This window comes from Aquitalea sp. ASV11 (genome assembly GCF_016429185.1).
In the GTDB taxonomy this organism is placed as follows: Bacteria; Pseudomonadota; Gammaproteobacteria; order Burkholderiales; family Chromobacteriaceae; genus Aquitalea; species Aquitalea pelogenes.
Map to the genome: position 1 here is coordinate 56,891 of NZ_JAELUD010000005.1, position 50,154 is coordinate 107,044.

A 50,154-nucleotide genomic window follows, 5' to 3' on the forward strand; every position below is an offset into this window, starting at 1 on the left:
AGACTTTGTCAAACTGGACAAGCACTTTGTCCAGCAGCTGCATCTGGACCCGCTGAAAGAGCAATTTGTCCGCTCCATGGTGGACATCGCCCGCCAGTCCGGCGCCATGCTGGTGGCCGAAGGCATTGAAACCCAGGCCGAGCTGCGCACCTTGCAAAGGCTGGGCGTGCGCTATGGGCAGGGCTATCTGCTGGCGCGGCCCAGTGCGGTGCCGGCGCTGGACTTGCAGATTCACGTTAACGGCGTGGTGTGGGAGGGCGGTCGCAACCGCATGCCCTGGCAAATGCAGGCCACGGCGCGGGATTTGTTGCAGGAAGTGCCCTGCCTGACGCCGGATGTGCCCAATGAGGCGGCCTATCGCCTGTTTGACCGCGATCCGGCACGTTTTGCCATCCCGGTGGTAAAGGATGGCGTGCCGGTTGGCCTGCTGCGGCGTCATCACCTGCTGGAAAGCTTTGCCCGGCCATTCAACCGCGAACTTTACGGCAAGAAGCCCTGCACCACGATGATGGACAAGCAGCCCTTGATCGTGAATGCCGATTTGAACGTGCATGATTTGTCCACGCTGGTGGTAGCATCCGAGCAGCGTTATCTGGTGGATGGCTTCATCATTACCGAAAACGGGCAGTATCTGGGCATGGGAACCGGCTTTGCCCTGATGCGCAAAATGACCGAATTGCAGATTTCCGCTGCACGTTATGCCAACCCGCTTACCGGCTTGCCCGGTAATGTTCCCTTGTCCGAAGCGATAGACCGCTTGCTGGAAGCGCAGCTGCCTTTTGTGGTGGCCTATGCCGACCTGGACAATTTCAAACCCTTCAATGATTTGTACGGCTATGCGGCAGGAGACGAGATGATCTGCCTGCTGGCCCGGCTGCTGGTGGATTGCGTGGATGCCGACCGTGACTTTGTCGGTCATGTTGGTGGCGACGATTTTGCCTTGCTGCTGCAATCGCCAGACTGGCGGCCACGGCTGGAGCAGATGCTTCAGCAATTCGACGCGGCAGTGCGAGGCATGTTTGACCCCGTGCATCTGGCCAGTGGTGGTTTTGACATGCCGGGCCGTAATGGTGAACAGATGCATTTTCCGCTGACGTCCCTGTCGGTGGGAGTGGTCAGGGTGGCGCCGGGCCAGTTTCCCACGCATTACGAAGTCGGTGCTGCCACGGCGGAGGCCAAGAAGCAGGCCAAGAAGCAGCCGGGCAGCAGCCTGTTTGTCGAGCGACGCCTGGCGCATCCTGCCGGTGGACTTGTTCGATGAATTAAACATGCCGGCCCGGAAAGCCTGTTTTGTATCAAATGTGAAGTGCCTATTCTGGTTTTTTCCGCCAAATGCAGCACTGTGAGGCCTGAAAGCCACATTGCTCGCTCACTTTTGATCAAGTTTCGTCTTGAGGCTTGTCAAATTTATTAAACGTAAGCTAGGCTTCTCTCCAGCAAAAGAGCAGCGTATAGACTGCTTTGGGCAGTAATGCTGGCATGACATGACGGGATGTTTAAGCCCATTTGTGATCAATGCACAGTGCTGACCAGATCGTTCGGGAGAGTAGGGGAGGAGCCAGCATGAAATTTGTCGCAGCACGCATTGCCGTCGATGACGGCAACACAGGCTACGCCCGCTTCAGTAGGCCCCCCCATGAAGGTATCGTTTCCGGTTTGACCGTTTTTCCCGCTTTTTCTTTGCCAGACACTGCCCATTCACGGTGGGGACTGGTATTGTTTTGAAAGCGGATTTAGGTGCGAGTGAAAAGGTGGCAAACCTGCCTTTTCTGTAAGCTGACCGTTATTCAGGTCGCGGACACGCGAAATCAGCCGCCTGGGCTGGAATAGTAGGAGGGAGCAAAATCATGACGGATGCTGTAGCGGCCAACAAGCCGGTTCAATCAAATGCTGGTACACAGGCTGCCAAGCAGGTTCAGAAAGTGCAAGCCAATGACAAGCCTTATCTGAAAATCAGTGGGGTGGTCAAAAAATTCGGCGACCACGTTGCTGTCGACCATGTTGATCTGGAAATCAGACAACACGAAATTTTCGCGCTGCTGGGTAGTTCCGGCTGCGGCAAGTCCACCCTGCTGCGCATGCTGGCAGGTATGGACAACCCGACTTCGGGCAAGATCATCCTCGATGGCGAGGATGTGATCGGCCTGGCGCCGTACGAGCGCCCGGTCAACATGATGTTCCAGAGCTATGCCTTGTTCCCCCACATGACCGTGGCCGAAAACATTGCCTTTGGTCTGAAACAGGACAAGCTGCCCAAGGCGGAAATCAGCGCCCGTGTGGATGAAATGCTGGACCTGGTGCAGATGCGCAAGTATGCCAACCGCAAGCCGCATCAACTCTCCGGTGGTCAGCAGCAGCGTGTGGCACTGGCGCGTAGCCTGGCCAAGCGTCCGAAGCTGCTGCTGCTGGACGAACCGCTGGGCGCACTGGACAAGAAACTGCGTCAGCAAACCCAGCTTGAACTGGCCAGCACCATCGAAAAGGTGGGTGTAACCTGCATCATGGTGACGCACGACCAGGAAGAAGCCATGACCATGGCAGACCGCATCGGCATCATGTCCGAAGGCAAGCTGCTGCAAGTGGGCACCCCGACCGAAATCTACGACTACCCCAACTGTCGCTTCACCGCCGAATTCATTGGTGAAACCAATATGTTCGAAGGTGCGGTGACCGTGGATGAAGCGGACCGCGTGGAAATCACCTCGCAGGAACTGGGCGGTGTGGTACGTATCGACCACGGCATTACCGGTCCCAAGGGCATGCATGTGTGGGCCAGTGTCCGTCCGGAAGATGTACGCCTGGACCGCAAGACCGTGGCAGCCGGCCCGAACATGGCCTCCGGCGTGGTGGAAAACATTGCCTACATGGGCAGCTACTCCGTGTTCCACATCAAGCTGGCCAGTGGCAAGGTTGTCAAAACGGTGGTGCCGTCCTCGCGCTGGTACGATGCCGACGAAACCGCTCCCACCTGGGGCGACCCGGTATTTGTCAGCTGGCGTGCCGATGCTCCGGTCATCCTGACCATGTAAGGTCAATCCAGCAGGTAAAAGCGGATACATCATCAGTGTGTCCGCTTTTTTTACGCCTGTAGTCACGGCTTTTGTTTTACGCAATTCAATTTCCTGTCACCGAGGTTCTCATGCTCCGCTTCGCCCATCAGCCTGCCGTGCCGTCCTACTACCAGGCCAGTGCCAGCCACTGGGAGGCCTGCCCGCCACTGCAAGGCGCGGTCAGTGCCGATATCTGCGTGGTGGGCGGCGGGCTGGCCGGTTTGTCCGCCGCGCTCAACCTAGCCGAGCGCGGTTTTTCCGTCACCTTGCTGGAAGGCAGCGCCATCGGTTTTGGTGCTTCCGGACGTAATGGTGGACAGGTGATTGCCGGTTATGCCTGCGGCACCGACACCTTGCGTGCGCAACTGGGGACCGAGCTGGCGCGGGTGATGTGGGATATGTCGGTGGAGGCGGTGGACATCATCGATGAGCGGGTAAGAAAACACGGCATTGACTGCGACTGGACGCGTGGGTTTTGCAATGCCGGCATCAAGCCGCGCCACATGCAGGAGCTGGAAGCCTGGCAACACGAGGCTGAAACCGAATACGGCTATGGCGGCATGCAGCTGTGGGACAAGGCTACGCTGGCGCAGCAACTGGGCAGCGAGCGCTATCAGGGTGGTTTGTTTGATCCGCGTTCCGGCCACTTGCATCCGCTCAACTACACCCTGGGTCTGGCGCGTGCCGCCATTGCTGCCGGGGTGAAGATTTATGAACAGTCCCCGGTGCAGAAGCTGGAGCAGGGCGCGCAAGCAGTGGTGCATGCCGAACAGGGGCAAGTGCGTTGCCAGCATGTGGTGCTGGCCTGCAATGCCTATATTGGCCAGCTGCTGCCCCAGCTGGAGCGCAAGATCATGCCGGCCGGCACCTATGTGATTGCCACCGAGCCACTGGGACGTGAACGCGCCGCCAGCCTGATCGCCAATAATATGGCGGTGTGTGACACCAACTTCGTACTCGATTATTACCGCCTGTCGGCGGACAACCGTCTGCTGTTTGGTGGCAAGGTGAGTTACTCCGGACGCGAACCACATGATCTGGCAGGCGCCATGCGTCAGGACATGTTGCGCGTATTCCCGCAGCTGGCTGATGTCAGGGTGGACTATGCCTGGGGCGGCTTTTGCGACATTACCGTCAATCGTGCGCCGGACCTGGGCCGCCTTGATGGCAATATTTACTACATGCAGGGCTTTTCCGGTCACGGGGTCAATGTCACCGGGATTGCCGGCAAGGTGATTGCCGAAGCCATTGCCGGTACCGCAGGCCGGCTGGATGTGTTTGCCCGCGTGCAGCACCGCGACTTTCCCGGTGGCAAGCTGTTGCGCACGCCAGCACTGGTGCTGGGCATGGCCTATTATCGGATGAAGGACGCGCTGTAAAGCGCGTTGTTGGTCTGCTTTAGCATGCCAGTTGGATGATGATTATCGTGTAGCACCACAAAATGGAAGATATGCTGTCAAAAGACTGATCGGGCAGCATATTTGCCGTTTTTTTGCCGTCACGCCAGGCTGTGCCGGACACGGCTTTGCCCCAAAAAATGCCGCTGTGGTTCCGTCATCAAATTTTTACTTGTCAAGCTGCGTGATGTTGTTAAAATCCGCGCTCGTTTTGCAATGCAAAACACCGACAATCAATTGTTTCGCTCCGACATCCCAGGCCCACATAAAAGCTTTGTAGCCCGAAAGCCGCGCACTAAGGAGCGGGGTTATCCATCGAATCATTGAGGGAAAATCTCATGGCTTGGACTGTGGCTGATAGCCGGAGCCTGTACGGCATCCGGCATTGGGGGGCGGGCTATTTCGACGTGGGCGACAACGGATGCATCCAGGTGCAGCCGAATGTGCGTCATGCCACACGTATCGATCTGCACGAATTGAGCCGTCAACTGGGGGCAAAAGGGCTGGATCTGCCGCTATTGGTGCGTTTTCCGGACATCCTGCAAGACCGCGTTACCCGCCTGTGCGGCGCATTTGACAATGCCATTGCCACGCAAAACTACGGCAATCGCTATACCGCCATTTACCCCATCAAGGTGAACCAGCAAGAAGCGGTGGTGAAAAGCATCATCGCCACCCGCGACGTGTCCATCGGCCTGGAAGCCGGCTCCAAGCCGGAACTGATGGCTGTGCTGGCGTTGGCGCCCAAGGGCGGCACCATCATCTGCAATGGCTACAAGGACCGCGAGTTCGTGCGTCTGGCGCTGATCGGCCAGAAGCTGGGCCATCAGGTGTTCATCGTCATCGAAAAAGAATCCGAAGTTGACCTGGCCATCGAAGAAAGCCAGAAGCTGGGCGTGCGCCCGATGCTGGGCATGCGCGTGCGCCTGTCCTCGCTGGCTAGCAGCAAATGGGCGGATACCGGCGGTGACAAGGGCAAGTTCGGCCTATCCGCTGCGCAGCTGATTTCCGCTGCCGACAAGCTGGCTGCTGCCGGCATGTCCGACTGCGTGCGGCTGATGCACTTCCACATGGGTTCGCAGATTGCCAATATCGGCGACTACCGTGCCGGCTTCCGCGAAGCCGTGCGTTACTTTGCCGAACTGCGTGCACTGGGCCTGCCCATCGACCACGTCGATGTGGGCGGTGGTCTGGGCGTGGACTATGACGGCACCCACTCGCGCAATGCCAGCTCCATCAACTATGACATGGACGAATACGCCCAGGTCATCGTGTCGATGCTGGCCGAGTTCTGCGACGAAAACGGCATTCCGCACCCGCGCATCCTGTCCGAATCCGGCCGCGCCATGACCGCGCACCACGCGGTGCTGATCATGAACGTGACCGATGTGGAGCGCCTGCCGGAAAGCGTGCCGGAAGTGGACGACCTGTCGGTACTGGCCAAGCCGGTGCGCAAGCTGTTCGAGCTGATGGAGCTGACCGACGAAGAAATGGTGACGGAAATCTATTACCGTGCCAGCCATTACGCCTCCGACGTGTCCGACCTGTACTCCGCTGGCCGTATTTCGCTGAAAGAAAAGGCCATGGCCGAGGACGTGCACGCCACCCTGTGCCGTCGTCTGCATCGCCAGCTGCAAGCCAGCCAGCGTTCGCAGCGCCAGGTTTACGACGAACTGACCGACAAGCTGGCCGACAAGTATTTCTGCAATTTCTCGGTGTTCCAGAGCCTGCCGGATACCTGGGCCATTGACCAGATCCTGCCCATCATGCCGGTACACCGGCTGGACGAGCAGCCCACCCGCCGCGCCGTGCTGCAGGATTTGACCTGCGATTCGGACGGCAAGGTGAAGCAGTATGTCGACCAGCAAAGTATCGAATCCAGCATGTCGGTGCATGATGTTGAACCCGGCAAGGAATACCTGATCGCCGTGTTCATGGTGGGTGCCTACCAGGAAATCCTGGGTGACATGCACAATCTGTTTGGCGATACCGACTCTGTCAACGTTTATGTACGCGACAACGGCCAGCTGGAGTTTGCAGGCGTGGAAGAGCATGACACCATCGAAGACATGCTGCGTTATGTGCATCTGTCGCCGGAAGAAATCCTCAACCGCTACGAAGAGAAGGCCCGTGCGGCCGACCTGTCCAGCGATGAGCGCAATGTGTTCTTTGCCGAATTCTGCCGTGGTCTGAAGCAGTCGTCCTATCTGTCGGTGTAAGCCGCGCAGGTCTGATGCCAAAGAAAAAGCCCTGAGTGATCAGGGCTTTTTTACGTCTGGAAGGGCTGGAATCAGCCTTCGGCTTCAACAAAGTCCAGCTCCGGCGGCTCGCGGCGGAAGAAGCCGGTGAGCTTGGCCAGATAGGCAATGCCCAGCGCCAGCCAGATCAGGCCCAGCATGATGGCACGGCTATCCAGGCTGAGCAGCAGCCACAGGTCGGCCAGCATGCCAATCAGTGGAAACAGCAGGAACAGGAAAAAGTCACGCGGCGCGCGGCGACGCTGACGCACGTAGTAGTGCGCAATCACCGACAGATTGACGAAGCTGAACGCGAGGAAAGCACCGAAGTTGATGAAGGATGTGGAAGTGGTGACATCCAGCTTCAGTGCCAGCAAGGCCACCACGCCGCAGATCACCAGATTGTTCACCGGGGTGCGAAAGCGCGCATGCAACTTGCCGAAGATGGACTGCGGCAGCACCGCGTCGCGGCCCATGGCGTACAGCAGGCGCGAGGCGCTGGCCTGCGCCGACAGGCCGGAGGCAAACTGGCCGATGATCAGGCCGATCAGGAAGATGCTGGCAAACAGGTCGCCGCCGATATTCTTGGCAATCTCGAACGCAGCATCATCCACGCTCTTGAACTGGCTGGACGGATGGGCCAGCTGCACAAAGTAGGACGCCACCACGAAAATCAGCCCGCCGATGATGGTAATCCACATGATGGCGCGTGGAATGGTGTGGCGTGCATCGCGGGTTTCCTCGGTAAGTGTGCTGACCGCATCAAAACCCAGAAAGGAATAACAGGCCACGGCGGCACCAGCCATGATCATCGGCAGCTTCATGTCGCCACGGAAGAAGGGCGCCAGATTCCACAAGGGCTTGCTGGCATCGCCCGCCACATAGTGGATGCACAGCGCGACAAAGGCCAGCAGCACCAGAAATTGCAGCAGCATCATCAGGTAGTTGACGGTATTGGCCATCTTCAGCCCGACGATGTTGATCAGCGTGGTGAACACGATGAAGGCAATCACCCATACGGCCATCGGAATGCTGGGGAAGGCTGACGCCAGATAGGCCGCGCCGATCAGCCAGATGGCCATTGGCAGGAACAGATAATCCAGCAACACCGCCCAGCCCACCAGAAAGCCCAGCTTGGCGTGGATGGATTTGCGGGTGTAGGTGTAGGCCGAACCGGCCACCGGAAAGGCCGCTGCCATGCGGCCATAGCTGTAGGCGGTAAACAGCATGGCCACCAGCGCCACCAGATAGGAGGCGGGGACCATGCCATCGGTCATTTGCGCCAGGATGCCAAAGGTACCCAGCACGATGATGGGCGTCATGTAGGCAAGGCCAAACAGCACCACGGAGCCCAGCGTCAGCGAGCGCTCCAGTTGTTTCGTTTCCATTGTTTCTCCTTTGTTGCTCATGTTTGTGTTTGTTGTCATGAGCCTGTCTCTTTTGTTTTGACTGCCAGTGATTGCTACGGCATGGCTAGTGCCGGATACGGAAGCTGCGCTGGCCGTTTTCGCCGTTGATGACTTCACCTGCCAGGGCAATACGCCGGTCGTGCAGATAACGGTAGTCGCGGCGGCTGGCCTCCAGTTGCGTCAGGTCCAGCGCCACGCGCAGTTGTTGCGGGTCGCGGCCACAGCTGGCCACCACTTGGCCAAAGGGGTTGATCACCGCGCTTTCGCCGGCAAATTGCAGGCCATCACCGCTGCCGCAGCGGTTGGTCATTACTGCGAACAGCTGGTTTTCCATGGCACGGGCGGTAATCGCGGTTCGATGCACCGGGCCGTACGGGTCCATATTGCCGTTGGTGACAATCAGCAGGTCCACTTCCTGCTGCGCCAGGGCGCGGGCGGTTTCCGGAAACTCGATATCGAAACAGATGAGGATGCCGACGCGCAGGCCTTCCCACTCGCAGCTCACCAGTGCATCGCCGGGGGTGAAGATGCCGTGGTCGGATGCCCACAGATGGGCTTTGCGGTAAGCCAGTGCCACGCCTTGCGGGGTGAGCAGTGCCGTTGTGTTGTAAAAGCGGCCTTCATGTGCCTCGGCAAAGCCGATGGCGATGCTGATGTTTTTCTCGCGTGCGGCCTGCTGGATGGTGCGGATGGCCGGGCCGGCTATGGGCTGGGCCAGCGCGGCGATATTGTCGGCGGTGGGAAAGCCGCTGAGGTAGGTTTCCGGAAATACCAGCAGGCGGGTATCCGGCCCGCAACGGGCGATGGCGTCCAGGGCGCTGGCGGTGTTGGCCGGGATGTCGCCATCGACACCGGGCAGCTGGGCCAGTTCTACAATCATGCTGTCTCCTTGGTTGAATGTTGTCAGACTACATCGCTGGTGCTACCCCGTTGTCAGCAGGGAGGCTGTTGGAGAGTCTGGAAGCGTGCTAGCTTGAGAAGCTGTCAGCGCAGGGCTCAGTATCGACTGCTGTCAGGCGTATGAAAATTACATCAAGTGGGTAACCAGATTGGGGTAGTCGTGGCCTTGGAAATACAGGATATCGCCTGGCATCGGACGGTGGGGCGTTTGATTGATCAGCTGGACAAACCGGTGTTCTGGCCGTCCCTGCTGGGGGTGCTGGCCGATTATGTGGCCTTTGACAGCTGGGTGGTGCTGCTGTTTTACCCGGACCGCCCGCCCACGGTGCTGGCCGAGCAGGACATGGCCGATGGCGGGGTGGATACGCTGTTTCAGGATTATCTGCAGGGACTGTACCGGCTGGACCCGTTTTATGTCGCCAGCCTGGAGTACCGCCATGCCGGGCTGCTGCGGCTGGACGAGGTGGCACCGGACCGTTTCCCCTTTACTGACTACTACCAGCGCTATTTCCGCCTGAACATTGTGGAGGATGAGGTACAATTCAACCTGCCTGGCGAGGATGGCTGCACCTTGTGTCTGTCGCTGGGGGCCGGACAGCGCTTTAGTCCCGAACAAATGGCTATCCTAAGCCTGTTGCAGCCCTGGGTACTGGCCCTGATGCGCCAGCGCCTGCATTTCGAGCAATTGGCGGCCAGCAGGCCCGCTGTGGCCGCCCCGCAGGCAGCCCCGGTCGGGCTGGAGGGGCAGGGCCTCACCCTGCGCGAGAACGAGGTGGCGCAGCTGATGCTGGGTGGTCATTCCAGCAAGGCGATTGCCCAGCGCTTGCAGATATCGGTGGAAACCGTGCGCGTGCACAAGAAACACCTGTACAGCAAGCTGGGCATCAATTCGCAATCCGAGCTGTTTTCGGTATTCCTGCGCGCCAGCCGGGCGTGAAAAAGCCTGCGCGTGGCAGGCTTGGTGTGATGCCGGGCTTGCTTACTGGATGATGCCGCCGCCCAGACAGATATCACCGTCGTACAGCACGGCAGACTGGCCCGGCGTCACCGCCCACTGTTTTTCGCGGAAGGTGAGGGTGGCCTGGCCATCCACTACCGGCGACAGCGAACAGGCCGCATCAGCCATGCGATAGCGGTTCTTGGCCGCGTATTCACCAGCGGCTGGTGCGCCGTTCAGCGTCCAGGACAAATCGCTCATCGCCAGTGTGGGCTTGAGCAGCAGCGGGTGGTCATGCCCCTGTACCACAATCAGCTTGTTACCCGGAATATCCTTGCCGGCGACAAACCACGGCTCGCCACTGCCATCCTTGCTGCCGCCTATGGTCAGGCCCTTGCGCTGACCCAGCGTGTAGTACATCAGGCCCATGTGCTCGCCCACCACCTTGCCGTCCGGCAGTACCATCTGGCCCGGTTGGGTGGGCAGATAGCGTTGCAGGAACTCGCGGAACGGGCGTTCGCCGATAAAGCAGATGCCGGTGGAGTCCTTCTTGGCCGCTGTCGGCAGGCCTGCTTCCTCGGCCAGTTTGCGCACTTCGGTCTTGCGGATGTCGCCCAGCGGGAAGATGGCTTTTGCCAGCTGGTGTTGCTGCAGGCGGTACAGGAAGTAGCTTTGGTCCTTGGTATGGTCCACTGCCTTCATCAGGTAGTGCAGCCCGTCCTTTTCCATCTTGCGCGCGTAGTGGCCGGTGGCGATGCAGTCGGCACCCAGTTCCAGCGCGTAGTCCAGAAAGGCCTTGAACTTGATTTCGGCATTGCACAGCACGTCCGGATTGGGGGTGCGGCCAGCCGAGTATTCCTTGAGGAAGTACGAGAACACGCGGTCCTTGTATTCCTTGGCGAAATTGACGATTTCCATGTCGATGCCGACGATGTCGGCCACACTCATGGCATCCAGTGCATCCTGCTTGATGGAGCAGTATTCGTCGTCGTTGTCGTCTTCCCAGTTCTGCATGAATACGCCGATGACTTCATGGCCCTGTTGCTTGAGCAGCCAGGCGGTTACCGACGAATCCACACCGCCGGACATGCCGACGACAATACGTTTCTTACCCGTCACGGGGAAAATCCTTCTTTCCAGAGAGCCAGGGGCACCACTACGGGTGGTTCCCCGAATGAATTGAACCAGCTGTCCACCACCCATTCCTGGCCGGTGTCCTGCTCGGTGATATGACTGGCAAAGTGTTGGGTCACCAGCCAGCGGGTGCGTCGCACAATGGGGTCGACCCGGTGAAAATGCAGCCAGCCCTGGGTTGCCAGGAACTGCAGGAAGGCTGAGTCGTTATGGCTGTGATCGATGCAGTCCATGCGGCCGTCGGCATCGTTGTCGAAGCGGTCGCCACCCTTGTCGTGCCACAGCGGGCTGTTTTGTGCCGACAGCCAGTACAGGGCCTGGACGGCACGCTGGATCTGGCTGCGTTCGGTACTGGCATCCTGCGGATGCTCGAACAGCCGGGCCAGCCAGTCGCGGGCTTCTTCGGAAATTTCCACTTCCAGCTGTTTGGCGCAGCCGTAATCATAACAGAGCTGCAAGGGGTCCGCATGCAGCGTCCCGGCGGCAAGCAGCATGCCAAGCCACAGGCAGCGGCGTAGCAGCAGGTGAAGATGGCGCAAGGTTTCCTCCCTTGCCGCCAGCTTCAGGGTTGATGGTGAATCAGGTCCAGGGCAAAACGTTGTCCCAGCCGGTAGTCATCCAGGCATTGCATGACAACCGGGCTGCGGTGTTGCGACAGGCGGGCGGCGATTTCATCGTAAGTAAGCCAGTGCGCGCTGACAATCCCTGTATCCAGTTTTTCTGCCGCGTGATGTTGCACCGCACGCGCGGTAAAGGCAAAACGCAGCCAGGTAATGTCGCTGTCCGGTTTGTCCACCATGTAAATGCCCACCAGGTGTTGTAATTCCACCTCCCAGCCGGTTTCCTCGCGGGTTTCGCGGATGGCGGCGGCAAACAGGGTTTCTCCGTGTTCCAGATGCCCGGCCGGCTGGTTGAAACGCAGGCCTTGCTCGGTTTCTTCTTCCACCATCAGATAGCGACCATCCCGTTCCACGATGGTGGCCACTGTGGTATTCGGCTTCCATTGCATGTGACTGCTCCTAATGTAATTGACAATCGTTATTATTTGAAAATACCATACAGAGAATTATTCTCATTCAGGGTTTGTGCCATGTATGTCTGCTTGTGCAACGCGGTAACCGACAGCCAGATCCGTCAGGCAGTAGAAGACGGTGCCACTCGCATGTGTGACCTGCGGGCAGAGCTGGGTGTGGCTTCCGAGTGCGGCAAGTGTGCCTGTTGTGCCAACCAGCTGCGCAAGGAAACGCTGCAGCAGATGAGTGCCTGTCATCCGGGGCGTGCTGTTGCCTGAGTGGGCAGGGCATGTTGTGATGAAATGACGTCGGCAGTGGCGTAAAAAAAGGGGGCCTTGGCCCCCTTTGCTATTTGTGCCGACTGCTTATTTGCCAGCACTGGACTGTTTCTTGGCTGCCGGTGCCGAGGCATCAGGCGCCGGGTCTTCCTGCTCTTCCCATGGCAGGGCAACCTTCTTGCTGTTGATGGTGAGATTGCCGCCCTTGTAGTTCAGCTGGGTGGAAATCTGCCCCTTGTCTTCATTGATGAATTTTTCATCCTTCCACTGCGTCAGCTGGCTGTCCAGCAGATTGCGCGCCAGGTCTTCCACTTCACCCATGTTCGGCTGCACTTCCGCGCTCTGGTCCACCATGAACAGGGTGCGGGCTTGCGCCACCACCAGGTTTTCCAGGGTCTTGCGCGGCAGGCTTAGCTTGGCTTCCACTTCAAAACGCTTGAGGAAAGCGGTGGAGTTGTTCAGGTCGGCCTGCTGCAGTCCGTTCAGCCCCAGGCTGCCTTGCAGTGTGGTTTCACCGCTGGGCATCTTCAGGTAGAAGTCGTTGATCACCAGCTTGGGATTGTTGGTGAGCAGCGGAATGCCGGTCTGCTTGATGGTGTCGATATACTGCTTGCGCAACACCGCCGGGTCCACGCCTTCAAACGGAATCTGGCTGATGGCCTGATCCAGTTTCAGCAGGGTGGGGCCGTGCAGATGGTTGGCCGACACGTCCAGCCGCATCGGGCCGTAGTGCTGGTCGTTGTAGTTGAACTCGGCAAAGTCCAGCTTGCCGCGGGTATTGACGAATTCGTCCTGCTCGCTGCTGACTATCTGGTAGCGGAAGTTTTTCAGCGATACCGCCGACGGCTTGAATTCGCCGGACGGGTTGATGAATTCACCCACCCGCATGCGCGTCATCAGGTAAACCAGCTCGTTCAGCTTGATGCTGTAAGGAACGCTGTCCTTCCAGTTGAGCTGCACATTGCCCACGGTCAGTTCGCTGGTGCCCAGCTTGATGCCGGTGGCCCCGGGACGGATGTCGGATACATAACGCACGCCATCAAAGGCCAGGCTGCCCTTGCTGGAGGCTTCCAGCAGGAAGCCCGGCGAATTGGCTTCGGTCTTGTATTCCTTGTAGCCCGATGCATAGTCCAGCTTCAGGTCGAAGCCTTTCCATTTCATCTTCACGCCGGACAGCGCTTCTTCGTAGTCGAAGGACGGCACGTTGATGTTCAATGCGCCACCGCCGCCAAAACCCAGACGGTTGGTGATGGTGATCGGGTCCTTGTCGCCAAAGAAGGTCTTGAGCGTTTTGCGGGTGGCATCGCTCATGGCGAATTCCGTGGTGACCAGCGCGCGTGCAGGACGGAAATCCAGGCTGGACAGGCCGGGGAAGGGGCCATGCTTGATGTGGTTGGTGAACTTGATGGTGGAGTTCAACAAGGGCTTGAAGTTGTCCGGCAGCATGCTCTCATACGGCCCGGACAGGCGGCGATTGAATTCCAGCTCGGTGGTTTCGGTGGAGGAGAACCAGCCGCGGTCATAGCTGTGGGACTTCACCTTGAATACGGGCAGGCTGGCCAGCATCTTGTACTGTTCTTCCAGCGTGTCTTCGGCTTTCATGCCGGCCCAGAAGGCAGCCGCGCCATTGAACACCAACAGGCCACCGAGGGTGGCTCCCGCAATAATCAGACGTCGTTTTGGCAACACAAGCGTTTTTCTGAAGGGTGTGTGGAATAAGGCCCTATGGTACACCATGCACGCCGCAAGTCGAACCTTAGAAAACACCCTGACACTGCCATGTCTATTGGTTAAAATGGAGGATTGCCCATTTACAAGGTTGTCTGCCCGCATGTTTTGGCTTAACGGTTTGCTGGATCTCCCGTGGTGGGGGTATATCGTCGTTGCCCTGGTACTGACGCACATCACCATTGCCTCGGTCACCATTTTTCTGCACCGCCATCAGGCGCATCGTGCGCTGGACCTGCATCCGCTGCCCAGCCATTTCTTCCGTTTCTGGCTGTGGCTGACCACCGGCATGGTGACCAAGCAGTGGGCCGCCATCCACCGCAAGCATCACGCCAAGTGCGAAACCCCGGATGACCCCCATAGTCCGCAGATCCTGGGTATCAGGAAAGTGTTGTGGGAAGGCGTGGAGTTGTACCGCGCCGCCTGCAAGGATCAGTCCATCATGGACAAGTTCGGTCACGGTACGCCCGATGACTGGATCGAGCACAAGCTGTACACACCACACTTTGGCAAGGGCATCTTCCTGATGCTGGCCATCGACCTGTTGCTGTTCGGCCCGGCCGGCTTGTCCATCTGGGCGGTGCAGATGGTGTGGATCCCGTTCTGGGCGGCGGGGGTCATCAATGGCCTGGGCCACTGGTGGGGCTATCGCAATTTCGAGAACGAAGACGCGTCCACCAATATTTTCCCCTGGGGCATCATCGTGGGCGGTGAAGAGCTGCACAATAATCACCACACCTTCGGCACCTCGGCCAAGCTGTCGTACAAATGGTACGAGTTTGACATCGGCTGGATGTACATCCGCATGCTGGAAATCTGCCATCTGGCCAAGGTACGCCGCGTGGCACCGCGTCTGGCTCAGGATGCCAGCCGTCCGCAGCTGGACCTGGAGCATCTGCAGGCCATCATTTCCAACCGTTACGCCATTGCCGCACGTTATGCGCGCGAGCTCAAAGAGGTGTATCGCAAGGAGCTGGAACAGGTCAGCCTGCCTGATATGGACGATCTGTCGCACAAGATGAAAATCTGGCTGAAGCAGGATGCAAAGGACACGCCGGAGTGTGACAAGGCGCAACTGGAACTGTTGCTGCAGCACAGCCCTACGCTGACAACGGTGTATACCATGCGTCAGGAGCTGTGCCGGCTGTGGGAACGCTCCTCGCTGACACGGGAACAGCTGCTGCACGAACTGCAGGACTGGTGCCTGCGGGCCGAGCAATCCGGCATTGCCGCGCTGGAGCGGTTTGCCCTGAATTTGCGTACGACCGCCGTGGCCTGAGGCTTTTGGTCTGGCGCAAGAAAAAACCCGCCGTCCTGGCGGGTTTTTTTACGGCCAAACAAGATGGCTATTCGGTAATGCTCTGGTTCCAGTAGGCCTGCTTGATGTAAGGCATGGCAGTCAGTTGGGCGGCAATCCCTTCCAGTACCGCTGAGTCGGCCGAGGTCGACAACAAGGTGGCGGTAATTTCCACATCGTCATCACCAAACGGCTCGACATTCACGTCGCCCAGCGGGTACTGCGCCCGCTCCAGCAGCGCGTCTATCATGGAGAAAGCCAGCTTTTGCTGTTCCTCGTCGCTGATCACGCATAGCTGGTAGGTGACTTCGCTGTGCTCATCATCCAGCGGTGTACGGTTGATCGAGTTCACTACCGGACGCAGCAGAGTGTTGGCGGCCAGCACGAAGATGGCATCCAGTAATGCCGCATCCAGCAAGCCTGCTCCGGCGCAGGCACCGGCAGCGGCCGAACCCCACAAGGTGGCGGCAGTATTCAGCCCGCGTACATTCAGGCCTTCCTTCATGATGGTGCCGGCACCCAGAAAACCGACGCCGGATACCACATAGGCCACCACGTGAGTGGCGCCTTCATTGCCGCCCAGCCGCATGGCCAGATCAACAAAAGCAGCTGCGCCCACGGCAACCAGTGCATTGGTGCGCAGGCCGGCAGTACGCTGGCGCACCTGGCGCTCGTAACCGATGGCCGAGCCCAGCAAAAAGGCAGTAACCAGCGCGATAAAGGAATGGGTAAAGACAGAAAATTCGAAGTGCATGCAGCCTCCTGTTGTTATGGTCTGGTGCAGGCGTATGTGTAACAGCTGGCGATTGCAATCTGACGAAACCGCCAGCTGTCATGCGAGGCGAGGGCAGGACCATGGCGTCCTGCCAGGGTGTTACAGCATGGAGGCGACAACCTTGTAGATCACCATGCCCATGGCCACGACCAGATAACCACGCAGCACGGCCATCCACAGCTTGTTACGCTGTGACAGCACCAGCGGGGGCAACTGGTCCAGCGCCGGCATGCGCCAGGTATGCATGTGATGCAAATCCACCTTGCGTGCCTTGTGATGCGGAACCTGGCTCTTTTCCATTTCTTCGCGGGCATGCAGCACGTTCACCACGATGGCGATGATCAGGCCGACCACGCTGCCACCAATCAGGATATTGCTGATGGTTTCGCCCGACATGTCGGGGAAGACCACCGCCGCAGTCAGGATGATGGACAGCAGCACCAGTACCGCCACGATGATGGCCGACAGCACATTGAAGAAGCGACCGTTCACCCACGGGCCCAGTACATCCTTGTCATTGCACAGCAACAGCAGGAAGACCGTGGCGCTGGGCAGCAGCACGCCGGCCAGGGTTTGCACGGCATTGGTCAGCAGGCCCAGCGGCACGCCCGGAATCAGCACCAGTGCGGCAGCCAGCACGATCAGGCCGCAATACATGGCATAGAAACCCTTGGCGTCACCCGGCTTGCGGTGCAGCGAGTGTTTCAGGCTCAGTACATCGCCCAGCGCATAAGCGGTGGACAGCGATACCGCCATGGCGCCGATGATGCTGGCGTCAATCAGGGCGATGGCAAACAGCGTGCCGGGCAGGCGGCCATAGTATTTGGCCAGGCCATGGGCGACCGCGCCGGCATCCTGGAAGTTGCCGAACTCCGGATGACCCATGAACACCTGGGCGGTGAAGGCAATCATGGCCACCGCACCAATCACCACCAGTGCAATGCCCAGCCACAGATCGGCACGCTCATAGGAGATGAAACGCGGGGTAATGCGCTTGTCGATCAGATAGCTTTGCTGGAAGAACAGCTGCCACGGTGCCACGGTGGTGCCGACAATGCCGATGATCAGCAGCATCACGTCGGCCAGCTTGCCGCCAGCCGGCATTTGCGGCACCAGGAAATCATGCGCCACCTGGGTCATGGGCGGGTGCACCATCACCAGGATGGGAAGCAGCAGCAGGCTGCCGGCCACCAGAATCAGCGAAAAGCGCTCGAAGCGGCGGAAGTCGCCGGTACTGGCCGACAGCATGATGAATACCGCAGCCAGGCCCACGCCGACAATTTTGGGTACACCCAGAAAATCCATCCCCAGGCTGATGCCGATGAATTCGGTGACGATGGTCAGCGCATTGAGCAGGAACAGGTCGATGGCGCTGAACGCCCCCCAGAATTTGCCAAAGCGTTCCAGGATCAGCCGGGCATGGCCCACGCCGGTGACGGCCCCCAGGCGCAGCACCATTTCCTGATTCACGTACAGGACGGGAATGAGCAGTGCCAGCGTCCACAGCAGCGAGGTGCCGTAGTTTTGTCCGGCCTGGGCGTAGGTGCTGAAGGCACCGGCATCGTTGTCTCCCACCATCACGATGAGGCCGGGGCCGAGAATGGCCAGCAGGGTCTTGAATTTGGCCATCCAGCCATGGCGGGCATCGGTGTCGTTGTGACGGATGGTGCCCAGCGCACCGCGGATGTCTCCGATGTGGGCGCTATCCAGTACGGCGGTGCGGTTATCCTGTTTGGACATGTGTTACTCCCTGAAACTGTTACTGCATAAGCATTCTGGTGCGGTCCGACGGCTCGGATCTGCCTTTCAGGGGGTATGGATGTCTGGTCTCATGGCAGGCATGAAACGCGAGATATCCAGGCATCCTGCTGGCTTGTCGTGGCGAGGTCGGTACGGCAAAACGGCGTGGCGCAAGGGCCGGGTCGGGGAGGTCACACAGAGGGGAGGCGGGAGGGGAAGGGGATGTCAGTGGCGATAGGGCATCCTCATCGTACTGCTCGCCGTCATGCTGCTCTGTGTGACCGCGCTACTGGGGTAGGGGTCCATGTTTGTCCTTTTACTGGTCTTGGCATCGGGCGATGCCGGTCAATCACTGTTTGCCGGACGTCGGCGGGCAGGCAGTCTCAGGCCTGCTTGCAGCCGTGCAGGGCGATGCGCAGATGGCGGTACAGCCAGCTCCACACGCTTTCATCGTGGCAGGTGAATTCATAGTGGTCCGGCAGTTGCCGGGCCTGGTTCTGTTCTGTGGACAGCAGCATTGCGTAGTGCATGATCAGGCTCCTGAAGTGGCTTCGGGCGCTGCCTGATGGTGTCGGATGCAGACGGATCAGGCATTACCCGTGAAAGTTCATGGGCAAAGAAGGACATCGATCACTGTCGGATGGCATGGCGGCTCCTTTCTCGTCTGTGGCCGGGTCGGGCGCAGAGGCTGCAAAGTCAGCAACGCAATGCGGCATCTGGCTGCAAGCGCAAGCTGGGCGACAAGGCACGGCTTAGCGACAGCGCAATGCTGCACGGGCAACTGGTAGGGCGGGGTGCACGGGGGTGAAACAAGGGGGTGAAGCAGGTGCGCACCATCTTGATCTGACAAGACGGCGGCGGGGGAATACGGCGCAGGTCTTGGCGGATCAGCTCAAAACAGTTTGTTGATGACTGGGGCAGTCCAAGGCAGTAGACCTGAATTAAAAAGATGCGCGGATTCTAGTCCCCGCTGTTTGCGGGTGTCAATCGCGATTGACAGCTTTTTGTGCCATTGCAGCAAAAAAGTTCCGCGACTGTGTCATCACCGCTGCAGCGGTGCGTTCTTGCCGTTTTTACGCCGGTTTTTTGCAGCTGGCACCGTGTTCGCCCAGGGGGAGGCACTGTGTACCGCCTGCTTTAGCGGTAGAATCTGCGCTTTCCCACCTTGCAGCAAAGGAAGCAGCATGAGCATCTATCGTCACAAGCAGGGCGCCCGTCTGGCCGAAGCCGCCGTGTGCAACGGCATGATTTTCCTCGCCGGTCAGGTGCCGGAAAACACCGATGCCGACGCCCAGGCGCAAACTGCCAATGTACTGGCCCAGATCGACACCCTGCTGGCCGAACTGGGCTCGGACAAGAGCAAGATTCTGGATGTCACCATTTTCCTGGCAAGCCTGGCCGACTACGATGCAATGAATGCTGCCTGGGACGCCTGGGTACCGGCTGGCAATGTACCGGCGCGTGCCACTGTGGAAGCCAAACTGGCCAACCCGGCATGGAAAGTGGAAATCAAGCTGGTGGCTGCCAGCTGAGCCATCACTGGCTGAAGAAGAAAAACCCGCTACGGCGGGTTTTTTCTTGTGTGAGTCTGGTACTCAGAAACTGCCTGTGTAGCGCAATGTATCGGCCACCGGCTTGCCGGTGATGAAATCGCTACAGGCCTGCAGCACGCTATCAGTCAGGTCGGCGCGCTGCGCGCTGACCGGCAGCACCGGCAGGCTGCGCATCCATGTGAGCTGGCGCTTGCACAACTGGCGGGTGGCGGCCACGCCGCGTTCGATGAATTCCGCCTCGCTGCATAGCCCGTCCAGATAGTCCCACGCCTGGCGATAACCCACGCAGCGCATGGAGGGCAGGTCGGGCGTGAGCGTCGGGTAGTCCTGACGCAGGCGGCGAACCTCACCCAAAAAATCCTGCTGCAGCATCAGGTCGAAGCGCTGGGCAATGCGCTGGTGCAGCCAGCTGCGTTCTTCCGGCACCAGTGCCAGCGGCAGACAGTTAAAGTCGGCGGCGGCTTCCTTGCCACGGGCAATCAGGCTGGACATGGTCTGGCCGCTGAGCAGGCAGATTTCCAGCGCACGGTGAATGCGCTGCGCGTCATTGGGGGTGAGGCGGGCGGCGGTGTCCGGGTCCAGCACGGCCAGTCTGGCGTGCATGGCGGGCCAGCCGATACGGCCGGCTTCGGCATCCAGTTCCGCCCGCAGGGCCGGGTCGGCTTGCGGCAGGTCAGACAAGCCTTCCAGCAGCGCCTTGTAGTACAGCATGGTGCCGCCCACCAGCAGCGGCATATTGCCACGCGCACGGATTTCAACGATCAGCCGGTTGGCATCGGCATGAAACTGCGCGGCGGAATAGGTCTCCAGCGGGCTGATGATGTCAATCAGATGGTGCGGACAGACGGCCATTTCGTCTGGTGTGGGTTTGGCGCTGCCGATATCCATGCCGCGGTACACCAGGGCCGAATCCACGCTGATGATTTCCACCGGGAAATGACGGGCCAGCGCCAGCGCGAGGCCGGTCTTGCCGGAAGCGGTGGGGCCCATCAACAGAATGGCGTCGGGTGTGAGTGACATGGTGTGGTCTTTGTACTGGCTGGGTCTGGGGCGGGATTGTCGCACAGCTGCATCCGCCCCGGAACCGCTTTTACGGCTGTGGCGCCAGCAGGCTGGCGGCGTAGCTGTCCAGCTGTTGCAGGATGTCCTGCTGGGCCGGTGTCAGCTCGCGCTCGCGTACGGCTGCCATTTCCTGCTGGAACTGCGCCAGGTTGCGCCCGCCCACACCATCCTGCAGCTTGTGCTGGCACCAGTCGCGCCAGCGCTGGCTTTCTTCATCTGACAGGCTGGTGGGGAAGTTGCGTGCGCGGTAGCGGAACAGCAATTCACCCAGTTGGGCGTCTTCGAAAAAGGCCATCTCGCCAGTCAGTTGGGAGGCGGATTTCAGTCGCAGCTTGTTCAGCACCTTGCGGTCGTTATTGCTGACAAAGCCGCCGTACAGGTTTTCGTCCACATCGCGCGGCTCGCCCGCTTCGCGGCGATAGACCTGCCGCCAGGTGTGGCTGAGGTCGGGCAGGGCGGCGGCGCTGGCGGCGTGCTGTTGTATCTGCACCATGTCCACGCCCCAGTGCGCTGCCCGGTCTGCGCCCAGTACCTTGAGGTTGGCCACGACAAAGGGCGATTTGTTGATGTGGATGGTCTTGAGCGGCAGCCGGGTCATGCCCTCCGGCAGCTCTTCGGTACGGGTGTAGATGCGCTGGCGGATGTCGTCGGCACTCAGGCCGCGCAGCATGGCCGGGTCGAAGGCCAGGTCCCATACAATCACTTCATTGCTGTTGGTGGGGTGCTGGGCCAGCGGCCAGACAATGGCCAGATTGCCGCGCTCGGCACCGTACATGCCGGAGATGTGCAGCAGCGGCTGCGGCTTGTGCAGGTTCAGTTGTGCCTTCACCGCGTCTTTTTTGCGCAGGCTGAGGTAATAGTCGAACAGCTTGGGCTGCTTTTGCCTGATCAGCCGCGCCAGTGCAATGGTGGCGCGTACATCCGACAGCGCGTCATGGGCGGCTTCGTGCAGCAGGCCGTTGGCGGCGGACAGGTGTTCCAGCTTGAAACTGGGGCGGCCGTCTTCGTGTTGTGGCCATGCAATGCCTTCTGGCCGCAGCGCATAGGTGGCGCGCACCAGGTCCAGAATGTCCCAGCGGCTGCACTGGTTTTGCCATTCGCGGGCATAGGGGTCGATCAGGTTGCGCCAGAACAGAAAGCGGCTGACTTCATCGTCAAAGCGCAGCGTGTTGTAGCCCACGCCGATGGTGCCGGGGGCGGCCAGTTCGCGTTCGATCACCGCGGCGAACTCATGCTCGGCCACCCCGTGTTGCAGGCAGTGCTGCGGGGTGATGCCGGTGAGCAGGCAGGCTTCCGGCGCGGGCAGGTAGTCTGGCGCGGGCTGGCAGTACAGCATTACGGGTTCGCCGATTTCGTTCAGCTCGGCATCGGTACGTACCCCGGCAAATTGCGAGGGGCGGTCCTGGCGCGGCACGGCGCCGAAGGTTTCATAGTCGTGCCAGAAGAATGTATGCATGGCGGTAGCGTCATGGTTGAACGAGGCGGAGGTTGGCAGTCTGGGGCAAGGCTGCCGGGCGGCGCAAGGGCCGGCGGGTCAGCCCTGATGGAAGCAGCGGCCGCACACGGCACGATAGCGCGCCTCGCCGCCTATCTCCACTTGCGGGCCTTGCACCACGCGGCTGCCATCGGCATTGATGCGGATATGCATGGTGGCTTTCTTGCCGCAGGCGCAGATGGTCTTGATTTCTTCAATCTCTTCGGCGCGGGTCAGCAGCCAGGTGGATCCGGCAAAGGGGTGGCCCTGAAAATCCACCCGCAGGCCAAAGCAGATCACCGGGATATTGCGGGTGTGGGCCAGCCGGTGCAGCTGGCAGACCTGATCCGGCGTCAGGAACTGGGCTTCGTCCAGCAGGATGCAGCTGATGCCGGCCCAATCCAGTGACAAAAAGTCGGTATCACCGGCAAAGGTGTGTGCCTGACGCTGGATGCCCAGCCGGGAGGAAATCATGCCCACGCCAAAGCGGTCGTCAATGGCGGCGGTATACAGGGCAACCTGCTTGCCCATGGTTTCGTAGTTGTTGGCGATCTGCAGCAACTGGGTGCTCTTGCCGCTGTTCATGGCGGCGTAGCGGAAAAACAGTTTGGCCATAGGTGTTCTGTCTTGTGGTCCGGTGTGGTTCAGCGCCCGCGCATGAACAGATTGTCCAGGTCTTTCATGCTCAGGCGCGACCAGGTGGGGCGGCCATGATTGCACTGGTTGGAGCGTTCGGTGCTTTCCATGTCGCGCAGCAAGGCGTTCATCTCGGTCAGCGTCAACTGGCGGTTGGCGCGTACCGCGCCGTGGCAGGCCATGGTGGCCAGCAGCTCGTTACGGCGCTCGGTCAGTACCTGGCTGAGGCCGAATTCGCGCACATCCTTCAGCACGGCGCGTGCCAGATCCACCGGATTGCCGTCCTGCAGCCACACCGGCACACCGCGTACGGCAATCTGGGTGGGGGACAGCGGTGCCAGTTCCACGCCAAGTTGCTTCATCTGCTCGCCATGCTCGTGCACGGTGGCTACTTCCATGCGGTCGGCGGCAAACGACACCGGCAGCAGCAAGGGCTGCATCGGAATGGTGTCGGCCTCCAGTGCGGTTTTCAGCCGTTCGTAGACAATGCGCTCGTGAGCGGCATGCATGTCCACCACGATCAGCCCGTCCTCGCACTGGCTCAGGATATACACGCCATGCAGCTGGGCCAGCGCAAAACCCAGCGGCGGAATGCCTTCGCTGGCTTGCGGCAGGGCTTGCAACTGGCTTGGCGACAACATGGCGGGCAGGGGGCTGGCTGGTACTGCTGCTTCCTCGGCCAGGCGGCGGCTTTCTTCTTCGCGCAGCCCGCCAAACATCTTGTCGTAGGTGCCAATGGCTTCGCGCGCCACATGCAGCGGCATGCTCTGTTGCTGATAGCTGAACGGCCGTGCCGGGGTGTGGCTGCTGCCGGTAGATAGCGGTGCCGGGCTGCGCGGCGGAAACAGTGCTGCTTGTGGTTCTGCAGTATTGGCGCTGGTGTTGATGTCGCCCTGTGCCGGTACCGGGCTGCTGCTACCGGCGGCGGTGGCAGCCAGTGCCTTGTTGATGCTGTGAAACAGAAACTGGTGGATGGCCTGGCTTTCGCGAAAGCGCACCTCGATCTTGGTGGGGTGGACATTAACGTCCACGCCGGCCGGATCCATCGACAGGAACAGCGCATACACCGGGTGGCGCTCGTGATGCAGCACATCGCGGTAGGCCTGACGCAGCGCGTGCTGGGCGGTCTTGTCACGCACAAAGCGGCCATTCACATAAAAATACTGTGCGTCGCGGCTGGCCTTGGAGTAGGTGGGCGAGCCGACAAAGCCGTTCAGCGTCATGCTGCCCGCTGCGGTTTCCACCGTGATGGCTTCGGCAATGAAGTCCTTGCCCAGCAGTGCCGCCACCCGTGCCTGCATGTCTTGCGCCGGCAAGCGCCAGATCACCTTGCCATTGTGGCGCAGCATGAACTCCACCTGCGGATGCGCCAGCGCAATGCGCTCGAAGGTGGCCTCGCAGTGGGCGTATTCGGTGTTTTCACTCTTGAGGAATTTGCGCCGCGCGGGGGTGTTGAAGTACAGGTCCACCACTTCCACGCTGGTGCCGGGTGCGTGCGCGGCGGGCTCCACCGGATGCAGTGCGCCGTCGATGGCGATGATCTGGTGGGCGTGTGCACTGTCGGCGGGACGGCTGGTGAGGGTGAGGCGCGAGACGGAAGCCACGCTGGCCAAGCCCTCACCGCGAAAACCCAGTGTGCCCACCTGTTCCAGGTCATCCAGCGAGGCAATCTTGCTGGTGGCGTGGCGGTCCAGCGCCAGCGGCAAATCATCGGCTGCAATGCCGCCGCCATTGTCGGTGACGCGGATCAGCTTGATGCCGCCCTGGGCCAGGTCGACGGTGATCTTGCTGGCACCGGCATCCAGGCTGTTTTCCAGCATTTCCTTCAGGGCAGAGGCGGGGCGTTCCACCACTTCGCCAGCGGCAATCTGGTTGACCAGGTGATCAGGGAGCTTGTGAATGCGTTTCATAGGCCGTCGATGATAATGCCGGACTGGCAGGAAGGGTAGGGCAATACTCCCGCCGCAGCGGGCGGGAGCGGATAAGGCTTACTGGCGCTGTGCGGCGCGCTTGTGCCGCCAGAACTCGATGATGGCGGGCAGGAAGGACACAAAAATGATGCCGAAGATCAGCAGTTCCAGGTTCTTGCGCACGAAGGGCAGGTTGCCAAAGAAGTAACCGGCGTAGCAGAAACCGGCCACCCACAATACCGCACCGGCCACGTTGTACACGGTGAACTGGCGGTAGCCCATGCTGCCGATGCCGGCCACAAACGGCGCGAAGGTGCGGATGATGGGCACGAAGCGGGTGAAGATGATGGTCTTGCCGCCGTGACGATCGTAAAAGGCGTGCGTCTTGGCCAGGTATTCCGGCTTGATCAGGCGCGGAAAGCGTTGCAGCAGCCGTGCGCCCAGCAGTTTGCCGATGGTGTAGTTGACGGTATTGCCCAGGATGCCGGCCACGGTCAGCAGCAGCACCAGCATGTGAACGTCCATCTTGCCCATGGCGGCCAGCGCACCGGCGACAAACAACAGCGAGTCACCCGGCAGGAAGGGCGTCACCACCAGGCCGGTTTCGCAAAAGATGATCAGGAACAGGATGGCGTAGATCCATACGCCGTACTGGGCCACCAGCTGGGCCAGATGGACGTCGATGTGCAGGATGAAGTCGAGCAGAAAAGTGATGGCTTCCATGGGACACCGGTTTGTTCTGTGGGGGATGAAAAACTGGCCGGACAAGCCGGCCAGTCATGACAGCAGATGCAGGGTCAGGCTCAGACCACCGCTTCTTCTTTCGGTTTGGTCGGCTTGATCATGTGCTCGCGGCTGACACCCAGCCACAGCGCGATTGGGCTGGCCACCAGTACCGACGAGTAAATGCCGAACACGATGCCGATGGTCAGTGCCATGGCAAAGCCGTGCAGTGCCGGGCCGCCGAATACCAGCATGGACACCACCATCATCTCGGTAGAAAAGTGGGTGATGATGGTACGGCTCATGGTGGCGGTAATGGCATTGTCGATGATGCTGGCGGTGGTCTTGCCGCGCAGGCCAGGCTTGCGGAAGTTTTCACGGATACGGTCGAACACCACCACCGATTCGTTCACCGAGTAACCCAGCACCGCCAGTACGCCGGCCAGTACGGTCAGCGAGAATTCCCAGCGGAAGAAGGCAAAGCAGCCAAGGATGATCACCACGTCGTGCATGTTGGCGATGATGGCCGACACGGCAAAGCGCCATTCAAAGCGCAGGGCCAGGTAAGCCATGATGCCCAGACACACCAGAATGGCAGCGGTCAGGCCGTGGGAAACCAGCTCCTCACCCACGCTCGGGCCGACAAAGTCCACCTTGCGCAGCTGTACGGTGCCGTCCTTGGCTTTCAGCAGGCCCATCACCTTTTCCGACAGCTGGGCAGATGTGGTGCCCGGCTTGTTCGGCAGGCGAATCATCACGTCGCTACTGCTGCCCAGGCTTTGCACGGTGGCTTCGCCCAGCTTGAGGCTGTCCACGGTATCGCGGATCAGGTTCAGGTCGGCCGACTGCTGGTACTGCACTTCCAGCACGGTACCACCGGTGAATTCAACACTGTAGTTGAGCCCGCGGGTCGCCAGAAAGAACACGGCAAGAATGAAGGTGACCAGCGAAATTGTCGTGGTCAACCTGCCGTAGCTCATGAACGGGATGTCCCGTTTGATGCGGAAAAGCTCCATTATCTGTCCCGTCCTTATTTCTCAGGTTTCCACACCTGGCCAATGGCCAGCGAGGTCAGTTTGCGACGGCGGCCGTACCACAGGTTCACCAGACCGCGCGATACCAGTACGGCGGAGAACATGGAAGTCATAATGCCGATGCAGTGCACCACGGCAAAACCACGCACCGGGCCAGTACCGAAAATCAGCAGGGCCAGACCGGCAATCAGCGTGGTGACGTTGGAGTCCAGAATGGTTGCCCAGGCGTGGCCATAACCGGCCTGGATGGCCGAGTGAGGTGGTACGCCGTTGCGCAGCTCTTCACGGATACGCTCGTTGATCAGCACGTTGGCATCAATCGCCATACCCAGCGCCAGCGCAATGGCGGCAATGCCGGGCAGGGTGAGCGTGGCCTGCAGGATGGACAGGATGGCCAGCAGCAGGAACACGTTGACCGCCAGCGAGATGGCGGAGAACACGCCAAACACGCCGTAGTAGATCACCATGAACACCGCGATGGCAGCAAAGCCCCACAGAGTGGAGTGGAAGCCCTTCTCGATGTTTTCCTTGCCCAGGCTCGGGCCGACGGTACGCTCTTCGATGATGTTCATCGGCGCGGCCAGCGAACCGGCGCGCAGCAACAGGGCGGTGTCATTGGCTTCTGCCGGGTTCATGCTGCCGGAGATCTGCACGCGGCCACCGCCGATTTCCGAGCGGATGACCGGTGCAGTCACCACTTCGGCACGGCCTTTTTCCACCAGGATCATCGCCATGCGCTTGCCGATGTTTTCCGCCGTTACCTGACGGAAGATGGAAGCGCCGGTGGAGTCCAGATTGATGTGTACTGCCGGAGCACCGTTTTCATCAAAGCCCGCTTGCGCATCGTTGATGTTGTCGCCGGTCAGTTCCACGTCCTTCTTCACCAGAATCTTGCTGTCACCATGCGAGGTGGCCTCGTCCAGCAGGTCGTAGCCAGCCGGAATATTGCCGGCCAGTGCATCGCTGACCTTGCCCTGGTCGTCTTCCACCATGCGTACTTCCAGCGTGGCAGTACGGCCGATGATGTCCTTGGCACGGGCGGTATCCTGAATACCCGGCAGTTCCACCACGATGCGGTTGGGGCCGGCCTGCTGGATGATGGGCTCGGACGTGCCCAGTTCGTTCACCCGGTTGTGCAGGGTGGAGATGTTCTGCTTGACTGCATCGCTCTGGATCTTGGTGACTTCTTCCGGCTTCAGCGTGGCGGTCAGCTTGTAATTGGCATCGTCGCTGTTCAGCACCAGGGTGGGCAGGGTGCGGCTTACCACAGCCTGCGCGGCCTTCAGGGTGTCGGCATCACGCAGCTGCACTTCCAACACATTGCCATTGCGCTTGATGGTGCCGTAGCGCACTTGCTTGTTCTTCAGCTCGCGGCGGATGTCGCCAGCGTAGCGTTCCATGGTCTTGTCGATGGCAGCCTGCATGTCAACCTGCAGCAGGAAGTGCACGCCACCGCGCAAGTCCAGGCCCAGGAACATGGGGTAGGCCTTCAGGTCGGCCAGCCACTGTGGCGATGCCGGCAGCAGGTTCAGCGCAATGATGTAGCTGTCACCCAGCGCACGCTGGATGGCGTCCCGCGCCTTGATCTGGGTGTCGGCGTCCTTGAAGCGGATCTTCAGGCTGCTGCCGTCCAGATAAAGACCATCCGGGCTGATGTTCTGGGCTTTCAGAGCCTCTTCCACGCGGCCCATCAGGGCGGTGTCCACCGGAATGGACTGGCGGGTGCTGGAGACCTGTACCGCAGGAGTCTCGCCGTAGAAGTTGGGCAGCGTGTAGATCGTGGCAATGATCAGGGCTACCGCAATGACGAGGTATTTCCAGAGAGGATAGCGGTTCATGAGTGATATCGGAGGTAGGAAACGAAACTGGCCGTCACCCGTTATTACCGGGCTGACGGCCGTCCTGGGGAATTACAGGGACTTCAGCGTGCCCTTTTCCACCTTGCCGGTAACGGCCGGGCGCTGCACATTGATTTCCACGCCATTGGCGATCTCCAGGGTCAGGAACTGTTCGCCGGCTTTTACCACGCGGCCCAGAACACCACCCTGGGTAATGACTTCGTCACCCTTCTGGATTTCCGACAACATCTTCTGGTGCTCTTTCATTTTCTTCTGCTGCGGACGAACCATCAGGAACCAGAACAGAACGAAAATGACGATCATGGGCAGGAAAGACATGATGTCGAAACCGGCCGGTGCGGCACCGGCGGCGAAAGCTTTATCGATGAAGGGCATTGTTTGCTCCCTTGTTATTTAGGTGTTGTTGATACAAACCGGCCATTGTAGCCACGCTATGTGGGTTTTTCCAACCGTCGGGCATGTCTGACCTGTTCGTGACAGGGGCGGTTCCCCTTGTCAGGCGACGCCGCGCGCACGTTTGGCAGCGAATTCCAGGCGGAAATCCTCAAAGCGGTCTTCTTCGATCGCCTTGCGCATTTCACGCATCAGTTCCTGGTAGTAGTAAAGATTGTGGATGGTGTTCAGGCGGGCACCCAGGATTTCACCCACGCGGTGCAGGTGGTGCAGATAGGCGCGGCTGAAATTGCGGCAGGCGTAGCAGCCGCATTCTTCGTCCAGCGGCTTCTTGTCATCCTTGTAGCGCGCGTTCTTGATCTTCACATCGCCGTACTGGGTGAAGATCCAGCCGTTGCGCGCATTGCGGGTGGGCATCACGCAGTCGAACATGTCGATGCCGTTGGCCACGCCGTGCACCAGGTCCTCCGGTGTGCCCACGCCCATCAGGTAGTGCGGCTTGTCGGCCGGCAGCATGCCGTTCAGCTCGTTCAGCATGCGGTACATTTCCGGCTTGGGTTCGCCCACCGACAGCCCGCCGATGGCGTAACCATCAAAGCCTACCTGCAGCAGGCCTTCCAGCGACTCCTGACGCAAGTCGGTATACAGATTGCCCTGCACGATGCCGAACAGGGCATTGGGATTTTTCAGGTCGTCAAACGCACGGCGCGAGCGCTCAGCCCAGCGCAAGCTCATCTGTAGCGATTTCTGCGCGGTGGCATGATCCACCTGGCCCGGCGTGCATTCATCCAGCTGCATCACGATGTCCGAATTGAGCACGGTCTGGATTTTCATCGAGATTTCCGGGCTCAAAAACAGCTTGTTGCCGTTGATCGGGCTCTGGAAGGTGCAGCCTTCCTCGGTCAGCTTGCGCATGTCGGCCAGGCTGAATACCTGAAAGCCGCCCGAGTCGGTCAGAATGGGTTTGTCCCAGCCGATGAATTCGTGCAGGCCGCCAAACTGCTCGATCACCTCCAGACCCGGACGCAGCCACAGGTGGAAGGTATTGCCCAGAATGATCTGCGCGCCGATGTCGTTCAGCTCCACCGGGCTCATGGCCTTGACCGAGCCATAGGTGCCCACGGGCTGGAAAACCGGGGTTTCCACTGTGCCGTGGTTGAGTTCCAGTGTGCCGCGCCGCGCGCCGCCAGATGTCTTGTGTACGGTAAACTTCAGCATGGGGTGTATTTGTTATGCAAAATCAGCGCGCTAGTATACAGCAAGCGGAGGGCCCTGTTGCTTAAGCAGGGAAAATCCCCGCAGAGGTGTCAATGGACGTGGCAGCGGAGGCTGGCCGGGTGCTTATGGCCGGGCGGCCTTTGCAGTAGCCGGTCTTGCGGATTCGTGCGGTCAGGGGCTTGCATTTTCGCGGCCAGGCCTTTAGTATTGCCAACTCGACGACAGGCACGTAGCTCAGCTGGTTAGAGCACCACCTTGACATGGTGGGGGTCGTTGGTTCGAGTCCAATCGTGCCTACCAATACACAGCATGGAGTTATCCCAGGTGAAAAACTGGCGAACTACCACAACCCGACATTCTCACGCTAGCTGAGCCTTGCGGGTTGTACCATGCAAAAAAAGAGCGGCTCAGGCCGCTCTTTTTTTTTACCCTTCGTAACGATATTACGCCCTGTTTGGAGTTGACATGCCTGACATTCGCCTGCCTGACGGCTCGGTTCGATCCTTCGACAAGCCGGTAACGGTTCATGAAGTTGCTGCGTCCATCGGTACCGGTCTGGCGCGTGCTGCGCTGGCAGGTCGCGTCGATGGCGTGCTGGTGGATACCTCGTACAGCATCGATCGCGATGCCGATCTGGCCATCGTGACCGACAAGGATGCCGATGGCCTTGGCATCATCCGCCACTCCACCGCCCACTTGCTGGCTTATGCGGTGAAGGAGCTGTTCCCGGAGGCGCAAGTCACCATCGGGCCGGAAATCGAAAACGGTTTCTACTACGACTTTGCCTACAAGCGCCCGTTTACCCCGGAAGACCTGACGGCCATCGAAAAGAAGATGAGCGAACTGGCCAAGAAGGATATTCCGGTTGAGCGCTACGAACTGCCGCGTGATGAGGCCATTGCTTACTTCAAGAGCATTGGCGAAGCCTACAAGGCCGAGATCATCGAATCCATTCCGCAGGGTGAGGTGCTGAGCCTGTACCGCGAAGGCGAGTTCACCGACCTGTGTCGTGGCCCGCACGTGCCGTCCACCGGCAAGCTGAAGGTGTTCAAGCTGATGAAGGTAGCCGGTGCTTACTGGCGCGGTGACAGCAAGAACGAAATGCTGCAGCGTATCTACGGTACGGCCTGGGCCAAGAAGGAAGACCTGGAAGCCTACCTGTACATGCTGGAAGAGGCGGAAAAGCGCGACCACCGCAAGCTGGGTGTGCAGCTGGACCTGTTCCACTTGCAGGACGAGGCACCGGGCATGGTGTTCTGGCATCCCAAGGGCTGGCAGCTGTGGCAGAACGTCGAGCAATACATGCGCGGCAAGCTGGTGAAAGAGGGCTATCAGGAAGTCCGCACGCCGATGATGATGGATGTGGAATTGTGGAAGAAGTCGGGTCACTGGCAGAACTACAAGGAAAACATGTTCATTACCGAGTCGGAAAAGCGCGACTACGCCGTCAAGCCGATGAACTGTCCGGGCCATATCCAGATTTTCAACAGCGGCCTGCGTTCCTATCGTGACCTGCCGCTGCGCTATGCCGAGTTTGGTTCCTGTCACCGTAACGAGCCGGGCGGTGCACTGCACGGCATCATGCGCGTGCGTGGATTCGTGCAGGATGATGGCCATATTTTCTGCACCGAAGACCAGATCAACCAGGAAGCCAAGGCGTTTCACCAGCTGGTGATGGAGGTTTACGAGCGCTTTGGTTTCGACAAGGTGTCGATCAAGCTGGCGCTGCGTCCAGAAAAGCGCCTGGGTGCGGAAGAAACCTGGGACAAGGCCGAGCAGGGCATGCGCGAAGCGCTGCAAGCTTGTGGCGTGGCCTGGGAAGAGTTGCCGGGCGAGGGTGCCTTCTACGGGCCGAAGATCGAATACCACGTCAAGGATGCGCTGGGTCGCTCCTGGCAATGTGGTACCCTGCAGCTGGACTTCATGCTGCCGGAAAGTCTGGGCGCTGAATATGTGGCTGATGACAACAGCCGCAAACGTCCGGTGATGTTGCACCGTGCGGCACTGGGTTCGCTGGAGCGCTTCCTGGGTATTCTGATCGAAAACCACGCAGGCGCCTTCCCGCTGTGGCTGTCCCCGGTGCAGATGGTGGTGATGAATATCACCGAAGCGCAGGCGGATTATGCTGCACAAATCGCTGAAGCATTGAAGAAACAAGGCTTCCGCGTCGATCTTGACTTGAGAAACGAGAAGATCGGCTATAAAATCCGCGAGCACAGTCTGCAAAAGCTGCCGTACCAGATTATCGTGGGCGACAAGGAAAAAGCAGGCGAACTGGTTGCCGTGCGCGCCCGTGGTGAAGACCTGGGTCAGCTCACGCTGGATGCATTCATTGCCCGCCTCAAGGCTGAGATGCCCGAGGCCTGATCCGGCAACGGCAGGCATTTGATAGATTAATAGGAGATTTGGCTATAGCTCAGGAACGCGAAGCACGGATCAACGGCGAGATTACCGCTCGCGAGATTCGTCTGGTAGGCATGGAAGGTGAGCAGATTGGTGTTGTCAGTCTGCGTGAAGCAATGGCACTGGCCGAGGAAAATGATGTGGATCTGGTGGAAATTTCCCCGACTGCTCAGCCTCCGGTCTGCAAACTGATGGACTACGGCAAGTTCAAGTACGAACAGTCGAAGAAGCGTCACGAAGCCAAGCTCAAGCAAAAGCAGGTCCAGATCAAGGAAATCAAGTTCCGTCCGGGCACTGACGATGGCGATTACAACGTCAAGCTGCGTAACCTGATCCGTTTCCTTAATGATGGCGACAAGGCCAAGATCACCCTGCGTTTCCGTGGTCGTGAAATGGCTCACCAGGATATCGGCCTGGCGCTGCTCAAGCGCGTTGAAGCCGATTTGGCGGAAATTGCGACAGTCGAGCAGTTTCCCAAGCTGGAAGGTCGTCAAATGGTGATGATGATTGCCCCGAAAAAGAAATAATCGGGTATAATCTTCTCCTCGATACGGCAGGGTCTACCCTGCCGTGTTGATTTTGTAGGGCGGTAACGCCCTGCGCAAAAGCGTGACGCAGCGGTTTCAAGTACCTTCGGGTCACCCTGTGTCTAATCTAACTCAGAAATTCTGCAGGAGTTTTCCATGCCGAAAATGAAGACCAAGTCGAGCGCGAAAAAGCGTCTCAACGTGCTGGGCAATGGCGGTGTAAAGCGCTCTTATGCGTTCAAGCGTCACATCCTGACCAAGAAAACCACCAAGAACAAGCGCCAGTTGCGCGGTACCACCATGGTACACGCCACCAACATGGCTTCTGTTCGCGCCATGATGCCCTACGCATAAGGAGACTGAATAATGCCACGCGTTAAACGCGGTGTAACCGCACGTGCTCGTCACAAGAAAATCCTTGCCCTGGCGAAAGGCTATCGCGGCCGTCGCAAGAACGTCTATCGCATCGCCAAACAGGCGGTGATGAAAGCCGGTCAATATGCCTACCGCGACCGTCGTCAGAAAAAGCGTCAGTTCCGTCAGCTGTGGATTGCCCGTATCAACGCCGCTGCGCGTGAAAACGGTCTGCCGTACAGCAAATTCATGAACGGCCTGAAAAAAGCTGCCATCGAAATCGACCGTAAGGTCCTGGCCGACCTGGCCGTGTTCGACAAGGCTGCCTTTGCTCAGATCGTTGAAAAGGCGAAAGCTAGCCTCGCTTGATAGCAAGACTGTAAAAGGGGAGGCTGATGCCTCCCTTTTTTTTCATTTGCCTGTAGTAAAGATGTTGCAAGAGCGTTGACCAGACTGCCATGAGTGTGGTCAGCCTTTTTGTTCCGGTCTGCCGGTTGGTGCAGGGTGCCGCTGATGTCATGCAACGGTTGCCACATCGCCGGCCGACAGGCCGGAAAGACGCATACGGTGTGAGACCCAATGACTAACGTTGACGCGATTCTCCAAGCTGGTCTGGCTGCCGTCGAGGCAGTGTCCGACCTCATCGAACTGGAGCAGGTCAAGGCGCGCTATCTCGGCAAGAGCGGCGAGCTGACCGAACTCCTCAAACAATTGGGCAAGCTTCCTCCCGAGGAGCGCAAGGCTGCCGGTGCCACCATCAATGTGGCCAAGCAGGCTTTCGAGACCGCCCACAATGCCCGCCGTGACCTGATCAATGCGCAGAAACTGGAAGCCCAGCTGGCGGCCGAGTCGCTGGATGTAACCCTGCCAGGCCGTGGCTTGTCCACTGGTGGCCTGCATCCGGTGGCGCTGACACTGGAGCGTATTGCCACCCTGTTCCGTTCCATGGGTTTCCAGGTGGCGGACGGTCCGGAAATCGAAACCGATTTCCACAACTTCCAGGCCCTGAACATTCCGGAAAACCACCCGGCCCGCGCCATGGCCGATACCTTCTATGTAGAAGGTGGTGATGTGCTGCGTACCCATACCAGCCCGATCCAGGTGCGTTACATGCTGAACAACGAGCCGCCGATCAAGATCGTGGCTCCTGGTCGGGTATACCGCGTGGACTCCGATGCCACTCACTCCCCGATGTTCCACCAGATGGAAGGCCTGTGGGTGGAAGAGGGCGTGTCCTTTGCTGACCTCAAAGCCGTGGTGACTGATTTCCTGCGCCGCTTCTTCGAGCGTGATGATCTGCAAGTGCGCTTCCGTCCGTCCTTCTTCCCCTTCACCGAGCCGTCCGCCGAAATCGACGTGCTGGGCGAGCGTGGCTGGCTGGAAGTGGGGGGCTGCGGCATGGTCCACCCCAATGTGCTGCGCAATGTGAATATCGATCCGGAAAAGTACAGCGGTTTTGCCTTTGGCATCGGTCTGGACCGTTTCGCCATGCTGCGTTACGGCGTGAATGACCTGCGACTGTTCTTTGAGAACGATCTCAACTTCCTCAAACAGTTCAATTAAGCGCAGGCAGGGATAAACAATGCAATTCTCCGAACAATGGCTGAGAAACTGGGTTAATCCTTCCCTTTCCAGCGAGGAACTGTCCTACCTGCTGACCATGGCCGGTCTGGAAGTGGAAGAAACCACCGCTGCGGCACCAGCGTTTACCGGCGTGGTGATTGGCGAGGTCAAGGAATGCGTCAAGCACGAAAACGCTGACCGCCTGCGCGTGACCAAGGTGGATGTCGGTACCGGTGAGCTGGTACAGATTGTCTGTGGTGCCCCGAACGTGGCCGTAGGTGTGCGCGTACCGTGCGCGCTGCCAGGCGCGGTATTGCCGGGCGACTTCAAGATCAAGCCCACCAAGATGCGTGGCGTGGAATCCGGCGGCATGCTGTGTTCCGGCAAGGAACTGGGCGTACCGGAAGATGTGGATGGCCTGATGCTGCTGCCGGCTGATGCGCCTGTAGGCCAGAACATCCGCGATTATCTGGGTCTGGATGATCAGCTGTTCACGCTGAAAATTACCCCCAATCGTGCTGACTGCCTGTCGATCAAGGGTATCGCCCGTGAAGTGGCTGCCCTGACCGGTGCTGCACTTCAGCCGCAAGCCATCAGCACTGTTGTGCCGCAAATCGACGATGTGGTGCCGGTTGCCATCGCCGCCCCGCAAGCCTGCGGTCGCTATATCGGTCGCGTGATTCGCAATGTCAACGCCGCTGCGCCGACCCCGGACTGGATGAAGCGCCGTCTGGAGCGTTCCGGCCTGCGTTCCATTTCCGCCATCGTTGATGTCACCAATTATGTGCTACTGGAACAAGGTCAGCCGATGCACGCCTTTGATCTGGCCAAGCTGAGCGGTGGTATCACCGTGCGCATGGCCAAGGCTGGCGAGCAGCTGCTGTGCCTGAACGAGAAAACCGTCACTCTTGCCGAAGACAATCTGGTGATTGCCGATGACGCCAAGGTGCTGGCCATTGCCGGCATCATGGGTGGCGAGGAAAGCGGTGTCACCACCGCCAGCACTGACATCATGCTGGAAAGTGCCTTCTTTGCCCCGGCAGCCATTGCCGGCAAGGCCCGCGCCTGGGGGTTCGGTTCCGACTCTTCCTTCCGTTTCGAGCGCGGCGTGGATTTCGAGCTGCAACGCGACGCCATGGAACGAGCCACCGAACTGGTGCTGTCCATCTGTGGTGGCGAAGCCGGCCCGCTCAACGAGCAAGTTGCCGAACTGCCGGTCCGCAAGGGCGTGAAAGTACGCACTGCGCGTGTAGCACGCCTGCTGGGTATTACCCTGTCGACCGAGCAGATCGCCACTATCCTCACCCGTCTGGGTCTGGTGTTCGATACGCTGGAAGACGGTTTCCTGGTGCATGCCCCTTCCTTCCGCTACGACATCGAGATCGAAGAAGACCTGATCGAAGAAGTGGCCCGCGTACATGGTTACGATGCCATTCCCTACGAAGCACCGGCTGCTCGCTTGCGCATGCTGGCGCTGCCGGAAGAGCGTCGCCCGCGTGAAGACATCCGCCATTTCCTGGCTGGCCGTGACTATCAGGAAGTGGTCAGTTACGCCTTTGTCGAGGAAGCCTGGGAGCGTGACTTTGCCGGTAATGCCGACCCGGTACGCCTGATCAACCCGATTGCCTCGCAAATGAGCGTGATGCGCTCGTCGCTGATTGGTGGTCTGGTCAATGTGCTGCAAGGCAACCTCAACCGCAAACAGCCGCGCGTGCGGGTGTTTGAAGTCGCCCGCGTATTTGGCAAGAATGCTGCCGGCAAGGCCGACGAAACCACCCAGCCGGAAAAAGTGGCCGGTTTGGCATGGGGGCCGCGTGTTGCCGAGCAATGGGGTGCGAAGGCCGAGCGCATCGATTTTTACGATGTGAAAGCCGATGTGGAAGCCCTGCTGCTGCCAGCCCAAGCCAGCTTTGCCAAAGCCGCTCACCCGGCCTTCCATCCTGGCCGTTGTGCTGAAATCAGCCTGAATGGCAAGGTGATTGGCGTGATGGGCGAGCTGCATCCCAAGTGGGCGCAGCAGTATGGCCTGCCAACGCCACCGGTGCTGTTTGAGCTGGACTTGGCCGCTGTCGAACAGCGCAACGCCATCAAGGCCCAGCCGGTCAGCAAATTGCAGCCGGTACGCCGCGATCTGGCGCTGGTGGTTGACGAGCAGGTAACGGTTGCTGCTATGCTGGACACCTTCCGTCAGCATGCATCCGTGCTGGTGAAGGAAGTTGCCTTGTTTGATGTCTATCGTGGCAAGGGTGTGGAAGAGGGCAAGAAGAGCCTGGCTTTCCGTGTGGTGTTGCAGGATGATGCCCGCACCCTGACCGACGAAGATGTCGAGCCAGCCATCCAGGCGCTGCTGGATGCTGTTGCAAGCGCGCATGCAGCCCAGTTGCGCCTGTAAGCCATTATTGCCGGAAGGCGTGGCATAATGTCCGCCTTCCATATTTGCATTCAAGAAGTTAAGGGGTAGTCATGACTTTGACCAAGGCTGAGTTGGCCGACCTGTTGTTTGACCAGGTAGGTCTGAACAAGCGTGAAGCCAAGGACATGGTTGAAACGTTTTTCGAGGAAATCCGTATCGCACTGGAAGCTGGCGATTCGGTAAAGCTGTCCGGATTTGGCAATTTCCAGCTGCGTGACAAGCCGCAACGTCCGGGCCGCAATCCCAAGACCGGGGAAGAGATTCCCATCACGGCACGCCGCGTGGTGACCTTCCACGCCAGTCAGAAACTCAAAGGAATGGTTGAGCAATACCATGCTAACAAGCAAGGCTGATTTGCCGGCAATCCCGTCCAAGCGCTACTTCACCATTAGCGAAGTGAGCGAACTGACCGGGGTGAAGCCGCATGTGCTGCGTTACTGGGAGCAGGAATTCTCCCAGTTGCGCCTGGTCAAGCGTCGTGGCAACCGTCGCTATTACCAGCACCACGAGGTATTGCTGGTGCGGCGTATTCGCGGCTTGCTTTACGATGACGGTTTCACCATTCAGGGTGCGCGTCAGCGCTTGGGTGCGGGCGGAGAAATGGAGCGCCCGATTACCGCTCAGGAAGTCCGTACCGAATTGGAAGCCATTCTGAATTGGTTGGATTCAGGTGTTGGCAAAAACTAAATAAACAGTTACAATGTGTTTCTCTTGAGTCGGGGTGTAGCGCAGCCTGGTAGCGCACCTGCATGGGGTGCAGGGGGTCGGAAGTTCGAATCTTCTCACCCCGACCACAAGAACAAAAGCAGTACACATTTCATTAAAGCCACCAAATCATGGTGGCTTTTTTGTTGCCTGTAATAATGTACTGCCTGTCATTGGTTATTCACCATCGGATACAAAAACGAAAGCCACCCGAAGTCGGGTGGCTCTTTTCATGGGCGTGCAGCCAATAGGCCGCGGCAAGATTATTGATTCAGTCCTGGCCATCCCCATCAAATATTTTCCGGATACAGGTCAGACAATGTGGCTGGTATGTTCAGCCGAATCAGAATGCGCTCTTGATCTTTTGCCAAACGGTTTTTTCTTTGTTTACCTTGCAGTATTCATCAACCTCCGGGCGAATTTTTTCGACATCGGCAATCACTTCAGCGGCGCTGACCTTGCCATTTTTGTGTTTGCTGATTTCGTAGCCAATAATGACCGGTTTGTCGGTTTCCTTGAGCACGAGATATTCGTTGCAGGTAATGGTGTATTTGCCACTCGACTTGCTGCCCGAGGCATTATGTTTGCTTGCATTGCCAGATGCAGCGGCAAATGCAGAACTGCTCATCAATGCGACCAGGATCATGATTTTCAGTTTTGCAGACATGCTTGATTCCTTAATGGAGTTGATTCCCGAAAAATGAAAATGCTTCGGGTTTGGCCATCCTCCAGTGATGCATTTCCCCGGTCAAGGCAAGCTGGTATGGATATTTCGTTTGTAACTGATGAGTTTTCCTGATCGCGCCAAGATTAGTCAGTGGGTATGGTAATAAAATATCTATATGTTTGAATTCATTGCCATTATTTGTATGGAATCAGCAGCGTGATGTGCGTGGTTTGATGGTGTGCCTGCTGCTTTGGCTGCTACGGGATACGGAGGTGACATCAGCAGCAAGTGCAGTGGATGGATTATCCACCCAAAACCGGGCCGGCCTTGATGACGGCCTGAGTGCGGCTGCTGACCTCCAGCTTGCGCAAGATGGCCGATACATGTGCCTTGACGGTACTTTCCGCAATATTCAATTCAATCGCCACAATCTTGTTGGGTTTGCCGGCAATGATGGCATCCAGTACGCAACGCTCTTGCTTTGTCAGGCTGGCAATGCGGCTGCGCATGGCTTGTTGTTCCACGGACAGGGGCAATGGAGTGAGGCTGTTGGTGTCGTGTCCGGCCAATTGTGCTGGCTGGTAGATTTCCCCGTCTTCGGCAATGCGTCGCACTGCATCCGCCATTTGCTGCCGTGGCGTGGATTTGGGAATGAAACCACACACGCCCAGTTGCAAGGCGGCGGCGACCACTTCACTGCGTTCATCCGCCGACACAATCACCAGCGGCACGACCGGTGCGCTTTCCCGCAACAGGGCTATGCCTTGCAGCCCGTGCATGCCCGGCATGTTAAGGTCCAAAAGTGCCAGCTCAAGCGTGTCATCATGAATGGCGGCCTGGACTTCTGCCAGTGATGTGCACTCGATCAACTGCACCGAACGGCCAAATGCATCCAGCACAACATCTTTCAATGCTTCGCGAAACAGTGGATGATCATCGGCGATCAGAATACTCATTTCCATCACGACCCCAACTTGTGAGTAAAGCTGCCTGATTCGGCCAGCGAACAAGACTATAGCCTGAAATGTACAATGCTGGCAGCATGGCCTTGGCGACGGGAGTGGATTGCATTCTGGTGAACTGCCACCTCTTGCCCTTGCCAGCCAGTGAATGCCGGCTGGAGCGGCGGGTGAGGCCGGCACGCCAGAATGTATGGCCGGTATGGCTGTGCAAACGCTGTCTGCCATACATCCTGCCAGTGTTGGTGATGGCTGACCATGCAACAAAAGTAGAAGCCAGCGCAGACTGGCTGACACAGAACAGGGTTGCCCAGCCATCTGCGCAGCCCGGTGGAGACAAGATGAAGCAGTCTTCGGTACTGCTGGGTAGCACCCAGCAGCAAGATCCGGCGCAAGCCGCGGCAGAACTGTTCGAGCAGTTGCATCAGCCATCACTGGCCCTGGTGCTGTTGTTCATCTCCCCAGCCTACGACCTTTCCTTGCTGGCCCCTGCCTTGCAACAGCATTTCGGCGCTGCCCTGGTTGTCGGCTGTACCACGGCGGGCGAGATCGGTTGCCATGGGTATCAGCAGGGCAGTATCAGCGGAGTCAGTTTTGCCGAGCCCGACTTCTTTGCCGTTGCAGCCAGACTGGAGCGGCTGCATGACTTCGAACTGGCGGATGCCTTTGAAGCGGTGATGACGGCCCGGCATGAGCTGGCGCGAAAGAGCGGTTCTGCGATAGATCGCAACAGCTTTGCCCTGATGCTGATAGATGGCCTCGCGGCATGTGAGGAACGGGTGGCCAGCCGGCTTTCTTCTGCGCTGGGGCATATCCCGCTCTTGGGTGGGTCGGCCGGTGACAATATGCGCTTCGAAAATACCGCAATATTGCTGGATGGTCGTTTCCATACCCAGGCAGCTGCCTTTGTCATGGTGGCCAGTCGGCATCCGTTCGAAATGTTCAAGTCCGAGCACGCTGCACGCAGCGGTGAGCGCATGGTGATCACCGAGGCTGATGCCGATAGCCGGCTGGTTACCGAGATCAATGCCGAGCCGGCAGCAGTAGAGTACTGTCGTACTCTGGGCCTGGACCCCGAGCAACTGGATGCCAATACCTTTGCCGCACATCCACTGGTATTGCAAGTGGGTGGCGTGCCGTATGTGCGCTCCATCCAGCGGGTGAACCCGGATTTGTCCTTGTCCTTCTTTTGCAGTGTGGATGAGGGCGTGGTGCTGTCGGGCACACAGGCGCAAGACCTAGTGGCCAGCCTGGACAAAACCTTTGCCCGGGTACGCAGCCAGTTGGGACCATTGCAGGTGGTGCTGGGATGTGACTGCGTATTGCGCCGCATCATGATCAGCAATACCGCTGCACAAAGCCGGCTCTCCAGCCTGCTGGTGCAGAACCGGGTAGTGGGCTTCAATACCTATGGCGAGCAGTTCAATGCCATGCATGTCAACCAGACCTTCACCGGCATCGCCATCGGCTATGCCGGACATCAGGGCGCGCTGCATCAGGGGTAATCATGGAACCGGCTGTCGATCTCTCCCGGGCAGATTCAGCCACGCTGCTGCAATACGTCGAGCAGCTGGAAAAGGACAATGCCAAACTGCGCAAGATCAATAACGCATTGATTTACCGCGTGGAAAGCGGCATGGCCGACAATGGCAATTCCTTTACCATTTTCCAGGTGTCTGCCGAGCTGGAAAAGCGCATTCAGGAGCGTACTCACGCGCTGGAACGCGCCATCAACGACCTGAAGACCAGCAATATCGCACTGGAAGAGGCGCGGCTGGCCGCAGAGCAGGCCAATAACCGTCTGGGCGTGGCGGTGGACACCATTGCCGACGGTTTTGCCCAGTGGGACCAGCACGACCGCCTGGTGCGCTTCAACCAGCGCATTGTCGAGTTGCTGCCGGTACTGCGCGGGCATGTCCGCACCGGCATGCACTTTGCCGAATATCTGGATCATCTGGCCGAATCCGGCGCCGTGCTGGATGCCATGGGCCAGGCCGACGCGTGGCGCGCATTGCGCCGCAACCAGCACCGCGACTGCAACGGCAGCTATCTGGAGCCATTGAGCGATGGCCGCTGTCTGCGCATCAGTGAACGGGCGACGGCCGATGGTGGCCGGGTAGCCATTTATACCGACATCAGCGAAATCAAGCGCCAGGAACAACTGTTGCGTCAGCAAGACCAGGCCGCGCATCGCCAATTGCTGGCCGCCACCGTCAACAGTCTGCGTCAGGGGATTGCCGTATTCGACCAGCATTCACAGCTGCTGGCCTGGAATCATCGTTTTTGCGAACTGGCGGGTTTGCACCCGGCCACCCTGTCCATTGGCCATGCCTTGCCGGAAGATGCCGAAATTCCGCTGCTTTGCCCGATCAGTGGCAGTTACGAAGTAGAGACTTGCCACGGACTGGTGCTGGAGATCGAATCCTGTCCGATGCCCAATGCCGGCTTCGTGATTACCTGCAGCGATGTCACCGCGCGCAAGCATGACGAGCGGGCGCTGCGTGAAAGCGAATCCAAGCTCCGGCTGATTACCGATGCCTTGCCGGCATTGATTTCCTATGTCGACAAAGACCAGGTTTACCGCTTTACCAACAAGGGCTATGAAGACTGGTTTGGCAAGCCGGTCAACGAGATCAACGGCCATACCCTGCGTGAAGTGCTGGGGCCTGACTTGTACGACCCGCGCCGCCATTTTGTCGAGCAGGCGCTGGCAGGTGTTTCCTCCGTCTTTGAACTCAAGATGCCTGCACCCAAGCGTTCGGTCGAATATGCCCAGGCGGCGTTCATTCCTCACATTGGCGAGGACGGTGCAGTGCATGGCTTTTATGCGCTGATCCAGGACATCACCCAAACCCGGCGTGCCGAGCAGGTGCTGCAGCAAGCCAAGGAAGAACTGGAACTGAGCGTGACGGCACGTACCGTAGAATTGCGTGATGCCAATACCCAGTTGCGCGCCGCCATCGTGGCAGCGGAAGAGGCCAATCTCAGTAAAACGCGGTTTTTTGCCGCTGCCAGTCACGACCTGCTACAGCCGCTGAATGCTGCGCGCCTGTTTGTCGCCAGCCTGGCCGAGCGTGAAGGCAGTGCCGACAGCATGCGGCTGGCGCAACATGCCGCCAGTTCGCTGGAAGCCGTGGACGACCTGATCAACACCCTGCTGGAACTGTCCCGCATTGATGCCGGGGCCTTGCAAATCACCCCCAGTCACTTTCATCTGGACCAGTTGCTGCGCCAGCTGAGCATCGAGTTCAGCCCGCTGGTGGCAGAACGAGGCCTGAAACTGCGTTGCCACCCCTTGCCGGTGGTGGTGCACAGCGACTGGGTGCTGCTGGGGCGCATCCTGCGCAACTTCCTCAGCAATGCCCTGCGCTATAGCGAGCAAGGCAGTTTGCTGCTGGGGGCCCGCCGGGTGCGCGACGGCGTGCTGGTGGGCGTGTGGGATCAGGGGCAGGGTATTCCGGCCGGCAAATTGTCGCTGGTGTTTGAGGAATTCCAGCGGCTGGCCGAACACAGTGGCATGTGCAGCAAGGGCCTGGGCCTGGGGCTGGCCATCGTCAAGCGCCTGGCCACCCGTCTGCAGCACCGGCTGGTGGTGCAGTCCCATTATGGGCGCGGCTCCTTCTTCGGCATTGTCCTGCCTTATGGTCAGGCTGAGGCTGTCAGCCTGTTTCCGCGTCAGCAAGAGCGGGTTGCTTCACCGGGCCCATCGGAATTGCAGGGTCTGTCGGTGCTGCTGATTGATAACGAACCGGCCATCCTGGCTGGCATGAGCACCTTGCTGTCGGGTTGGGGTTGCCTGCCGCTGGTAGCGGCCAATACCGAACAGGCGGTGTCCTTGTTGGGCCAGCTCAGCCGTACGCCCGACGTGATTCTGGCGGACTATCACCTGGACAACGAAGAACGCGGCCCGCAAGCCATACTGGCCTTGTACGCAGCCTTGGGGCAGCGCATACCTGCAGCCATCATCACCGCGGACAGAACGCCGGAAGTTGCTGCCGAGATTGCGGCAGAAAGCTGGGCCATCCTGACCAAACCGGTACGTCCGGCACGACTGCGCGCACTGATCGGTCATCTGGGGCGGCTGGCGCAGTCCGGTGCTGACTGACCTGACTGCCGGGGCGGAGCCCGGGTTTCTAAGACCAAAGTCGAATAGAGCAGGGCGAGACAATTTCGCACAATGACCTGGCTGCCGGTAGACACGCCGGCACTCCGATTCTAATAGCCAGGAGGCAACGTCATGTATCAGCAAGCACTCGCCGCAATCAGCAAGAAAGTTCCGCTGAAATCCCGCTACGAAAACTTCATCGGTGGCCGCTGGGTGGCTCCGGTTCAAGGCCAGTACTTCACCAATATCAGCCCGATCGACGGCAAGCCGCTGTGTGACATTGCCCGCTCTACCGCTGCTGATATCGAACTGGCGCTGGATGCTGCACATGCCGCTGCAGATCGCTGGGGTCGCACTGCGCCGGCCGTGCGTGCCAATGTGCTGCTGAAAATTGCCGACCGCCTGGAAGAATACCTGCCGTTCCTGGCGCTGGTGGAAACCCTGGACAACGGCAAGCCCATCCGTGAAACCAACGCTGCCGACCTGCCGCTGGCAGTCGACCACTTCCGCTATTTCGCCTCCTGCCTGCGTGCGCAGGAGGGCTCGCTGTCCGAGATCGACGACGACACCGTGGCCTACCATTTCCACGAGCCGCTGGGCGTAGTGGGGCAGATCATTCCGTGGAACTTCCCCTTGCTGATGGCCGCCTGGAAGCTGGCTCCGGCACTGGCCGCCGGTAACTGCATCGTGCTCAAGCCGGCCGAACAAACTCCGATGGCCATTCTGGTGCTGATGGAAGTGATTGCCGACCTGTTGCCGGATGGCGTGCTCAATGTGGTGAACGGCTTTGGTGTGGAAGCCGGCAAACCGCTGGCCACCAACCCGCGTATCGCCAAAGTGGCCTTTACCGGCGAAACCGGTACTGGCCGCCTGATCATGCAGTACGCTGCCGAAAACATCATCCCGGTGACGCTGGAACTGGGTGGCAAGTCGCCCAATATCTTCTTCGAAGACATCATGCGCGAAGACGATGACTTCTTCGACAAGGCACTGGAAGGTTTTGCCATGTTTGCCCTGAACCAGGGTGAGGTATGTACCTGCCCGTCACGTGTGCTGGTGCAGGAATCCATCTACGATGCCTTCATGGAACGCGCCGTGGCCCGCGTCAAGACCATCAAGCAGGGCAATCCGCTGGACATGTCCACCATGATCGGTGCGCAAGCTTCGCGTGAGCAGCTGGACAAGATCCTGTCCTACATCGACATCGGTCGTGCCGAAGGTGCCCAGGTGCTGACTGGTGGTGGTCAGGCCCATCTCGGTGGTGCGCTGTCCGAGGGCTTCTATGTGCAGCCGACCATCCTGGCGGGCCACAACAAGATGCGTGTATTCCAGGAAGAAATCTTTGGCCCGGTTGTTGCCGTGACTTCCTTCAAGGACAAGGAAGAAGCCCTGCACATTGCCAATGACAGCGCCTTTGGCCTGGGGGCTGGTGTGTGGACCCGCGACGGCAATACCGCCTACCGCATGGGCCGCGAGATCAAGGCCGGTCGTGTCTGGACCAACTGCTACCACCTCTACCCGGCACACGCTGCCTTTGGTGGTTACAAGAAGTCCGGTATCGGTCGCGAAACCCACAAGATGATGCTCGATCACTACCAGCAAACCAAGAACCTGCTGGTGAGCTACAGCCCGAAAGCCCTGGGCTTCTTCTAAGCGGCGGGTTTACTCCGCCAGGGCCGACGGTGTGGTGCGCTGTGCCGCACCGTCGGTTTGCAAACAGTTCATTTCACGGTCATCACCTGTAACTGGTGGTGACCGTGTGCAAGCAGCGGTCCTCCTTGGGGGTGGCGCGAGCCGCTCTCGCTTTGGCGCCGCCGGTTTTTCACAAAGGGGTGACATGATTTCCCGCGTCAACATGACAGAGCGTGCTGCGGAACTATTGTCGGTGTTGTGCCAACGCCATGGTTCCTTGCTGTTCCATCAGTCTGGTGGGTGTTGTGATGGCAGTGCGCCACTGTGTTTTACCCAGCAGGAATTCCGTGTTGGCGATCATGACATTCTGCTGGGAGAAATCGGCGGCTGCCCTTTTTACATCAGCGAATTCCTGTACGGTTATTGGCAGAACTGTCAACTCACCATCGATGCCCTGCCCGGACGCAGCAGCAGCTTTTCGCTGGAAGGGAGCGAAGGCATGCGCTTTGTCACCCTGTCGCGATTGTTCAGCGACGAAGAACTGGCGGAACTCGCCCGGCAATAAAGCCAGCCAGGCGCTTGGCAGGCTAAGGGTGGTCTAGTCATCAACTGCAAGCATGCAGACAAAACAAAACCCCCGACCGGGGGTTTTTTCATTTCCGGCCAGGAAAAATCCTTTGCCGGCCTTGTCTGGCATTAAAATGACCGCAGTTTCAGGAGGCGTCCAGATAGTCGTAGCCGGCCCAGTCCAGTGCGTAACCGTTTCCATGCCGCTTGAGATTGATGGGCTTGAGCAGGCCGTGCTGCTGCATATAGCGCAGATGCTCCTGAATGATGCTCTCGTTGACCTCATTCCCCATCTCGCGGCGCATGGCTGTCATGATCTGCTGTTCATCCAGATACTGAACCTGACGTGTGCGCAGGATGCGCAATATACGGAAAATCAATAATTCGTTGCGAGGCATTGGTGTATATCATGTTGCAGCGATCTTTCATTTATCTGACATTTTTATTGCCTTCGTCAAGAAAGATGACAGATATGTTTCATACAGGAGTATTCAATGGCAACACAACGACCCGATTCCCCATGCATTGCACGCTGTACAACTGCGGTTGGTGACAATGTTTGTCGAGGATGTGGCCGTAGCTTTGCCGAAATTTCCAACTGGTGCTTCATGGACGGCACCGAGCGCGAGCAAGTATGGCAAACCCTGCCACAGCGCATGCCCTTGCTGGAAATTGCCGAACGTCTGGGCGTGCTGCTGGACTTGCAAGTGCAGGATGGTCAGGAGTGGGGCGTATTGCGACTGGATGGCCGTATCCTGATGTTGCGGATGAGTGCGGGGCAATTGCAGCTGCGCTTGCCGGACGGGAGGGGACTGCCCCTTACCCTGGAGCAAGGGCTGGACGGGGTATTGGCGCAACTTTCCCAGTATGTAGCATTAGCAAATTAGCATAAATAGGAAGACTGACGGATGGCTCAGGATAGTTCACTGCCCGCATTTTGGGATCAGCGCTATGAACAAGGCGTAACGCCATGGGAGGGTGCGGCTGGCGATGAGCAGATGCGGCAGTTTTTTGCCGGGCTGGCACCTGACAGCAAGGTACTGCTGCCTGGCTGTGGCAGTGCGGCCGACGTCCCCTGGTTATTGTCGGCAGGTATGCAGGTGGATGCGATTGATTTCAGCCACGAGGCGGTCAAGCGTGCGCGTCAGGCTTTGCAGGGCAGTACCGCACGGTTGTGGCAGGCCGATTTCTTTGCCCTGCAAGCCGATGCACACTATGACGCCATTTTCGAGCGTGCTTTCTTGTGTGCCTTGCCACCCAGGCTGTGGGAGAGCTATACCCATAAGGTCAGTCAACTGTTGCGACCCGGAGGTTTTCTGGCGGGAGTGTTTTTTCTGGCAGACAAGCCCAAAGGCCCGCCCTACGGAACCAGTCTGGCGGATTTGCACCAGCGGCTGGATCCATCCTTCAGCTTGCTGACATGCCAGCCCGTGGCGGCAGCCATACCTGTTTTCGCCGGGAAAGAGTACTGGATGGTGTGGCAACGGCTAGCAAACTGAGTTTGCTTGCTGCTAAATTGATCAGTTTTTGTGTTGATAGTTTTAAATTGTTTTGACGCGAATGGTAATGCTTCTTGATTGCTATCAGGTTTATCCTAAATTTGATTGGTTAATTCACTAAATTCGGGTAAAAATGTAGCGCCCGCTTTAAACATATAACAAGCAATAGCAGCAGGTTGTAAGGAGAGAGCATGGAGTGGTTCTGGCGCGTCTATACCCTGATCGAGAAAACATTTTTCTTTACCCTGACCCGGAAGCTGTGCAGTTTCTTTTTTCTGAGTCTGTTCCAGCTGATCATGGTGGTTTACGTCTATCTGGTGCTGACTGGCATTCGCAGCCAGCTGGCCGGTTCCGGTATCAATGCGGCCAATCTGGCGCAGATACAGTCCAGTATTGATGGTGCCATTTTCTGGTCATCGGCACTGTGGCTGGCCGGTTTCGTCTTCATCAGTTTCATGGTCTGGTATTTGCGCTATCTGATTGTGCGTCCGCTCAAGATGATTATCGGCATTTTCAATGAAATAGGTGCCGGTGAGGGCGATTTGTCACGGGATATTCCCACCGTCACGCATGACGAAATCCGCGAAGTTTCGATTTCCTATAATCGCTTCCAGCTGAAAATGCGCGAAATCATCAGCAATGTGCGGCTGATGACAGTACGCATTGCCATGGATTCGGCACGTACCCGCAAGAATGTCAGCGAATCGCTGGGCAGTGCAGTACGCCAGGACGAGTTTGCCACACGGGTACGCGATGCCAGTGATCAGACCACTACCGGCATCAATCAAGTTACCGGGCAGACGCAATCCATTTCAGCCTCTACCTTGTCCAATCTGGATGTGGCTCGCGAGTCATATGACGAACTGAAAACCGTGGCGGACCGTATTTACGACATCAGTCAGAAGGTGGGGCATTTCAACCAGACGGTTGAGGACCTGAGTCAGCGCTCGGCCAGTATCAAAACCATTGTTGACCTGATCAAGGATATTTCCGATCAAACCAATCTGCTGGCGCTGAATGCCGCCATCGAAGCTGCGCGTGCAGGTGAAACCGGCCGTGGTTTTGCCGTGGTTGCCGATGAGGTGCGCAAACTTGCGGAAAAGGTGAAGAACGCCACCGATGAGATTTCCAGCAATATTGATGGCATGCTGGGCCTGGTTTCCGATACCCAGGTTGAAACCAATGAAATCACCACGGACACGCACAAGGCACGGGAGGTGGTATCACGTGCCTCGCAACATTTCGGCCGCATGATGGGCGATTTTGAAACCACGGCCAGCAGTCTGACCCAGATTGCCGGCACCATGGAAGATTTTGCCGAAACCAACCGGCAGGTGAATCGCCATGTATCGGAGATTCATGGCCTGGGCCAACTGGTGACAGAGCGACTGAATCATACCGAGCATGTGGCAGACGAACTGTCCGGTGTGGCAGAGCAAGTGCAGGAAATGGTGTCGCGCTTCATCATCGGTGAAGGTGAGTTCGACCGCATGATCAGCCTCGCGCGCAAGCAGCGTGATGTGCTGCAGGACATCCTGCTGCAGCAGCTGAAGTCTGGTGTGGATGTCTTCGACAAGCGCTACCAGCAGATTCCCGGCAGCAAGCCGCCCAAATACCATACCGCCTACGACGAAAAGCTGGCAGGCCTGGTGCAACCGCATTACGACGCCCTGGTACGGGATGTTGTCGGCGGACGCTTCTGCTTGCTGGTGGATGGCAATGGCTATGCCCCGACGCATAACAGCTGGTATAGCCAGGCGGTGACGGGTGATGAAGAGAAAGACCTGGTCAACAGTCGTGACAAGCGCATTTTCTCCGACCCGGCAGGGCTGAAATCGGCGCACAACACCCAGCCCTTCCTGCTGCACACCTATATGCGTGATACCGGTGAAATCCTGTCCGAACTGACGTTGCCGGTTTATCTGGATGGGCGTCACTGGGGAGCATTGCGGCTGGGGTTTGATCCCAGCAGCTTGCTGGAAGCGGCTGGTTTGAAGAGCAAGAACAAGCGCTGAATCAGCGTGCAGCAAAAACAAAAGAGGCCTCAAGAGGCCTCTTTTCGCTTGTTTGCCGATGCGTGGCATCAATCCAGCTGTGATGTGCAGCAGGGGCAGCGGGTGGCCTTCAGGGGCACGCTGGACAGACAGTAGCGGCATTCCTTGGTGGCGGGTGCGGCCGGGGCTTCTGCCGGTGCTTCGCGTTTGAGCCTGTTGATGGCCTTGACCAGCATGAAGATGGCAAAGGCGACAATGGTAAAGCTGACCAGAGAGTTGATGAACAAGCCGATATTCATGGTGACGGCACCAGCCTGTTTGGCGGCAGCGACCGAGGCATAAGGTCCGGCCTGTTTGACGCCTTCCTTGAGAACCAGGAACAGATTGGCAAAATCGACATTCCCGACCAGAAGACCGATAGGCGGCATGATCACGTCATCAACCAGCGATTTGACGATGGAACCAAAAGCACCACCAATCACCACACCGACGGCCAGATCGATCACATTACCTTTAACGGCAAATTCCTTGAATTCCTTCAGAATGGACATGGCTGATCCTTTAGTTTTTGTTTAATACAGTGTTAACCAAACGCTATTTTAGCATGAATATGCCGATATGTTGTGTGGCATATTCTTGCACCATCATGAGCGGATCTGTCAAAGCACAAAGAAAATACAGGAATCATGGCGAAGTCAAAACAAAAAACCCGCTTTATAAAAAGCGGGCTTCTGCTTGAATAGGGTGGCTCCCCGAGCAGGGCTCGAACCTGCGACCTGCGGATTAACAGTCCGTCGCTCTACCGACTGAGCTATCAGGGAATTGAATGCATTGCTGGGTGGCTCCCCGAGCAGCTGTCTCTTATACACATCTAAAAAAATTTTTTTTGGGGGGGGGGGGGGGGGGGGGGGGGGGGGGGGGGGGGGGGGGGGGGGGGGGGGGGGGGGGGGGGGGGGGGGGGGGGGGGGGGGGGGGGGGGGGGGGGGGGGGGGGGGGGGGGGGGGGGGGG

General features: G+C 58.7%; 47 protein-coding genes and 3 tRNA genes (1 of these 50 running past the window's edge). 27 read left to right on the forward strand and 23 right to left on the reverse strand.

The window, feature by feature from the left end; genetic code table 11:
- The 5 genes from JHD62_RS03235 to speA all read left to right on the forward strand — a co-directional run.
- On the forward strand, positions 1–1,261 hold the 3' portion of the coding sequence (locus JHD62_RS03235) for a GGDEF domain-containing protein (protein ID WP_239689498.1). Its footprint begins 527 nt before the window's first position; only the last 1,261 of its 1,788 coding nucleotides appear in the window; its start codon lies off the left edge, out of view; it ends in the stop codon at positions 1,259–1,261.
- Positions 1,262–1,563: 302 nt separating this feature from the next.
- The gene (locus JHD62_RS03240; protein ID WP_199101746.1) at positions 1,564–1,725 is read left to right on the forward strand and encodes a hypothetical protein; all 162 of its coding nucleotides are present in this window, start codon (positions 1,564–1,566) and stop codon (positions 1,723–1,725) included.
- Positions 1,726–1,847: 122 nt separating this feature from the next.
- The gene (locus JHD62_RS03245; RefSeq protein ID WP_199101747.1) at positions 1,848–3,029 is read left to right on the forward strand and encodes an ABC transporter ATP-binding protein; all 1,182 of its coding nucleotides are present in this window, start codon (positions 1,848–1,850) and stop codon (positions 3,027–3,029) included.
- A 110-nt stretch (positions 3,030–3,139) separates the two neighbouring features.
- Positions 3,140–4,429, forward strand: a complete 1,290-nt coding sequence (locus tag JHD62_RS03250; RefSeq protein WP_199101748.1) for an FAD-binding oxidoreductase — start codon at positions 3,140–3,142, stop codon at positions 4,427–4,429.
- Between the two features lie 356 nt (positions 4,430–4,785).
- Positions 4,786–6,666, forward strand: coding sequence for an arginine decarboxylase (speA, locus tag JHD62_RS03255; RefSeq protein WP_199101749.1), 1,881 nt, complete (start codon positions 4,786–4,788; stop codon positions 6,664–6,666).
- Between the two features lie 71 nt (positions 6,667–6,737).
- Here speA and JHD62_RS03260 read toward each other — a convergent pair whose 3' ends face one another.
- Together JHD62_RS03260 and JHD62_RS03265 are read right to left on the reverse strand one after the other, a co-directional pair.
- Positions 6,738–8,072 carry an APC family permease gene (locus JHD62_RS03260; RefSeq protein WP_199101750.1) on the reverse strand — a complete coding sequence of 445 codons (1,335 nt, stop codon included), beginning with the start codon at positions 8,070–8,072 and terminating at the stop codon, positions 6,738–6,740.
- Positions 8,073–8,157: 85 nt separating this feature from the next.
- Positions 8,158–8,973 carry a carbon-nitrogen hydrolase family protein gene (locus tag JHD62_RS03265; protein WP_199101751.1) on the reverse strand — a complete coding sequence of 272 codons (816 nt, stop codon included), beginning with the start codon at positions 8,971–8,973 and terminating at the stop codon, positions 8,158–8,160.
- Between the two features lie 180 nt (positions 8,974–9,153).
- Here JHD62_RS03265 and JHD62_RS03270 point away from each other — a divergent pair, with 180 nt between their 5' ends.
- Positions 9,154–9,930, forward strand: a complete 777-nt coding sequence (locus JHD62_RS03270) for a LuxR family transcriptional regulator (RefSeq protein ID WP_199101752.1) — start codon at positions 9,154–9,156, stop codon at positions 9,928–9,930.
- Positions 9,931–9,972: 42 nt separating this feature from the next.
- On the opposite strand, the gene mnmA is transcribed toward JHD62_RS03270, so the two are convergent.
- The 3 genes from mnmA to JHD62_RS03285 are packed head-to-tail and all read right to left on the reverse strand — an operon-like array spanning position 9,973 to position 12,073.
- Entirely contained in the window at positions 9,973–11,049 is a 1,077-nt protein-coding gene (gene mnmA, locus JHD62_RS03275; protein ID WP_199101753.1) for a tRNA 2-thiouridine(34) synthase MnmA, read from the reverse strand.
- Positions 11,046–11,603, reverse strand: a complete 558-nt coding sequence (locus tag JHD62_RS03280) for a hypothetical protein (RefSeq protein WP_199101754.1) — start codon at positions 11,601–11,603, stop codon at positions 11,046–11,048. Before JHD62_RS03280 ends, mnmA begins: the two co-directional genes overlap by 4 nt.
- Positions 11,604–11,626: 23 nt before the next feature.
- Positions 11,627–12,073 carry an NUDIX hydrolase gene (locus tag JHD62_RS03285; protein WP_199101755.1) on the reverse strand — a complete coding sequence of 149 codons (447 nt, stop codon included), beginning with the start codon at positions 12,071–12,073 and terminating at the stop codon, positions 11,627–11,629.
- 81 nt (positions 12,074–12,154) lie between these two features.
- Between JHD62_RS03285 and JHD62_RS03290 the strand changes: the two genes are divergently transcribed.
- On the forward strand, positions 12,155–12,355 hold the full coding sequence (locus tag JHD62_RS03290) for a (2Fe-2S)-binding protein (RefSeq protein ID WP_045845189.1): 201 nt from the start codon (positions 12,155–12,157) through the stop codon (positions 12,353–12,355).
- Between the two features lie 87 nt (positions 12,356–12,442).
- On the opposite strand, the gene JHD62_RS03295 is transcribed toward JHD62_RS03290, so the two are convergent.
- Positions 12,443–14,044, reverse strand: coding sequence for a YdgA family protein (locus tag JHD62_RS03295; protein WP_242673501.1), 1,602 nt, complete (start codon positions 14,042–14,044; stop codon positions 12,443–12,445).
- A 142-nt stretch (positions 14,045–14,186) separates the two neighbouring features.
- On the opposite strand from JHD62_RS03295, the gene JHD62_RS03300 reads away from it, so the two are divergent.
- Entirely contained in the window at positions 14,187–15,362 is a 1,176-nt protein-coding gene (locus JHD62_RS03300; protein ID WP_199101756.1) for a fatty acid desaturase, read from the forward strand.
- Positions 15,363–15,429: 67 nt separating this feature from the next.
- Here JHD62_RS03300 and JHD62_RS03305 read toward each other — a convergent pair whose 3' ends face one another.
- The 3 genes from JHD62_RS03305 to JHD62_RS03315 form a co-directional block, all read right to left on the reverse strand.
- Positions 15,430–16,134, reverse strand: a complete 705-nt coding sequence (locus JHD62_RS03305) for an MgtC/SapB family protein (protein WP_199101757.1) — start codon at positions 16,132–16,134, stop codon at positions 15,430–15,432.
- A 120-nt stretch (positions 16,135–16,254) separates the two neighbouring features.
- Positions 16,255–17,895 carry an NRAMP family divalent metal transporter gene (locus JHD62_RS03310; protein ID WP_199101758.1) on the reverse strand — a complete coding sequence of 547 codons (1,641 nt, stop codon included), beginning with the start codon at positions 17,893–17,895 and terminating at the stop codon, positions 16,255–16,257.
- 383 nt (positions 17,896–18,278) lie between these two features.
- A complete protein-coding gene (locus tag JHD62_RS03315; protein WP_199101759.1) occupies positions 18,279–18,425 on the reverse strand; it encodes a hypothetical protein in 147 nt (48 codons plus the stop codon).
- A gap of 654 nt (positions 18,426–19,079) precedes the next feature.
- Between JHD62_RS03315 and JHD62_RS03320 the strand changes: the two genes are divergently transcribed.
- A complete protein-coding gene (locus JHD62_RS03320) occupies positions 19,080–19,427 on the forward strand; it encodes a RidA family protein (RefSeq protein WP_062788479.1) in 348 nt (115 codons plus the stop codon).
- Positions 19,428–19,490: 63 nt separating this feature from the next.
- Here JHD62_RS03320 and miaA read toward each other — a convergent pair whose 3' ends face one another.
- The 9 genes from miaA to tgt form a co-directional block, all read right to left on the reverse strand.
- Positions 19,491–20,468, reverse strand: a complete 978-nt coding sequence (gene miaA / locus JHD62_RS03325; protein WP_199101760.1) for a tRNA (adenosine(37)-N6)-dimethylallyltransferase MiaA — start codon at positions 20,466–20,468, stop codon at positions 19,491–19,493.
- Positions 20,469–20,538: 70 nt separating this feature from the next.
- Entirely contained in the window at positions 20,539–21,966 is a 1,428-nt protein-coding gene (gene sbcB, locus JHD62_RS03330; protein ID WP_199101761.1) for an exodeoxyribonuclease I, read from the reverse strand.
- A gap of 78 nt (positions 21,967–22,044) precedes the next feature.
- Positions 22,045–22,599, reverse strand: a complete 555-nt coding sequence (locus JHD62_RS03335) for a thymidine kinase (protein WP_045845181.1) — start codon at positions 22,597–22,599, stop codon at positions 22,045–22,047.
- Between the two features lie 29 nt (positions 22,600–22,628).
- Complete coding sequence (mutL, locus tag JHD62_RS03340; RefSeq protein WP_199101762.1) at positions 22,629–24,530, reverse strand: DNA mismatch repair endonuclease MutL; 1,902 nt, start codon at positions 24,528–24,530, stop codon at positions 22,629–22,631.
- A gap of 78 nt (positions 24,531–24,608) precedes the next feature.
- Complete coding sequence (locus JHD62_RS03345) at positions 24,609–25,253, reverse strand: DedA family protein (RefSeq protein WP_045845179.1); 645 nt, start codon at positions 25,251–25,253, stop codon at positions 24,609–24,611.
- An 80-nt stretch (positions 25,254–25,333) separates the two neighbouring features.
- Complete coding sequence (gene secF, locus JHD62_RS03350) at positions 25,334–26,269, reverse strand: protein translocase subunit SecF (protein ID WP_199101763.1); 936 nt, start codon at positions 26,267–26,269, stop codon at positions 25,334–25,336.
- A gap of 14 nt (positions 26,270–26,283) precedes the next feature.
- Entirely contained in the window at positions 26,284–28,125 is a 1,842-nt protein-coding gene (gene secD, locus JHD62_RS03355) for a protein translocase subunit SecD (protein ID WP_199101764.1), read from the reverse strand.
- A 72-nt stretch (positions 28,126–28,197) separates the two neighbouring features.
- The gene (yajC, locus tag JHD62_RS03360; protein ID WP_045845176.1) at positions 28,198–28,521 is read right to left on the reverse strand and encodes a preprotein translocase subunit YajC; all 324 of its coding nucleotides are present in this window, start codon (positions 28,519–28,521) and stop codon (positions 28,198–28,200) included.
- Positions 28,522–28,641: 120 nt separating this feature from the next.
- The gene (gene tgt / locus JHD62_RS03365; protein ID WP_045845175.1) at positions 28,642–29,757 is read right to left on the reverse strand and encodes a tRNA guanosine(34) transglycosylase Tgt; all 1,116 of its coding nucleotides are present in this window, start codon (positions 29,755–29,757) and stop codon (positions 28,642–28,644) included.
- 223 nt (positions 29,758–29,980) lie between these two features.
- On the opposite strand from tgt, the gene JHD62_RS03370 reads away from it, so the two are divergent.
- The 10 genes from JHD62_RS03370 (at position 29,981) to JHD62_RS03415 (ending at position 37,811) form a co-directional block, all read left to right on the forward strand.
- A tRNA-Val gene (locus JHD62_RS03370) sits at positions 29,981–30,057 on the forward strand.
- Between the two features lie 165 nt (positions 30,058–30,222).
- Positions 30,223–32,124, forward strand: a complete 1,902-nt coding sequence (thrS, locus tag JHD62_RS03375) for a threonine--tRNA ligase (protein WP_199101765.1) — start codon at positions 30,223–30,225, stop codon at positions 32,122–32,124.
- Positions 32,125–32,162: 38 nt separating this feature from the next.
- Positions 32,163–32,687, forward strand: a complete 525-nt coding sequence (gene infC, locus JHD62_RS03380; protein WP_082086295.1) for a translation initiation factor IF-3 — start codon at positions 32,163–32,165, stop codon at positions 32,685–32,687.
- Positions 32,688–32,843: 156 nt separating this feature from the next.
- Positions 32,844–33,041: a 50S ribosomal protein L35 gene (gene rpmI, locus JHD62_RS03385; RefSeq protein ID WP_045845173.1), complete on the forward strand. Its 198-nt coding sequence runs from the start codon at positions 32,844–32,846 to the stop codon at positions 33,039–33,041.
- Positions 33,042–33,053: 12 nt separating this feature from the next.
- Complete coding sequence (gene rplT, locus JHD62_RS03390; protein ID WP_045845172.1) at positions 33,054–33,410, forward strand: 50S ribosomal protein L20; 357 nt, start codon at positions 33,054–33,056, stop codon at positions 33,408–33,410.
- A gap of 210 nt (positions 33,411–33,620) precedes the next feature.
- A complete protein-coding gene (gene pheS, locus JHD62_RS03395; protein ID WP_045845171.1) occupies positions 33,621–34,604 on the forward strand; it encodes a phenylalanine--tRNA ligase subunit alpha in 984 nt (327 codons plus the stop codon).
- 19 nt (positions 34,605–34,623) lie between these two features.
- Entirely contained in the window at positions 34,624–36,996 is a 2,373-nt protein-coding gene (pheT, locus tag JHD62_RS03400) for a phenylalanine--tRNA ligase subunit beta (protein ID WP_199101766.1), read from the forward strand.
- A 71-nt stretch (positions 36,997–37,067) separates the two neighbouring features.
- Entirely contained in the window at positions 37,068–37,370 is a 303-nt protein-coding gene (locus JHD62_RS03405) for an integration host factor subunit alpha (protein WP_045845169.1), read from the forward strand.
- Complete coding sequence (locus JHD62_RS03410; protein ID WP_045845168.1) at positions 37,351–37,704, forward strand: MerR family transcriptional regulator; 354 nt, start codon at positions 37,351–37,353, stop codon at positions 37,702–37,704. The genes JHD62_RS03405 and JHD62_RS03410 overlap by 20 nt, the downstream gene beginning before the upstream one ends.
- A gap of 30 nt (positions 37,705–37,734) precedes the next feature.
- A tRNA-Pro gene (locus JHD62_RS03415) sits at positions 37,735–37,811 on the forward strand.
- A gap of 254 nt (positions 37,812–38,065) precedes the next feature.
- On the opposite strand, the gene JHD62_RS03420 is transcribed toward JHD62_RS03415, so the two are convergent.
- The gene (locus tag JHD62_RS03420; protein ID WP_199101767.1) at positions 38,066–38,389 is read right to left on the reverse strand and encodes an HdeA/HdeB family chaperone; all 324 of its coding nucleotides are present in this window, start codon (positions 38,387–38,389) and stop codon (positions 38,066–38,068) included.
- Between the two features lie 302 nt (positions 38,390–38,691).
- Positions 38,692–39,345: a response regulator transcription factor gene (locus JHD62_RS03425; protein ID WP_231588788.1), complete on the reverse strand. Its 654-nt coding sequence runs from the start codon at positions 39,343–39,345 to the stop codon at positions 38,692–38,694.
- A gap of 344 nt (positions 39,346–39,689) precedes the next feature.
- Here JHD62_RS03425 and nosP point away from each other — a divergent pair, with 344 nt between their 5' ends.
- The 4 genes from nosP (at position 39,690) to JHD62_RS03445 (ending at position 45,650) form a co-directional block, all read left to right on the forward strand.
- Positions 39,690–40,853 (forward strand): nitric oxide-sensing protein NosP, encoded by a 1,164-nt coding sequence (gene nosP / locus JHD62_RS03430; protein WP_199101768.1) that lies wholly within the window; start codon positions 39,690–39,692, stop codon positions 40,851–40,853.
- A gap of 2 nt (positions 40,854–40,855) precedes the next feature.
- Positions 40,856–43,453: a PAS domain-containing hybrid sensor histidine kinase/response regulator gene (locus JHD62_RS03435; RefSeq protein ID WP_199101769.1), complete on the forward strand. Its 2,598-nt coding sequence runs from the start codon at positions 40,856–40,858 to the stop codon at positions 43,451–43,453.
- A gap of 132 nt (positions 43,454–43,585) precedes the next feature.
- Positions 43,586–45,106, forward strand: coding sequence for an aldehyde dehydrogenase (gene adh, locus JHD62_RS03440; protein ID WP_199101770.1), 1,521 nt, complete (start codon positions 43,586–43,588; stop codon positions 45,104–45,106).
- A gap of 184 nt (positions 45,107–45,290) precedes the next feature.
- Positions 45,291–45,650 (forward strand): DUF779 domain-containing protein, encoded by a 360-nt coding sequence (locus JHD62_RS03445; RefSeq protein WP_199101771.1) that lies wholly within the window; start codon positions 45,291–45,293, stop codon positions 45,648–45,650.
- 148 nt (positions 45,651–45,798) lie between these two features.
- On the opposite strand, the gene JHD62_RS03450 is transcribed toward JHD62_RS03445, so the two are convergent.
- Positions 45,799–46,050 carry a hypothetical protein gene (locus tag JHD62_RS03450; protein ID WP_199101772.1) on the reverse strand — a complete coding sequence of 84 codons (252 nt, stop codon included), beginning with the start codon at positions 46,048–46,050 and terminating at the stop codon, positions 45,799–45,801.
- Between the two features lie 96 nt (positions 46,051–46,146).
- Between JHD62_RS03450 and JHD62_RS03455 the strand changes: the two genes are divergently transcribed.
- The 3 genes from JHD62_RS03455 (at position 46,147) to JHD62_RS03465 (ending at position 49,166) form a co-directional block, all read left to right on the forward strand.
- Positions 46,147–46,539, forward strand: a complete 393-nt coding sequence (locus JHD62_RS03455; protein ID WP_199101773.1) for a DUF1289 domain-containing protein — start codon at positions 46,147–46,149, stop codon at positions 46,537–46,539.
- A 21-nt stretch (positions 46,540–46,560) separates the two neighbouring features.
- Complete coding sequence (locus JHD62_RS03460) at positions 46,561–47,151, forward strand: methyltransferase domain-containing protein (RefSeq protein WP_199101774.1); 591 nt, start codon at positions 46,561–46,563, stop codon at positions 47,149–47,151.
- A gap of 191 nt (positions 47,152–47,342) precedes the next feature.
- Positions 47,343–49,166 carry a methyl-accepting chemotaxis protein gene (locus JHD62_RS03465; RefSeq protein WP_199101775.1) on the forward strand — a complete coding sequence of 608 codons (1,824 nt, stop codon included), beginning with the start codon at positions 47,343–47,345 and terminating at the stop codon, positions 49,164–49,166.
- A gap of 68 nt (positions 49,167–49,234) precedes the next feature.
- On the opposite strand, the gene mscL is transcribed toward JHD62_RS03465, so the two are convergent.
- Together mscL and JHD62_RS03475 are read right to left on the reverse strand one after the other, a co-directional pair.
- Complete coding sequence (gene mscL, locus JHD62_RS03470) at positions 49,235–49,696, reverse strand: large conductance mechanosensitive channel protein MscL (RefSeq protein WP_045845158.1); 462 nt, start codon at positions 49,694–49,696, stop codon at positions 49,235–49,237.
- Between the two features lie 194 nt (positions 49,697–49,890).
- A tRNA-Asn gene (locus JHD62_RS03475) sits at positions 49,891–49,966 on the reverse strand.
- A 1-nt stretch (position 49,967) separates the two neighbouring features.
- Between JHD62_RS03475 and JHD62_RS03480 the strand changes: the two genes are divergently transcribed.
- Positions 49,968–50,154: hypothetical protein (locus tag JHD62_RS03480; RefSeq protein ID WP_199101776.1), on the forward strand; the 187-nt coding region annotated here is incomplete at its 3' end.

What these genes read in the sequence shown, in the direction of transcription:
- secD (WP_199101764.1), bottom strand. Translation starts at nt 28,125, where the DNA reads ATGAACCGCTATCCTCTCTGGAAATACCTCGTCATTGCGGTAGCCCTG.
- JHD62_RS03315 (WP_199101759.1), bottom strand. Translation starts at nt 18,425, where the DNA reads ATGCACTACGCAATGCTGCTGTCCACAGAACAGAACCAGGCCCGGCAA.
- JHD62_RS03420 (WP_199101767.1), bottom strand. Translation starts at nt 38,389, where the DNA reads ATGTCTGCAAAACTGAAAATCATGATCCTGGTCGCATTGATGAGCAGT.
- JHD62_RS03410 (WP_045845168.1), top strand. Translation starts at nt 37,351, where the DNA reads ATGCTAACAAGCAAGGCTGATTTGCCGGCAATCCCGTCCAAGCGCTAC.
- JHD62_RS03285 (WP_199101755.1), bottom strand. Translation starts at nt 12,073, where the DNA reads ATGCAATGGAAGCCGAATACCACAGTGGCCACCATCGTGGAACGGGAT.
- JHD62_RS03265 (WP_199101751.1), bottom strand. Translation starts at nt 8,973, where the DNA reads ATGATTGTAGAACTGGCCCAGCTGCCCGGTGTCGATGGCGACATCCCG.
- pheT (WP_199101766.1), top strand. Translation starts at nt 34,624, where the DNA reads ATGCAATTCTCCGAACAATGGCTGAGAAACTGGGTTAATCCTTCCCTT.
- sbcB (WP_199101761.1), bottom strand. Translation starts at nt 21,966, where the DNA reads ATGCATACATTCTTCTGGCACGACTATGAAACCTTCGGCGCCGTGCCG.
- JHD62_RS03245 (WP_199101747.1), top strand. Translation starts at nt 1,848, where the DNA reads ATGACGGATGCTGTAGCGGCCAACAAGCCGGTTCAATCAAATGCTGGT.
- JHD62_RS03290 (WP_045845189.1), top strand. Translation starts at nt 12,155, where the DNA reads ATGTATGTCTGCTTGTGCAACGCGGTAACCGACAGCCAGATCCGTCAG.
- JHD62_RS03450 (WP_199101772.1), bottom strand. Translation starts at nt 46,050, where the DNA reads ATGCCTCGCAACGAATTATTGATTTTCCGTATATTGCGCATCCTGCGC.
- mscL (WP_045845158.1), bottom strand. Translation starts at nt 49,696, where the DNA reads ATGTCCATTCTGAAGGAATTCAAGGAATTTGCCGTTAAAGGTAATGTG.
- rplT (WP_045845172.1), top strand. Translation starts at nt 33,054, where the DNA reads ATGCCACGCGTTAAACGCGGTGTAACCGCACGTGCTCGTCACAAGAAA.
- JHD62_RS03310 (WP_199101758.1), bottom strand. Translation starts at nt 17,895, where the DNA reads ATGTCCAAACAGGATAACCGCACCGCCGTACTGGATAGCGCCCACATC.
- nosP (WP_199101768.1), top strand. Translation starts at nt 39,690, where the DNA reads ATGAAGCAGTCTTCGGTACTGCTGGGTAGCACCCAGCAGCAAGATCCG.
- JHD62_RS03305 (WP_199101757.1), bottom strand. Translation starts at nt 16,134, where the DNA reads ATGCACTTCGAATTTTCTGTCTTTACCCATTCCTTTATCGCGCTGGTT.
- JHD62_RS03465 (WP_199101775.1), top strand. Translation starts at nt 47,343, where the DNA reads ATGGAGTGGTTCTGGCGCGTCTATACCCTGATCGAGAAAACATTTTTC.
- JHD62_RS03435 (WP_199101769.1), top strand. Translation starts at nt 40,856, where the DNA reads ATGGAACCGGCTGTCGATCTCTCCCGGGCAGATTCAGCCACGCTGCTG.
- JHD62_RS03455 (WP_199101773.1), top strand. Translation starts at nt 46,147, where the DNA reads ATGGCAACACAACGACCCGATTCCCCATGCATTGCACGCTGTACAACT.
- JHD62_RS03300 (WP_199101756.1), top strand. Translation starts at nt 14,187, where the DNA reads ATGTTTTGGCTTAACGGTTTGCTGGATCTCCCGTGGTGGGGGTATATC.
- yajC (WP_045845176.1), bottom strand. Translation starts at nt 28,521, where the DNA reads ATGCCCTTCATCGATAAAGCTTTCGCCGCCGGTGCCGCACCGGCCGGT.
- pheS (WP_045845171.1), top strand. Translation starts at nt 33,621, where the DNA reads ATGACTAACGTTGACGCGATTCTCCAAGCTGGTCTGGCTGCCGTCGAG.
- JHD62_RS03445 (WP_199101771.1), top strand. Translation starts at nt 45,291, where the DNA reads ATGATTTCCCGCGTCAACATGACAGAGCGTGCTGCGGAACTATTGTCG.
- JHD62_RS03250 (WP_199101748.1), top strand. Translation starts at nt 3,140, where the DNA reads ATGCTCCGCTTCGCCCATCAGCCTGCCGTGCCGTCCTACTACCAGGCC.
- JHD62_RS03405 (WP_045845169.1), top strand. Translation starts at nt 37,068, where the DNA reads ATGACTTTGACCAAGGCTGAGTTGGCCGACCTGTTGTTTGACCAGGTA.
- mutL (WP_199101762.1), bottom strand. Translation starts at nt 24,530, where the DNA reads ATGAAACGCATTCACAAGCTCCCTGATCACCTGGTCAACCAGATTGCC.
- JHD62_RS03260 (WP_199101750.1), bottom strand. Translation starts at nt 8,072, where the DNA reads ATGGAAACGAAACAACTGGAGCGCTCGCTGACGCTGGGCTCCGTGGTG.
- rpmI (WP_045845173.1), top strand. Translation starts at nt 32,844, where the DNA reads ATGCCGAAAATGAAGACCAAGTCGAGCGCGAAAAAGCGTCTCAACGTG.
- adh (WP_199101770.1), top strand. Translation starts at nt 43,586, where the DNA reads ATGTATCAGCAAGCACTCGCCGCAATCAGCAAGAAAGTTCCGCTGAAA.
- JHD62_RS03345 (WP_045845179.1), bottom strand. Translation starts at nt 25,253, where the DNA reads ATGGAAGCCATCACTTTTCTGCTCGACTTCATCCTGCACATCGACGTC.
- thrS (WP_199101765.1), top strand. Translation starts at nt 30,223, where the DNA reads ATGCCTGACATTCGCCTGCCTGACGGCTCGGTTCGATCCTTCGACAAG.
- JHD62_RS03335 (WP_045845181.1), bottom strand. Translation starts at nt 22,599, where the DNA reads ATGGCCAAACTGTTTTTCCGCTACGCCGCCATGAACAGCGGCAAGAGC.
- tgt (WP_045845175.1), bottom strand. Translation starts at nt 29,757, where the DNA reads ATGCTGAAGTTTACCGTACACAAGACATCTGGCGGCGCGCGGCGCGGC.
- speA (WP_199101749.1), top strand. Translation starts at nt 4,786, where the DNA reads ATGGCTTGGACTGTGGCTGATAGCCGGAGCCTGTACGGCATCCGGCAT.
- JHD62_RS03460 (WP_199101774.1), top strand. Translation starts at nt 46,561, where the DNA reads ATGGCTCAGGATAGTTCACTGCCCGCATTTTGGGATCAGCGCTATGAA.
- JHD62_RS03320 (WP_062788479.1), top strand. Translation starts at nt 19,080, where the DNA reads ATGAGCATCTATCGTCACAAGCAGGGCGCCCGTCTGGCCGAAGCCGCC.
- secF (WP_199101763.1), bottom strand. Translation starts at nt 26,269, where the DNA reads ATGGAGCTTTTCCGCATCAAACGGGACATCCCGTTCATGAGCTACGGC.
- JHD62_RS03425 (WP_231588788.1), bottom strand. Translation starts at nt 39,345, where the DNA reads ATGAGTATTCTGATCGCCGATGATCATCCACTGTTTCGCGAAGCATTG.
- miaA (WP_199101760.1), bottom strand. Translation starts at nt 20,468, where the DNA reads ATGTCACTCACACCCGACGCCATTCTGTTGATGGGCCCCACCGCTTCC.
- JHD62_RS03240 (WP_199101746.1), top strand. Translation starts at nt 1,564, where the DNA reads ATGAAATTTGTCGCAGCACGCATTGCCGTCGATGACGGCAACACAGGC.